The sequence below is a fragment of the Paenibacillus sp. FSL H7-0940 genome, assembly GCF_037979415.1.
In the GTDB taxonomy this organism is placed as follows: Bacteria; Bacillota; Bacilli; order Paenibacillales; family Paenibacillaceae; genus Paenibacillus; species Paenibacillus amylolyticus.
In genome coordinates this window covers 4,037,001-4,094,386 of record NZ_CP150280.1, presented here as the reverse complement: position 1 = coordinate 4,094,386, position 57,386 = coordinate 4,037,001, and the positions used below count along the sequence as shown (strand labels likewise).

60 protein-coding genes, 6 tRNA genes and 1 riboswitch (2 of these 67 cut by a window edge) are annotated in these 57,386 nt (G+C 47.2%); of the genes, 46 read left to right on the top strand and 20 right to left on the bottom strand.

The features are described from left to right. From MHB71_RS18270 to MHB71_RS18260, 3 genes are all read left to right on the top strand, one after another. A protein-coding gene (locus tag MHB71_RS18270) for a type II toxin-antitoxin system PemK/MazF family toxin (protein WP_024630714.1) crosses the window boundary here: on the top strand, positions 1–230 show its 3' portion. The gene continues 121 nt to the left of window position 1, outside the view; 230 of the gene's 351 nt are visible here — the last part of the coding sequence; its start codon lies off the left edge, out of view; its stop codon occupies positions 228–230. Positions 231–464: 234 nt separating this feature from the next. Further along, positions 465–2,660, top strand: a complete 2,196-nt coding sequence (locus MHB71_RS18265; protein WP_340027188.1) for an alpha-galactosidase — start codon at positions 465–467, stop codon at positions 2,658–2,660. A gap of 532 nt (positions 2,661–3,192) precedes the next feature. Continuing rightward, positions 3,193–5,415 (top strand): Tex family protein, encoded by a 2,223-nt coding sequence (locus MHB71_RS18260; RefSeq protein WP_076216896.1) that lies wholly within the window; start codon positions 3,193–3,195, stop codon positions 5,413–5,415. A gap of 180 nt (positions 5,416–5,595) precedes the next feature. Here MHB71_RS18260 and cmpA read toward each other — a convergent pair whose 3' ends face one another. After that, complete coding sequence (cmpA, locus tag MHB71_RS18255) at positions 5,596–5,739, bottom strand: cortex morphogenetic protein CmpA (RefSeq protein ID WP_017690033.1); 144 nt, start codon at positions 5,737–5,739, stop codon at positions 5,596–5,598. 182 nt (positions 5,740–5,921) lie between these two features. Next, on the bottom strand, positions 5,922–6,278 hold the full coding sequence (locus MHB71_RS18250) for a hypothetical protein (RefSeq protein ID WP_036669053.1): 357 nt from the start codon (positions 6,276–6,278) through the stop codon (positions 5,922–5,924). Between the two features lie 119 nt (positions 6,279–6,397). Here MHB71_RS18250 and MHB71_RS18245 point away from each other — a divergent pair, with 119 nt between their 5' ends. The 3 genes from MHB71_RS18245 (at position 6,398) to MHB71_RS18235 (ending at position 7,123) form a co-directional block, all read left to right on the top strand. Further along, on the top strand, positions 6,398–6,859 hold the full coding sequence (locus tag MHB71_RS18245) for a SprT family protein (RefSeq protein ID WP_340027187.1): 462 nt from the start codon (positions 6,398–6,400) through the stop codon (positions 6,857–6,859). 93 nt (positions 6,860–6,952) lie between these two features. Further along, positions 6,953–7,028, top strand: a tRNA-Asn gene (locus MHB71_RS18240). Positions 7,029–7,034: 6 nt separating this feature from the next. After that, positions 7,035–7,123, top strand: a tRNA-Ser gene (locus tag MHB71_RS18235). A 222-nt stretch (positions 7,124–7,345) separates the two neighbouring features. Here MHB71_RS18235 and MHB71_RS18230 read toward each other — a convergent pair. Further along, positions 7,346–8,044 carry a winged helix-turn-helix domain-containing protein gene (locus MHB71_RS18230; protein ID WP_340027186.1) on the bottom strand — a complete coding sequence of 233 codons (699 nt, stop codon included), beginning with the start codon at positions 8,042–8,044 and terminating at the stop codon, positions 7,346–7,348. A 107-nt stretch (positions 8,045–8,151) separates the two neighbouring features. Between MHB71_RS18230 and MHB71_RS18225 the strand changes: the two genes are divergently transcribed. Beyond that, a complete protein-coding gene (locus MHB71_RS18225; RefSeq protein ID WP_340027184.1) occupies positions 8,152–8,811 on the top strand; it encodes a flavin reductase family protein in 660 nt (219 codons plus the stop codon). 93 nt (positions 8,812–8,904) lie between these two features. Beyond that, a complete protein-coding gene (locus tag MHB71_RS18220; RefSeq protein ID WP_017690026.1) occupies positions 8,905–9,576 on the top strand; it encodes an MgtC/SapB family protein in 672 nt (223 codons plus the stop codon). Between the two features lie 64 nt (positions 9,577–9,640). On the opposite strand, the gene MHB71_RS18215 is transcribed toward MHB71_RS18220, so the two are convergent. Both MHB71_RS18215 and MHB71_RS18210 read right to left on the bottom strand, forming a co-directional pair. Continuing rightward, complete coding sequence (locus MHB71_RS18215) at positions 9,641–10,537, bottom strand: Cof-type HAD-IIB family hydrolase (RefSeq protein WP_340027183.1); 897 nt, start codon at positions 10,535–10,537, stop codon at positions 9,641–9,643. Between the two features lie 4 nt (positions 10,538–10,541). Beyond that, complete coding sequence (locus tag MHB71_RS18210; protein WP_340027182.1) at positions 10,542–11,318, bottom strand: DeoR/GlpR family DNA-binding transcription regulator; 777 nt, start codon at positions 11,316–11,318, stop codon at positions 10,542–10,544. 306 nt (positions 11,319–11,624) lie between these two features. Here MHB71_RS18210 and MHB71_RS18205 point away from each other — a divergent pair. From MHB71_RS18205 to MHB71_RS18190, 4 genes are all read left to right on the top strand, one after another. Then, positions 11,625–11,696 (top strand) — tRNA-Glu (locus tag MHB71_RS18205). A 106-nt stretch (positions 11,697–11,802) separates the two neighbouring features. Next, positions 11,803–11,878, top strand: a tRNA-Lys gene (locus MHB71_RS18200). A gap of 17 nt (positions 11,879–11,895) precedes the next feature. Continuing rightward, positions 11,896–11,978: transfer RNA gene (locus MHB71_RS18195), tRNA-Leu, on the top strand. A 169-nt stretch (positions 11,979–12,147) separates the two neighbouring features. Further along, positions 12,148–12,573 (top strand): helix-turn-helix transcriptional regulator, encoded by a 426-nt coding sequence (locus MHB71_RS18190; RefSeq protein ID WP_036610863.1) that lies wholly within the window; start codon positions 12,148–12,150, stop codon positions 12,571–12,573. Between the two features lie 109 nt (positions 12,574–12,682). On the opposite strand, the gene MHB71_RS18185 is transcribed toward MHB71_RS18190, so the two are convergent. Genes MHB71_RS18185 through MHB71_RS18160 form a run of 6 tightly spaced genes read right to left on the bottom strand, consistent with a single transcriptional unit; the run spans position 12,683 to position 17,466 of the window. After that, positions 12,683–13,654 (bottom strand): urease accessory protein UreD, encoded by a 972-nt coding sequence (locus MHB71_RS18185; RefSeq protein WP_340027181.1) that lies wholly within the window; start codon positions 13,652–13,654, stop codon positions 12,683–12,685. After that, complete coding sequence (gene ureG / locus MHB71_RS18180) at positions 13,560–14,279, bottom strand: urease accessory protein UreG (RefSeq protein ID WP_017690021.1); 720 nt, start codon at positions 14,277–14,279, stop codon at positions 13,560–13,562. The genes MHB71_RS18185 and ureG overlap by 95 nt, the downstream gene beginning before the upstream one ends. Positions 14,280–14,312: 33 nt before the next feature. Further along, a complete protein-coding gene (locus MHB71_RS18175; RefSeq protein ID WP_340027180.1) occupies positions 14,313–15,008 on the bottom strand; it encodes an urease accessory UreF family protein in 696 nt (231 codons plus the stop codon). 33 nt (positions 15,009–15,041) lie between these two features. Next, complete coding sequence (gene ureC / locus MHB71_RS18170; protein WP_340027179.1) at positions 15,042–16,760, bottom strand: urease subunit alpha; 1,719 nt, start codon at positions 16,758–16,760, stop codon at positions 15,042–15,044. Continuing rightward, on the bottom strand, positions 16,757–17,146 hold the full coding sequence (locus tag MHB71_RS18165) for an urease subunit beta (RefSeq protein WP_047842024.1): 390 nt from the start codon (positions 17,144–17,146) through the stop codon (positions 16,757–16,759). Before MHB71_RS18165 ends, ureC begins: the two co-directional genes overlap by 4 nt. A 17-nt stretch (positions 17,147–17,163) precedes the next feature. After that, positions 17,164–17,466, bottom strand: a complete 303-nt coding sequence (locus MHB71_RS18160) for an urease subunit gamma (RefSeq protein ID WP_076209470.1) — start codon at positions 17,464–17,466, stop codon at positions 17,164–17,166. Positions 17,467–17,727: 261 nt separating this feature from the next. Between MHB71_RS18160 and urtA the strand changes: the two genes are divergently transcribed. The 5 genes from urtA to urtE all read left to right on the top strand — a co-directional run bounded on the left by urtA (position 17,728) and on the right by urtE (position 22,625). Then, entirely contained in the window at positions 17,728–18,978 is a 1,251-nt protein-coding gene (urtA, locus tag MHB71_RS18155; RefSeq protein ID WP_340027178.1) for an urea ABC transporter substrate-binding protein, read from the top strand. A gap of 183 nt (positions 18,979–19,161) precedes the next feature. Further along, entirely contained in the window at positions 19,162–20,067 is a 906-nt protein-coding gene (gene urtB / locus MHB71_RS18150) for an urea ABC transporter permease subunit UrtB (protein ID WP_036610830.1), read from the top strand. 21 nt (positions 20,068–20,088) lie between these two features. After that, the gene (gene urtC, locus MHB71_RS18145; RefSeq protein WP_051447185.1) at positions 20,089–21,180 is read left to right on the top strand and encodes an urea ABC transporter permease subunit UrtC; all 1,092 of its coding nucleotides are present in this window, start codon (positions 20,089–20,091) and stop codon (positions 21,178–21,180) included. Beyond that, a complete protein-coding gene (gene urtD / locus MHB71_RS18140; RefSeq protein ID WP_338708038.1) occupies positions 21,143–21,952 on the top strand; it encodes an urea ABC transporter ATP-binding protein UrtD in 810 nt (269 codons plus the stop codon). The genes urtC and urtD overlap by 38 nt, the downstream gene beginning before the upstream one ends. After that, entirely contained in the window at positions 21,930–22,625 is a 696-nt protein-coding gene (urtE, locus tag MHB71_RS18135; RefSeq protein ID WP_338708039.1) for an urea ABC transporter ATP-binding subunit UrtE, read from the top strand. Before urtD ends, urtE begins: the two co-directional genes overlap by 23 nt. Positions 22,626–22,655: 30 nt before the next feature. Here the strand turns inward: urtE and MHB71_RS18130 are convergent, their stop codons facing one another. From MHB71_RS18130 to MHB71_RS18120, 3 genes are all read right to left on the bottom strand, one after another. Beyond that, complete coding sequence (locus MHB71_RS18130) at positions 22,656–23,291, bottom strand: hypothetical protein (protein WP_053061478.1); 636 nt, start codon at positions 23,289–23,291, stop codon at positions 22,656–22,658. Between the two features lie 27 nt (positions 23,292–23,318). Then, a complete protein-coding gene (locus tag MHB71_RS18125; RefSeq protein ID WP_017690011.1) occupies positions 23,319–23,522 on the bottom strand; it encodes a hypothetical protein in 204 nt (67 codons plus the stop codon). Between the two features lie 267 nt (positions 23,523–23,789). Further along, the gene (locus MHB71_RS18120; RefSeq protein ID WP_161799427.1) at positions 23,790–24,491 is read right to left on the bottom strand and encodes an urease accessory UreF family protein; all 702 of its coding nucleotides are present in this window, start codon (positions 24,489–24,491) and stop codon (positions 23,790–23,792) included. Between the two features lie 443 nt (positions 24,492–24,934). Here MHB71_RS18120 and MHB71_RS18115 point away from each other — a divergent pair. After that, positions 24,935–25,017: transfer RNA gene (locus tag MHB71_RS18115), tRNA-Leu, on the top strand. 147 nt (positions 25,018–25,164) lie between these two features. Here the strand turns inward: MHB71_RS18115 and MHB71_RS18110 are convergent. Further along, complete coding sequence (locus MHB71_RS18110) at positions 25,165–25,644, bottom strand: glutathione peroxidase (RefSeq protein WP_036610823.1); 480 nt, start codon at positions 25,642–25,644, stop codon at positions 25,165–25,167. Positions 25,645–26,015: 371 nt separating this feature from the next. Next, a riboswitch (cyclic di-AMP (ydaO/yuaA leader) is annotated at positions 26,016–26,191 on the top strand. Between the two features lie 115 nt (positions 26,192–26,306). Here MHB71_RS18110 and MHB71_RS18105 point away from each other — a divergent pair. Together MHB71_RS18105 and MHB71_RS18100 are read left to right on the top strand one after the other, a co-directional pair. Further along, a complete protein-coding gene (locus MHB71_RS18105; RefSeq protein WP_235193755.1) occupies positions 26,307–26,705 on the top strand; it encodes a hypothetical protein in 399 nt (132 codons plus the stop codon). A gap of 127 nt (positions 26,706–26,832) precedes the next feature. Then, entirely contained in the window at positions 26,833–27,516 is a 684-nt protein-coding gene (locus MHB71_RS18100; RefSeq protein WP_340027177.1) for an HAD family hydrolase, read from the top strand. Between the two features lie 105 nt (positions 27,517–27,621). On the opposite strand, the gene MHB71_RS18095 is transcribed toward MHB71_RS18100, so the two are convergent. Then, a complete protein-coding gene (locus tag MHB71_RS18095) occupies positions 27,622–28,917 on the bottom strand; it encodes an Nramp family divalent metal transporter (RefSeq protein WP_036669231.1) in 1,296 nt (431 codons plus the stop codon). Between the two features lie 400 nt (positions 28,918–29,317). Here MHB71_RS18095 and MHB71_RS18090 point away from each other — a divergent pair, with 400 nt between their 5' ends. The 16 genes from MHB71_RS18090 (at position 29,318) to MHB71_RS18015 (ending at position 43,563) form a co-directional block, all read left to right on the top strand. Continuing rightward, positions 29,318–29,737 (top strand): organic hydroperoxide resistance protein, encoded by a 420-nt coding sequence (locus tag MHB71_RS18090; RefSeq protein ID WP_036610819.1) that lies wholly within the window; start codon positions 29,318–29,320, stop codon positions 29,735–29,737. A 211-nt stretch (positions 29,738–29,948) separates the two neighbouring features. Then, a complete protein-coding gene (locus MHB71_RS18085) occupies positions 29,949–30,194 on the top strand; it encodes a zinc ribbon domain-containing protein (RefSeq protein ID WP_036610816.1) in 246 nt (81 codons plus the stop codon). A 99-nt stretch (positions 30,195–30,293) separates the two neighbouring features. After that, a complete protein-coding gene (locus MHB71_RS18080) occupies positions 30,294–30,572 on the top strand; it encodes a hypothetical protein (RefSeq protein WP_036610814.1) in 279 nt (92 codons plus the stop codon). 187 nt (positions 30,573–30,759) lie between these two features. Beyond that, positions 30,760–31,182 (top strand): thiol-disulfide oxidoreductase DCC family protein, encoded by a 423-nt coding sequence (locus tag MHB71_RS18075; RefSeq protein ID WP_339189090.1) that lies wholly within the window; start codon positions 30,760–30,762, stop codon positions 31,180–31,182. 99 nt (positions 31,183–31,281) lie between these two features. Further along, positions 31,282–32,145 carry a DUF6612 family protein gene (locus MHB71_RS18070; protein ID WP_340027176.1) on the top strand — a complete coding sequence of 288 codons (864 nt, stop codon included), beginning with the start codon at positions 31,282–31,284 and terminating at the stop codon, positions 32,143–32,145. Positions 32,146–32,356: 211 nt separating this feature from the next. After that, entirely contained in the window at positions 32,357–32,740 is a 384-nt protein-coding gene (locus MHB71_RS18065; protein WP_340027175.1) for a VOC family protein, read from the top strand. Positions 32,741–32,900: 160 nt separating this feature from the next. After that, on the top strand, positions 32,901–34,118 hold the full coding sequence (locus MHB71_RS18060; RefSeq protein WP_340027174.1) for a ParA family protein: 1,218 nt from the start codon (positions 32,901–32,903) through the stop codon (positions 34,116–34,118). Further along, entirely contained in the window at positions 34,115–35,398 is a 1,284-nt protein-coding gene (locus MHB71_RS18055) for an ATPase, T2SS/T4P/T4SS family (RefSeq protein ID WP_340030191.1), read from the top strand. The genes MHB71_RS18060 and MHB71_RS18055 overlap by 4 nt, the downstream gene beginning before the upstream one ends. Before the next feature lie 61 nt (positions 35,399–35,459). Beyond that, positions 35,460–36,203, top strand: a complete 744-nt coding sequence (locus MHB71_RS18050) for a type II secretion system F family protein (RefSeq protein ID WP_076209547.1) — start codon at positions 35,460–35,462, stop codon at positions 36,201–36,203. Positions 36,204–36,215: 12 nt separating this feature from the next. Continuing rightward, positions 36,216–37,085 (top strand): type II secretion system F family protein, encoded by an 870-nt coding sequence (locus MHB71_RS18045; protein WP_339182928.1) that lies wholly within the window; start codon positions 36,216–36,218, stop codon positions 37,083–37,085. A gap of 11 nt (positions 37,086–37,096) precedes the next feature. Next, positions 37,097–37,285, top strand: coding sequence for a Flp1 family type IVb pilin (locus MHB71_RS18040; RefSeq protein ID WP_340027173.1), 189 nt, complete (start codon positions 37,097–37,099; stop codon positions 37,283–37,285). Further along, a complete protein-coding gene (locus MHB71_RS18035; RefSeq protein ID WP_340027172.1) occupies positions 37,269–37,943 on the top strand; it encodes a TadE/TadG family type IV pilus assembly protein in 675 nt (224 codons plus the stop codon). The genes MHB71_RS18040 and MHB71_RS18035 overlap by 17 nt, the downstream gene beginning before the upstream one ends. A 91-nt stretch (positions 37,944–38,034) precedes the next feature. Then, positions 38,035–40,152, top strand: a complete 2,118-nt coding sequence (locus MHB71_RS18030; RefSeq protein WP_340027171.1) for a hypothetical protein — start codon at positions 38,035–38,037, stop codon at positions 40,150–40,152. 29 nt (positions 40,153–40,181) lie between these two features. Then, positions 40,182–41,213 (top strand): pilus assembly protein, encoded by a 1,032-nt coding sequence (locus MHB71_RS18025; protein ID WP_340027170.1) that lies wholly within the window; start codon positions 40,182–40,184, stop codon positions 41,211–41,213. 12 nt (positions 41,214–41,225) lie between these two features. Continuing rightward, on the top strand, positions 41,226–41,741 hold the full coding sequence (locus MHB71_RS18020) for an A24 family peptidase (RefSeq protein WP_340030190.1): 516 nt from the start codon (positions 41,226–41,228) through the stop codon (positions 41,739–41,741). Between the two features lie 94 nt (positions 41,742–41,835). Further along, positions 41,836–43,563 carry a DUF6382 domain-containing protein gene (locus MHB71_RS18015; protein ID WP_340027169.1) on the top strand — a complete coding sequence of 576 codons (1,728 nt, stop codon included), beginning with the start codon at positions 41,836–41,838 and terminating at the stop codon, positions 43,561–43,563. Between the two features lie 12 nt (positions 43,564–43,575). Here MHB71_RS18015 and MHB71_RS18010 read toward each other — a convergent pair whose 3' ends face one another. Beyond that, the gene (locus MHB71_RS18010) at positions 43,576–44,487 is read right to left on the bottom strand and encodes a TIGR01777 family oxidoreductase (protein WP_076251555.1); all 912 of its coding nucleotides are present in this window, start codon (positions 44,485–44,487) and stop codon (positions 43,576–43,578) included. A 159-nt stretch (positions 44,488–44,646) separates the two neighbouring features. Beyond that, positions 44,647–45,114: a DUF2621 domain-containing protein gene (locus MHB71_RS18005; RefSeq protein ID WP_036610792.1), complete on the bottom strand. Its 468-nt coding sequence runs from the start codon at positions 45,112–45,114 to the stop codon at positions 44,647–44,649. A 170-nt stretch (positions 45,115–45,284) separates the two neighbouring features. On the opposite strand from MHB71_RS18005, the gene MHB71_RS18000 reads away from it, so the two are divergent. Both MHB71_RS18000 and purU read left to right on the top strand, forming a co-directional pair. Then, positions 45,285–46,391 (top strand): deoxyribonuclease IV, encoded by a 1,107-nt coding sequence (locus MHB71_RS18000; RefSeq protein ID WP_017689987.1) that lies wholly within the window; start codon positions 45,285–45,287, stop codon positions 46,389–46,391. Between the two features lie 42 nt (positions 46,392–46,433). Further along, the gene (gene purU / locus MHB71_RS17995; RefSeq protein ID WP_017689986.1) at positions 46,434–47,327 is read left to right on the top strand and encodes a formyltetrahydrofolate deformylase; all 894 of its coding nucleotides are present in this window, start codon (positions 46,434–46,436) and stop codon (positions 47,325–47,327) included. Between the two features lie 74 nt (positions 47,328–47,401). On the opposite strand, the gene MHB71_RS17990 is transcribed toward purU, so the two are convergent. Continuing rightward, positions 47,402–47,881 (bottom strand): hypothetical protein, encoded by a 480-nt coding sequence (locus tag MHB71_RS17990; RefSeq protein ID WP_340027168.1) that lies wholly within the window; start codon positions 47,879–47,881, stop codon positions 47,402–47,404. Positions 47,882–48,315: 434 nt separating this feature from the next. Between MHB71_RS17990 and tkt the strand changes: the two genes are divergently transcribed. The 5 genes from tkt to MHB71_RS17965 all read left to right on the top strand — a co-directional run bounded on the left by tkt (position 48,316) and on the right by MHB71_RS17965 (position 53,834). Beyond that, entirely contained in the window at positions 48,316–50,358 is a 2,043-nt protein-coding gene (gene tkt, locus MHB71_RS17985) for a transketolase (RefSeq protein ID WP_036610788.1), read from the top strand. A 149-nt stretch (positions 50,359–50,507) separates the two neighbouring features. After that, positions 50,508–50,825: a pyrimidine/purine nucleoside phosphorylase gene (locus tag MHB71_RS17980; RefSeq protein WP_017689983.1), complete on the top strand. Its 318-nt coding sequence runs from the start codon at positions 50,508–50,510 to the stop codon at positions 50,823–50,825. Between the two features lie 236 nt (positions 50,826–51,061). Next, complete coding sequence (locus tag MHB71_RS17975) at positions 51,062–52,417, top strand: glucose-6-phosphate isomerase (RefSeq protein ID WP_017689982.1); 1,356 nt, start codon at positions 51,062–51,064, stop codon at positions 52,415–52,417. Positions 52,418–52,593: 176 nt separating this feature from the next. Continuing rightward, the gene (locus tag MHB71_RS17970; protein WP_036669098.1) at positions 52,594–53,226 is read left to right on the top strand and encodes a YigZ family protein; all 633 of its coding nucleotides are present in this window, start codon (positions 52,594–52,596) and stop codon (positions 53,224–53,226) included. Between the two features lie 5 nt (positions 53,227–53,231). Next, entirely contained in the window at positions 53,232–53,834 is a 603-nt protein-coding gene (locus tag MHB71_RS17965; RefSeq protein ID WP_340027167.1) for a TetR/AcrR family transcriptional regulator, read from the top strand. Between the two features lie 189 nt (positions 53,835–54,023). Here the strand turns inward: MHB71_RS17965 and MHB71_RS17960 are convergent, their stop codons facing one another. After that, positions 54,024–54,425, bottom strand: a complete 402-nt coding sequence (locus tag MHB71_RS17960) for a secondary thiamine-phosphate synthase enzyme YjbQ (RefSeq protein WP_282319030.1) — start codon at positions 54,423–54,425, stop codon at positions 54,024–54,026. Positions 54,426–54,919: 494 nt separating this feature from the next. On the opposite strand from MHB71_RS17960, the gene cysT reads away from it, so the two are divergent. The 3 genes in view from cysT to cysA are tightly spaced (at most 1 nt apart) and all read left to right on the top strand, a layout consistent with a single transcriptional unit that may run on beyond the window. Further along, complete coding sequence (gene cysT, locus MHB71_RS17955) at positions 54,920–55,735, top strand: sulfate ABC transporter permease subunit CysT (RefSeq protein WP_017689978.1); 816 nt, start codon at positions 54,920–54,922, stop codon at positions 55,733–55,735. Beyond that, positions 55,732–56,529, top strand: coding sequence for a sulfate ABC transporter permease subunit (locus tag MHB71_RS17950; protein WP_340027166.1), 798 nt, complete (start codon positions 55,732–55,734; stop codon positions 56,527–56,529). The genes cysT and MHB71_RS17950 overlap by 4 nt, the downstream gene beginning before the upstream one ends. Before the next feature lies 1 nt (position 56,530). Further along, a protein-coding gene (cysA, locus tag MHB71_RS17945; RefSeq protein ID WP_036610770.1) for a sulfate ABC transporter ATP-binding protein crosses the window boundary here: on the top strand, positions 56,531–57,386 show its 5' portion. It continues 209 nt past the right edge of the window; only the first 856 of its 1,065 coding nucleotides appear in the window; its start codon is at positions 56,531–56,533; its stop codon lies off the right edge, out of view.

The following is a 57,386-nucleotide window of genomic DNA, read 5'->3' as shown; positions in this document are numbered from 1 at the left end:
CTTGTATTGTGGCGGCTATCACCGCCCAAATCCAGAAGGCAAAGCTGCCAACGCATGTTGAAATTGATGCGGCGGCACACGGCTTTGACCGGGACTCGGTTATTTTGCTCGAACAAATACGGACGATTGATAAACAGAGGCTGACTGACAAGATTACCCATCTGGACGAGGAGACCATGAAATTGGTCAACGAAGCCTTACAGATCAGCCTTGGTTTAATCGATTTTTAAGGCAGCAACCAGCGTCTTGTACGCTGCCCTGCTGTTCGTTGGCAATGGATGTTCCTGTAAGGGAACACACTGAATTCAGACTGTAACCAAAAGAGCGTATGACATCCTTCGGGCTGTTATGCGCTCTTTTGATTAAAGCTTGATGAAAGCGTAGAACATTGGCGATCTTTTCGCTATAATGAAACCTGAGAAACCGTTTACCGAAAGACCTATATATAGAGGTGGAGGAGACATATGAGCATTTACATCAATCAGAATCAGGAGAAACTTCAGTTTCATTTACAGACCCGCGAGGCCAGTTACGTATTTCAGGTACTGCCTTCTGGATATTTGGTGCATTTGTATTATGGCAAAAAATTACGCGACACCGATCTGAGCTGGTTGCATGTACGGACAGAACGAGCATCTTTCAGTCCGAACCCGGTACCAGAGGACCGTACAATTTCATTTGATACATTGGCAGTGGAACTACCCGTGTATGGCACAAGTGATTTCCGTAATCCGGCTATCCAATTGGAACTTGAGAATGGCTCGACGGTTTCGGAGTTTACGTATACAGGTCATCGATTGATCAAAGGAAAGACAGCGCTTACCGGACTGCCAGCAACGTATGTTGAATCCGATGAAGAAGCAGAGACGCTGGTTATTGAGTTGGAAGACCGCGTTGCAGGCATCAAAATCGAGCTTTCTTATACAGCCTTTACGGCATTTAATGCAATTACACGCTCGATGCGTATCGTTAATGAGAGCGCTACCTCAGTGAATGTGGTGCGTGCGCTTAGTTCTTCTGTTGATTTCCCGCATGCGGATTATGAATTGTTGCAATTGTCAGGTGCATGGACACGGGAACGTGATATCGTTCGCAGACCGCTTGCGTCAGGCCTGCAAGGGATTGAGAGCCGTCGCGGTTCAAGCAGTCACCAGCAGAATCCATTTATTGCGCTGATGACACCAGGCACGGATGAAGACCAAGGTGAAGTTTATGGATTCAGTCTCGTCTATAGCGGTAGCTTCACTGCACAGGCCGAAGTGGATCAGTTCCACACCACCCGTGTGTCACTCGGAATTAATCCGTTCGAGTTCAGCTGGAAGCTGGAGCCGCAAGAAGCGTTCCAGACACCTGAGACGGTTATGGTGTACTCGGCTGCAGGTTTGGACGGCATGTCACAGTCCTACCACGAATTGTATCGGGAGCGTCTTGCGCGTGGTAAGTTCCGTAATGCGGAACGTCCGGTTCTGGTCAATAACTGGGAAGCAACCTACTTTGGATTCAATGCAGACAAGATTGAGCAGATCGCTCGCGCCGGACAGAAGCTGGGTATTGAGTTGTTTGTCTTGGATGATGGCTGGTTTGGACATCGGGACAGTGACAATTCCTCATTGGGCGACTGGATTGTAGATAAGAACAAATTGCCACAGGGTCTGGATGATCTGGCTAACCGTGTAACAGGTCTCGACATGCAGTTCGGTTTGTGGTTTGAACCAGAGATGATCTCACCAGACAGTGAGCTGTACCGTGCGCACCCAGACTGGTGTCTGCATGTGCCTGATCGTCGCCGGACAGAAGGACGTCAACAACTGGTACTCGACTTCTCTCGTCAGGATGTACGTGATGAGATTGTGCGCATGTTAACAGACGTACTTGGTTCTGCACCAATCACTTATGTGAAATGGGACATGAACCGCAATATGACGGAAGTGGGTTCTGCATTGCTTCCGGCAGATAGACAGCGTGAGACAGCGCATCGTTACATGCTCGGACTGTATGATGTTATGGAACGAATCACTTCGGCGTTCCCGAACATTCTGTTCGAAAGCTGTTCAGGTGGTGGTGGCCGCTTCGATCCAGGTATGCTGTATTACATGCCACAGACGTGGACAAGTGATAACACGGATGCCATATCCCGCTTGCGGATTCAATACGGTACGAGTCTTGTGTACCCGGTAAGTTCGATGGGATCGCATATCTCAGCGGTACCGAATCATCAGGTCAACCGGATAACTTCTCTTGAGATTCGGGGACATGTTGCGATGTCGGGCAACTTCGGGTACGAGCTGGACCTGACAAAATTCACGGAGGAAGAGAACGACATCGTGAAAGCCCAGGTTGAGCTGTACAAGGAGATTCGTGGAACGGTTCAATATGGAACATTCCGCCGTTTGCTCAGTCCGTTTGAAGGCAATGAGACGGCGTGGATGTTTATTGCACCGGACGGAAGCGAAGCTGTTGTATTCTACTTCCGTGTGCTCTCTGAGCCCAATGCGCCACTTCAGCGCCTGAAGCTGAAAGGATTGGACCCTAATGCGGATTACCGTCTGAAAGGCGGATCGGAGACCTTTACCGGCGATGCCCTCATGTATGGCGGTATTTCGGTAGGCAGCACATCAGGAGACTATCTGAGCGAAATGTTCCGGTTCGAGCGCGTCTAGATAAGTGAACTACATTTTATTTACACGGATACTACGATGACAGAACAACCTTCCAATCGCTGTTATCCCCGGATTTTCCCTTTTCTCAAAGGGAAAATCCGGGGATAGCGTATGCTTCCGATGTAGCTTTCTTTCAGAAAGCTTTTAGGTGAGTGTATGCTTTCGAAGTAGCTTTCTGCAGAAAGCTTGTAGCTTCGCTTTTTCAGGTTTTTTCTGTCCTCTCCGTTATTGTGTAAATGAGCAGTTTCACTTATTAAATTGCTATTTTATTTAAAGTTTTAAATAAGGAAGGACCGGGGAGCGTCGTGATGACGTTTTTCGGTCTTTTTTTGACGTAATGGGGAAGGCTGGAGGATGACATCATTCTGTCAGAACTTGTATGCTTGCGGATTGATGGAAATCTGGACGTGATTCTGTGATAATATAGGGTAGAGTGGAAGAAACAAATGGTTCAACTATACTGTAATTACAGCAGCAAAGCTGCCCTGAAATGATTGTAACGAACGATTCAGGAAGGAAAGAGGGATTTATTTTGTCTGAACAGGAAACGGTTCTGGAACCCAATGAAGAAACAATAAAGGCAGAACGCCATGAACGAATCATCAAACAGGTAGCCAAGGAACTGTCACTGTCCTTGAAGCAGGTCCGTACAACGTCGGAGCTTCTGGACGAAGGCAATACGATTCCATTTATCGCCCGCTACCGTAAAGAAATGACTGGAGAGCTGGATGAGAACCAGCTGCGATCGATTGAAGAACGCATTGTTTATCTGCGCAATCTTGAGGATCGCAAATTGGAAGTCATCCGTATTATAGAGGAACAGGGCAAACTGACCGGAGAACTGAAGCAATCCATTACGCAAGCTGTGAAGCTGCAGGAAGTGGAAGATCTGTATCGACCTTACCGTCAGAAGCGGAAAACGCGTGCCAGTGTGGCCAAGGAAAAAGGTCTTGAGCCCCTTGCTGTATGGATCTGGGGTCAACCCAAACAAGGAGATGCACTCCAGGAAGCTGCGAAATATATCAATGCTGAACTGGGTGTAGAAGATGCGGAGGCAGCGCTTCAGGGAGCCAAAGATATTCTCGCGGAGAACATCGCAGACGATGCTGCCATTCGTGCCTGGATTCGTCGGTACACCTTGGATCACGGGATGCTGACTTCGGAAGCGAAGGATGCTCAAGAGGAGTCCGTGTACGAGAATTATTATGATTACCGCGAACTAGCCAAAAAGATGCCTCCACACCGTATTCTCGCGATTAATCGCGGTGAACGTGAGAGTATTCTGAAAGTCGGCTTGGACGTACAGGCAGAACCGGCCCATCGCCATATGGAAGGACAGATCATTCGTGGTGCTTCTGCCGTGCAGGATATCCTGCGTGATGTGATTGAAGATGCATACAAGCGGCTGATTGCGCCTTCCATCGAGCGTGAAGTTCGTGGAGAACTTACGGAAAAAGGTGAAAATCAGGCCATATCGGTATTCTCGGCCAATCTGCGTAACCTGTTGCTTCAACCGCCGATTCACGGCAAACGTGTGTTGGGTGTCGATCCAGCTTATCGTACCGGTTGTAAACTGGCTGTAGTAGATGATACGGGCAAACTGCTGGAAGTGGCTGTGACCTACCCAACGCCACCACACAACAAGAAACGTGAAGCTGCGGAAGTATTCCATCGCATGATCAAGCAATATGATATCGGACTGATCGTCATTGGTAATGGTACCGGATCACGTGAGACGGAGCAGTTTGTTGCCGAGATCATTCAGGAGAACGGTGATGAAAGTCTTGTGTATCTGATTGTTAACGAAGCAGGCGCGAGTGTATATTCTGCATCCAAACTGGCCCAGGAAGAGTTCCCGGATCTGGATGTTGCGGAGCGCAGTGCAGCTTCCATTGCACGTCGTGTACAAGACCCGCTGGCGGAGTTGGTTAAGATTGATCCAAAAGCCATTGGCGTGGGTCAATATCAGCATGACGTCTCCCAGAAGATTCTCGAAGAAAGCCTGAAGGCTGTCGTGGAATCCGCAGTTAACCATGTGGGTGTGGATGTGAATACAGCATCACCTTCGTTACTGTCATATGTTGCCGGAGTTAATGCTACGATTGCCAAAAACATCGTGAAGTACCGTGAAGAAAATGGCCGGTTTACAAACCGCCGTCAGCTTCAGAAGGTGCCACGTCTGGGTGCCAAAACCTATGAACAGTGCGTAGGATTTATGCGTATTGGTGAGGGAGAGAACCCGCTGGACCGTACACCTATTCACCCTGAGTCTTACAAGGTAGTGGATCAGCTGTTCAAGGAGCTTCAGGTTGCACTGGACAAGCTGGGCAGCAAGGAACTGTCGGTATTACTGTCAGAGCAACAGCCAGAACAATTGGCTGTGAAACTGGACGTAGGTGTGCCTACATTGCGTGACATTCTGGACAGCTTGCAGCGTCCGGGGCGTGACCCGCGTGAAGAAATGCCGTTGCCAATCTTCCGTACAGATGTATTGAAAATTGAGGATCTGGTGGAAGGCATGGAGCTGCAAGGTACGGTTCGGAACGTTATTGATTTTGGTGCCTTTGTTGATATTGGGATCAAGAGTGATGGGCTTGTCCATATTTCACAGCTCAGCAACGGGTATGTTAAACATCCGATGGACGTTGTGTCTGTCGGGGATAATGTAACGGTCTGGGTTATGAGTGTGGATACCAAAAAAGGCCGTGTCGGCCTGACGATGAAGAAGCCTGCTTCTGCGCAACAGTCTTCTTAAATAGTAGGATTGGAGAACAGCCTTCCCTAACCAGGAAGGCTGTTTGTTGTCGACAGTAATAGTCCCGTTATCCGTTCTAATTCCTCTAGTAAGTACGGTGGGCAATATGTGCATTTTCTTAAAGTGCGTGTTCAAAGGGCCATCCTTCGTAATCCAATGCAGACTCTTATGAACAACCTCTTAAAGTTCGTTCTCCGCGCTGCGTGGTGTGCCATTTGCTGGTTTGTTACGATAAAAGAACCAGCATTCGTTCAGCAACTTGATCTGCCGGCTGTCCTTTTTGTGAAATGCACGCATCAGTTGATTGCAAAGCCATTGAGGCAAGGGTATCTCCTCCTCTTGCATAATTCATCTGTACGTTAGCATATGTGGCAATAGCCTGGACTGTGCGGGATAAGTGGAGGCCTCCGGCAAATCAATCTGGTTCACTCAAAAAAAAGCACAAATCCCAATTCAGGGAAATGTGCTTTTCGTTCTCATCATTATAAAATGATACCAGCGGTGAATTAGAGAGCTTCCATCTCTTCCTCATACCATTGTTCCAATTGGGCCTGAAGAGCCCGGATTTCGGTAAGCAGAGAAATCAAGGGATAATGGCTTTCACGTAATACTGCAAAAGATTCTTCAAGCGCATTGATATAATCAAGGCCACCGATGATAGTAAGATTTTCGTTTAGGAGATCGAGGCTGTCACATTCGGCGATCGCCCAAGGCAGGACAGGGACATCTGCTGCAGTGAGTTTATCAATTTCCTTGTGCAGGCGCAGGTTGAGCGCACTGAGTTGATAGGCGTAATCTGCCGGCATTTCCACGAACTGCAATTGTTGTTCCTGCTGCAGGATGACATAGCGCATTGTAGGCATAACGAGTAATAATCTCCCCTCATACATTCTACTTGACAGTGTAGCCTACGAAACGGTTAAAATTCAAGTATTATGCCGGAAAAACAAATGCTCCGAGGGGGTGCAAGGAGAGGACACCGATGGAAAATGAGGAATTGCAACAATGGATTGAACAGGTATCACTGGATCATTTCGGAGTGCCGTTCACCCATGAAGCGTTATTTAACAGTCGCCTGACCACAACGGGGGGGCGTTATATGCTGAAAAGTCACCGGATTGAGATCAATCCGCATCAACTCGAAGCCTATGGGCGAGATGAGGTTGAGAAAATCATCAAGCATGAGCTGTGTCACTATCATCTGCATATTCGTGGGCGCGGCTATCAGCATCGTGCTCCGGAATTCAAGGCTTTATTGCAGAAGGTAGGCGGTTCGCGTTACTGCCAATCACTTCCTGACGGCAAAGGCAGAAAGCCGCTGCCATATCGTTATAAGCTGGTGTGCAAGAGCTGTGGTACTGAATATTTGCGCAAGCGGAAAATAGATCCGAAGCGTTATCGTTGTGGCCGTTGCGCGGGGAAACTGGGGCTTCAGAATATCTGATGTGCGTATCGTTCAATGTATTAAAGAAAGTGATGGAAGGGATGTTGACTTGGATTATTAATCATGATAGATTAATCTTATTCAAGTTAATTTTCCCTGATAGCTCAGTTGGTAGAGCACTCGACTGTTAATCGAGTTGTCACAGGTTCGAGCCCTGTTCGGGGAGCCATTTCTTGGAGAGATACCCAAGTGGCTATAAGGGGACCCTCTGCTAAGGGGTTAGACTGCGTAAGCGGTGCGAGGGTTCGAATCCCTCTCTCTCCGTTCTGAATTAAACTTCTCTGCAAAGGGATGAGAACCCTAAAGGTTCATCGGAGCATAAGCTTCGTTAGCAATACTTCGCAGTCTCGAACGAAGTGAGAGTACTCCTCTTTCTCCGTTCTGATTGCACAAAAAATCCTCTTCACATTAGACCGGTTAACGGTCAGTGTGAAGGGGATTTTTTGCGTTTACTGATCTTTGCTTATCCCTGGTGTACGCTTCAGCCTAAAGTGAAATGCTCAACATCTCGTATAAACCTTTCTTGCCTGCTTCCGTTACTTCGACAGAGCGACTTCCTGTTTTTTGACGAATCCAGTCCAGTTCCGCTAACCGATGTCTGAGTTGTTCCCCAAGCATACCTGAGAGATGATGACGGCGTTCGCTCCAATCCAGACATTTGCGAGCGATGGCACGGCGTGATCCCGGCTTCATCTGAAGTTCAATTCCGAACGTAGTGAACCACTGTATTCCTTTCTCTGTAACTTGATAATCCTTGCTGTGTGCCTCTTCGGGGTCTGAAAGATACCCCTTTTGTACTAAGGCTTCACAGAGCGAGATTCCCAATTTCCCGGCCAGATGACCATAACAGGTCCGTGCATGACTCAGTTGTTGAAGCTGATCGGATTGTTTGAGATAGCGGATCTGTACAGGTGGAGCAATACTGGCCATGCTTTCAATCAGATTAGCAATTTCTTTGTTTGCAAGACGGTAGTATCGGTGGCGCCCTTGTTGTTCAACTTCGAGTAATCCTCCCTCTACGAGTTTAGCTAGATGGCTGCTTGCCGTCTGGGGAGTGACACTTGCCATATGAGCAAGCTCTCCTGCGGGCAACGCACGGCCATCCAGTAAGGATGATAGAAAAATAGCGCGGCTTGGATCAGCGATTAACGACGCAATAACAGTAATATTCGGATATACATTCATACTTCGATCATACCTGAACTATTACTGTATTACAATCGAGTTGTATCGTCCCATAGGGGTCAGATTGAGCTTATAAAGCATTGGAATGGGAACAGGAGAGGTCCAGGATGAAAAAGATAACGAAACAGTACTTCGCTACAGAGCAGTTGTCCGCGAGTCCAGAAGTGATTCAACATGAGACGATTAATCCCAGTATTTTATATTATGGTACGCCTGTAGTGCTGCTAAGCACATTAAATGAGGATGGATCAACCAACCTGTCACCATTATCCTCGTCTTGGGCACTGGGGGATTGTCTGGTTCTCGGTCTTGGGACACAGGGCAAAGCCTATGAAAATCTGAGTCGACACCCGGAGTGTGTAATTAATCTGCCGGATGCGAACATGTGGAAACAGGTTGAGGCATTGGGTCGTTATACGGGAGTCACACCGGTTCCTGAGGAGAAAAGGAAGATGGGCTATGAATATTGTCATGATAAATTCACTGTAGCTGGACTGACATCTGAATGCTCGGTTCAGGTGGCACCAGATAAAATAGTTGAATGTCCACTCCAGATTGAAGCGGCTGTACAACACATACGTATTCCCGAACATACACCGTTCATGGCGATTGTTGAAGTGAAAGCGTTGAAGGTGCACGCGCACACCAGACTAATATCTGGACCGAACAAAATTAATCCGGAGGAATGGCATCCGCTGATATATAATTTCAGACATTATTTCGGATTGGGCAAGAGACAAGGGGAAAATTTCCGGGCAGAGAATTGACCTGAGTGGAGGCTTTTTATTAGTCATGTAAAGATTGGGTAATAGTAAAGATAGACTCATGTAAGCATATACATAATGAAAGAGGTGATGTGCATGGAAGTGGAATATTTGATGCGTGTACTCATAGCTGGAATATGTGGTGTGCTAATCGGATATGAGCGCAAGAATCGAATGAAAGAAGCGGGAATCCGTACTCATTTTGTGGTCGCCGTTGGTGCTGCCCTGATGATGATTGTATCGAAATACGGATTCCAGGATCAGGCTGGCTGGGACAATCTGTCCCTTGACCCTTCAAGGATCGCTGCACAAGTTGTTAGTGGTGTGGGGTTCATTGGAGCGGGCATGATCTTCACACAGCGTCACACGGTCAGGGGATTGACCACAGCAGCTGGCATATGGGCTACGGCAGGTATGGGACTTGCTGTGGGTTCAGGTCTGTATTGGACGGGTGCGGGCGTGACACTGCTTATTGTCGTGGCACAGATGTTACTGCATAGACCTACACGCTGGCTGGTATCCGCTCGAACAGAGACGTTAACCATCCATCTGCAAAATGAGGGAGAGGCCCTGAAGACTGTTTTGGCACTGCTGGGACAGGAGAAGATCTCGGTCATCGGATTTAAGACTGAACAGCAAACAAGCACAGACTCCGTGGAAGAGACTGTGCTTGAGTTCACGTTGCAACTACCGGGTTCATACCGGGGCGAGCAACTGATTATTTTGTTACAGGACGTGCCTCACGTTCGATCTGCGGAGTTAAAATGAAGAGAACCTGCATGGATCAACAGGTGATCATGCAGGTTCAGTACTTAATTCAGTATGGGTCCAATTACTGACCTTCTCCGACAATCGTTTCTGGGCGGGATACCGGTTTACCCTCGAGCAGGCACTCGATGGCATGGGCAACACCGTGCTCCACATTGGTCAGCGTTATGGCTTTGGCTAATGCCTGGATTTCGGGTTCGCCATTACCCATGGCGATGCCGAGTCCAGCCATTTTTAACATGGAGACATCGTTGAAGTTATCGCCAATAGCTACTGTATCCTCCATGGATATGTTCAAGTGAGCCGCCAGTTTGGTGAGGGCATTACCTTTGGAGACGTCCGGGTGCTGCATTTCGAAGTTATGCTCAAAGGATACAACCATAGCGACATCGGATCGGGAAGCGAAGTATTCTCGTCCTGTCTTTACTTTGTCCGGATTCATGGAGAAGGCCATAATATTATAGATGTAGGCTTCTGCCGGAATTTCGAGATGGCTGTTTACGCGGTGGTAGTCTTTTTTGTCATAGTGTTTCTTGATGGACCCAATCATGCGTGCAATGTCCTCACCAGGGTTTGAACCAAGAACACGTTCCATCTCGGCGAGCAAGGTCTCATGACTGCTACGCGGGGCATAGATGCCTTGTTGCGTTGAAGCCTCATAATAGACATCATGATCTTCCAGCCACTGCATGACGGAAGCTGCTGTGTCACGCTCGAGCGGAAGATGGAATAAACGTTCACCGTCTGCATCATGAATTGTTGCTCCGTTGGAGCCGATAATCGGGGTTTTGATTCCACCTTCGCGGCTGATGGTCACAACATCGGAATAGACACGTCCTGTTGCAATGGTAACTTTCATACCGGATTGCTGGGCCTTTTGGATGGCTGCGGCATTCTCCGGGCTAATCTGGCTATCTATGTTCAACAAAGTTCCATCTAAATCTGTGGCAAATAATTTCATATATTTACAACTCCTTATCATCTGTAGGTTCAGGAATGAGAATCTCAACCTGTTGTTCGGCTAGAAAAACAAGCCATTCTTTGGTTGGCCATTGATCCGTAATCAATACATCCACCAATGACCAGTCGGCAAAACGATAACCATAACGTCTATCAAACTTGGATTGATCTGCAAGAACAACAACTTTCTTGGCAGCTTTCATCATTTGGTGTTTAATTTTCCCTTCCTCTTCGGAAGCACTGAAGCCACCCATGGTGATACCGCCAATTCCGATAAAGGCTTTATCTACATAATAGTGGGAGAGGGTCTCAATAACAGAGGTACCGTAGACATAACGTTGTTCCTTATCTACTTTGCCTCCGAGCAAACGAATCTGGACAGCAGTGTGATTGGAGAGAAGATCAGCGGAATGAATCGAATTGGTAATGACGGTACAGGATTTGCCGTTTAAGTTCTCGGCACAGGCCTGCACAGTCGTGGAAGAGTCCAAAATAATGATCTCGCCTTCCCTTACAATGGCCGCAGCGAGTTTGCCGATGGCCCTCTTTTCCTCAGATACATCGAGTAAACGGTCTTTGTAGGATCTGAATTCTTGCGGAGGAGGGGGGAGAATCGCTCCGCCACGTGTTCGGATAATGGCATCCTGTTCCTCAAGCTTAATCAGATCCCTGCGTGCAGTATCCCGTGATACATCAAACAAGGCGACAATATCATCGGCTGAGATGCGATTGTGTTTGCGTAGATGTTCAACAATGAGCTGCATTCGTTCTTCTTGAAACAAACATGTCACCTCCGAGTGTATGGATGACCGTACTTATACTGATACTTTAATTATAAGTATTTTTAATGTGATTTGCAATATTATAAGTGAACGTAAGTTTTTATAAGTGTTTTGATGGATGGTTTACATTGTTCCTGCACGGGGATGACATTGGCATGAACGGGAGGTGGCTAATAACGGGGCTCTGAAGAAGAGTATGCAATGGGCAAAAAGGCTTGAAAAATAAATTTTAAAAAAAGTATTGCAAGTTCAAATTGTCCTGTGGTATACTCATTCTTGTCGCCAAGAAAGACAACTTGTTATTAAGGCCCGTTGGTCAAGGGGTTAAGACACCTCCCTTTCACGGAGGTAACAGGGGTTCGAATCCCCTACGGGTCATATCTTCACCACCTCATGAGATCTACATTTTCGATGAGTAATCCTCAAAGTCATTGCTCTTATAGACAAGAATGAAGCATGGCACATCCGGTGAAGTTTACAGCAAGAGCCATTAGCTCAGTTGGTAGAGCACCTGACTTTTAATCAGGGTGTCGAAGGTTCGAGCCCTTCATGGCTCACCATTTTTACAATTGAATATGCGGTCGTGGTGGAATGGCAGACACGCTATCTTGAGGGGGTAGTGGGTGTATACCCGTGGAGGTTCGAGTCCTCTCGACCGCATCACAGCAACAACATAAGATAGACTTCTATGATCATTCATGGGAGTCTATCTTTGTGTTATACGATATACCTCATCCTGTTTCAGGCATATAAAGGCTGAGCATTCAGGAATAATGTGGTATAATTCAAGCAGATGAGTTGATTATTACGGTTGGAAGGCGGTTCTTGTATGCAGTCGATCTATGAGCGAATTGAACACCTGATTGCCGAACGAGGAATGACCAAGAAGGCTTTCTGCCAACAGCTGAAGATTAGCACAGGCAATCTGGGTGATTGGAAACGTGGCAAGTCTATTCCGAGTACGAATAAATTAATTGAGATTGCTTCGTTTTTTGATGTGAGCCTCGACTGGCTCATGATTGGACGTCCATCGAAGGAAGCGATGGTTCGGGAAAAACGGGAGGATTATTTTTTTGACGTTTTGCGGCAATTGAATTGCCAAGAAAGTGAATTATCGACTGTGGAACAGTCTTTTATCAGCGAATATATTGAGTTCACCCGTTACCGCAAATCCAAGGAAAGTAAGGATGCAGGCGACTATCGCTACAAACCTGAGAACAAATCAGAGAACGATTCTGAGGAAAACGAAGCGTAAGTGATATGAGCAGCATCCATAGACTGAATGTACAAAAACCTCTGGACTAATCCGAACACACTCGGAGACAGTTCAGAGGTTTTTTTGGTGTTAACTATGCTTGATGCCCTTATTTACGAAAGACAAGAGTTTCTTTGCCCAGCAGATGGGGGCGGAGTGTGTTCCAGATCTGAAGACACTGCTCCTGAAGTTCCCAGGCTGCCATGCCGAGGAGTCGAACGCCGATGCCGCCGGATGCTAGCAAACTTGCACCTGCGAGCATTCGTCCATCTGGTGGCAGCGCGGATCTGACTTGCTCCAACTCCGCAGTACCAAGACCTGGGGCAATCATCCATAACGCAGCGGTATGTGTGTAGTGAAGGAGAGACGCTGAGTGTTTGGGATCATCCGTATCGGGTTCAAGTCCGAATCGATCCCAGACAGCCAGTTGCTCACCTTGCCATATCTCCGTCAAGCTGCGGTAACGCTCGAATTGGAACGCTTCTCCCCGATGAATCCGTCCGGCAGACCAGATATCTGCATAGGCCAGGATTGCTCTTTCTTCCAGCTCAAAGGTTACAGCGAGCGCAGAAGAACTTCCCTTGAAAGGGATGACGCATTCAGGGAAGTATTCAAGTGTGGCCCCTTTTCCCAACCGAAAGTGATGATTAACGGATGAGGGAATGGTAGGTGTAGGATGAAGTCTGGTAGCAGATGTGCTGCTCAGCATGACATGGGTGCCTTCACCTAATTCCCACTCGGAATGATAATGATCCCCGTTAAGGACTCCGGGCGAGACGTCTGACGTGTACACACATAATTCGGTTCCGCCTCCGGGAGGTCGAAAGGATCGGCTAAACCGGAGTGGTGCGCTGTAATAACGATCAGTCATGACAGTCCGGTCGCCTTGAAAGGCAAAGGTGGCCCGAAGCTCGCTGCGGCGTGTGACGGGTGCACCTGCACTTTCATTCCTATTTATCTCTGTTCCCGTGGGGACAGAAGATGAATTAATGCGAGTGAGTGCCATGTTCATGGCTGTGTGAATGCAGATGTGCAGCGGAAGCATCGTCATCCATGTATTGATGTTCAAGCCAGTGGACAATCTCGGATACACCTTCACCGCTCATTAGATTAGACATGACATAAGGGCGGCCTTCGCGTACCCGTTCGGTATCATTTTTCATAACTTCCAGGCTTGCACCAACGTAAGGGGCGAGGTCGGTTTTGTTGATTAACAGCAGATCTGAACGCGTGATGCCAGGACCGCCTTTGCGAGGAAGTTTCTCCCCTTGGGCAACGTCGATAATGTAGATGAACACATCGGCCAGTTCCGGACTGAATGCAGCGGAGAGATTGTCGCCGCCGCTCTCGATGAAGATCAGTTGCAGATCCGGGAAGCGTTCAATCAACTCGTCAACCGCTTCGAAATTCATGGAGGCGTCCTCGCGAATAGCGGTGTGCGGGCATCCGCCTGTCTCTACGCCGATAATACGCTCTGGTGCCAGGGCGTTCTGACGCAGCAAAATCTCGGCATCTTCCTTGGTGTAAATGTCATTCGTGATGACAGCAAGGCTATAACGTGTACGTAGTGCCTTGGACAGCTTCTCCACAAGGGCTGTTTTACCTGAACCTACCGGTCCACCAATTCCAATTCGCATCGGACGACTCCGATCAAATGCCTTACGTTCCCACTCCGGATGATGCGTATGATTAGCTCCTCCACACATAACAATTCCTCCTTGGTTATATAAAAGTTGATGTTAAGACATAAACAGCCGCGCGGGTAAGGTCTCATGCCGCATGGCGTAGATTTCCTGGGCGATTCCGAAGCTGTGCATATCTTCCGGGTCATTGTCCCGCATGAGAGCCCATTCCGCTTCGATATCATCAAGCAGTTTCTGAATCAACATCTGCGCTTCGGTTTGTCCGATGGGCAGCAGGCGAAGTGCGCTGTTCACATAAGCGTTCACTGAGGTATACAGATGCCCGGTAACGGCTTCATCCAATTCAATCTCCAATTGATAGTTAATATAACCGTGAATGGTCGTGATGCCGCAATACGCGCCATGTTCCCGGATAGCCTCATCAATTAGGGAAAAGTCCATCCATGGATAGAGTGAACGGGCCAGCTTGAGCAGTCGTTTTCCCATCTTGTGGCCGCTTTCCCTGAGTTCCCGAGGGGAGCGCTGAGCGTGGACACGTTTGTCATACAGGGCAAGTAGAGCGGCATCTTGCTGTTTTATCGCCTGATAGACGCCTTTGATGGCAAGACCATCTAGTCGTACAAGACTGGAGTGAAGCTGGCTGCGAATAAACTGTTCAAGCTGCGCGGTATTTTGCACGGTGCCATCATGCGTGTAAGCTTCCAGACCGAAGGAGTGGGAGAAACCACCGATGGGCAGGGCCGAATCCAGTAGCTGAACATAACGGAGTAGCTTCGTGCCACTATTCATCATGAGTGCCCCCTTATTAGCTAATCCGTATTCCTATCAAAACATAAAGTACCGCTGTGCCATAGGCAACTCGTCTGCGGGTTCACAGGTGAGAAGCTCACCGTCGGCGCGTACTTCATAGGTTTCGGGATCGACTTCAATGACAGGGGTGACGTCGTTATGAATCATGTCTTTTTTGCTGACTGAGCGACAGCCTTTAACGGGTTCAACCCGCTTTTTCAGGCCCAATGACTCTTTGATCCCGGCATCTGCTGCGGCTTGGGAGACAAAGGTGATTGATCCGCTGGCAATGGCGCTACCATAAGCTCCGAACATCGGTCTGCCAAATACGGGCTGAGGTGTCGGGATGGACGCATTGGGATCACCCATCTGGGCAAATGTAATCATGCCACCCTTGATGACAATCTCGGGTTTAACACCGAAGTAGGCCGGTTTCCATATGATTAGATCTGCCAGCTTTCCAACTTCCACCGAACCGACGAGATGACCGATTCCGTGTGCGATAGCTGGATTGATGGTGTACTTGGCGACATATCGCTTGATCCGATCGTTATCGGAGGGAGAATTCGGGTTGAGCTCAAGTTTGCCGCGCTGTTTTTTCATTTTGTCGGCTGTCTGCCAGGTGCGGATAATGACTTCGCCCACTCGGCCCATGGCCTGTGAATCGGAACTGATGATGCTGAACACGCCAAGATCATGCAAAATGTCTTCGGCTGCGATTGTCTCTGGACGAATCCGTGAATCGGCAAAAGCGACATCTTCCGGGATGGAAGGGTCCAGATGGTGACACACCATCAACATATCAAGGTGCTCTTCTACGGTGTTGCGTGTGTACGGTCGTGTTGGGTTGGTTGATGAGGGGATAACGTAGGACTCCCCAGCGGCCCGGATAATATCCGGTGCGTGTCCGCCACCAGCGCCTTCCGTATGGTACGTGTGGATCGTCCGGCCGTTGATTGCAGCCAGGGTGTTTTCGAGAAATCCGGTTTCGTTCAGTGTATCGGTGTGGATAGCGACTTGAACATCATGTTCCCCGGCGGCAGTCAGGCAGGCATCGATAGCGCTCGGGGTAGTGCCCCAATCTTCATGCAGCTTCAGGCCGATTACCCCAGCTTCAATCTGTTCAATTAAAGGAGCGGTACTTGAACTGTTGCCTTTGCCAAGGTAACCGATGTTCATGGGAAAAGCCTCTGCCGATTCTAACATCCGATGGATGTGCCAGGCTCCTGGTGTGCAGGTGGTGGCTTTGGTTCCTGTTGCTGGTCCTGTTCCGCCGCCGATCATGGTCGTGACCCCGGAGGATAACGCAGTCTGAATCTGCTGTGGGCAGATGAAATGAATATGGGTATCAATACCGCCAGCGGTTACAATCATGCCTTCACCGGCGATGATTTCGGTGGAAGCACCGATGACCAGTGCGGGATGAACACCATCCATTGTATCCGGGTTGCCGGATTTGCCAATGGCGCAGATGTGACCATCTCGAATGCCGATATCCGCTTTTACAATGCCCCAATGATCGATGATGATGGCGTTGGTGATAACAGTATCGGGAGTGCCGTCACTGCGAAGTGCAGAGGTGGACTGGCCCATCCCATCGCGGATGACCTTGCCGCCCCCGAACTTGCTCTCATCACCGTAGACGGCATAATCATGTTCAATCTCTGCCCATAGTTCGGTATCCGCAAGTCTTACGGCATCACCGGTTGTGGGTCCAAACATGGACGCGTATTGTTCGCGGCTCATTCGTTTCATGAAGGTTCACCTCCATCTTGTATGGGAGGGGAGAACGTCTTCAGGAATGCCTCCAGTTTCAGTGGATCAGGAGCTTGATCCGCAGAGCCTTCGGTTAATCCGTTGAACCCGTGAATCTGGCGTTTGCCGCCAAAGGTCGTGAGTTCAACAGGTTTCTCTTCACCAGGTTCGAAGCGAACTGCGGTGCCTGCCGGAATGTGCAGACGATGTCCAAAAGCTGACGTGCGATCAAAGTCCAGTGCTGCATTAACTTCATAGAAGTGAACGTGAGAGCCGACTTGGACGGGGCGGTCGCCGCGATTAAGGACAAGGAGTCGTAGGGTTAAACGATCCGGATGACAGATGATGTCGTCATCTGGCTTCAAACGGTATTCACCAGGAATCATGGTTTCTCCTGCCTTTCTCAGCGTATAGGTTCATGTACAGTAACCAGTTTTGTACCGTCAGGAAATGTGGCTTCTACCTGTACTTCAGGAATCATATCGGGAACACCATCCATACAGTCTTCGCGTGTCAGGATGGTGCCTCCGTATCTCATTAATTCGGCAACACTCATTCCATCCCGTGCTCGTTCCATCAGTTCGGAGGTCAACAAGGCGATGGCTTCGGGAACATTCAACTTAAGTCCGCGTGCTCTTCGTTCACGGGCGAGGTTAGCGGCCACGGTAATCAGGAGTTTTTCCTTTTCCTGCTCAGTCCAGTGCAAGGCAATCCGACCTTTCGCTTATAATGTCTGATATGTTCATGGATCATATTGTATGTTAAATATACTCACACAGGGTGAATCCTTTGTCAATAAGCTTCAAGGCATATTAGCAGTATGCATGAAACGAGTAGGCATGAAATAAAATTATGTAAGCTATATTGACATGAAGAGAGTAACCCTCCATAATTTGGATCAACGAACATTTCGGACGCAAATGACCTTAATGTTCGTCAATAGACTAAAAAAAGGGAGTGTAGGCTATTGAAGAAGAGGTCGGTCAAGTTATGGAGTATTTTGCTGGGTGCGGTCATTGTGATGACAGGATGTGTGGAGGGCACTGCGCCGCCTGAAGCTTCGGGTTCAGGTGGTACAGGAGAGCCGGCTGCATCCGGTGATACGATTAAAGTTGGCATTCTTCACTCTCTCAGCGGAACGATGGCGATCAGTGAAGTATCTGTTAAAGATGCGGAGATGCTTGCCATTGAAGAGATTAACGCCGCGGGCGGAGTTTTGGGTAAACAGATCGAGCCTGTAATTGAGGATGGCGCTTCGGATTGGCCTACTTTTGCGGAGAAGGCTGGGAAGTTACTGCAACAGGATAAGGTCGCTGCTGTATTTGGCGGATGGACCTCTGCGAGCCGGAAGGCTATGCTTCCAGTGTTCGAACAGAATAAAGGTTTATTGTTTTACCCGGTGCAATATGAGGGGTTGGAATCGTCGCCAAATATTTTTTATACAGGAGCAACAACCAATCAGCAGATCGTTCCATCCGTAACCTGGTTACTGGAGAACAGGGGCAAGACATTTTATCTGCTCGGTTCAGATTATGTATTCCCAAAAACGGCCAATCAGGTCATTAAGGCACAACTCGCAGCAGAAGGCGGCCAAGTAGTGGGTGAAGAATACACACCGCTGGGCCATACCGATTACAGTACCATCATTAGCAAAATCAAAGCTGCGAAGCCGGATATTGTATACAATACGCTGAACGGAGATAGCAATGTGGCCTTCTTCAAACAATTGAAGGATGCCGGAATCTCCTCGGATCAGATGACGACCCTCTCGGTAAGTGTGGCGGAGGAAGAAATCCGTGGTATTGGCGCAGACGTATTGAAGGGGCATCTGGCTTCGTGGAATTATTATCAGACAACGGATACACCTGAGAATGCAACATTTGTTGCCAAGTATAAAGAAAAATACGGTGCTGATCGAGTGACAGCTGATCCGATTGAAGCGGGATATGTGGCGGTTTATCTCTGGAAGGCGGCGGTGGAAAAAGCAGGATCAACCGACGTGGAGAAGGTGAAGGCAGCTGCCAAGGGTCTGGAGTTTGATGCCCCGGAAGGTAAGGTAACCGTGGATGGAGAGAATCAGCATATCTACAAAACCGTACGGATCGGTGAGGTGCAGGAGGATGGGCAGTTCAAGGAATTGTGGAATTCTGGTGAGCCTGTCAAGCCGGACCCTTATCTGAAAACGTATGAATGGGGAGCAACCCTCAGCGCTAAATAACATAGAAACCTCGCAATAAAACAGGCAACTCGCTTCAAAGCAGCCGAAACATAAACGAGGGTGTGACAACACATCCTCTTACCGTATCGCGGTAAAGCGTTACTGTGATGTTAAAAAATGTTACTGCCGCTAATTGAATTCATGTGAAATATCGAGAGTCACGGTATGGAGGAGGGGATAGCGATGGATATGTTTATCCTGCAGATGTTCAATGGTCTGAGTATCAGTTCAATTCTGTTGTTGATTGCATTGGGGCTTGCAGTAACGTTTGGGCTGATGAATGTCATCAATATGGCTCACGGTGAACTGATCATGATCGGTGCATATGCAACATATGTAACACAAAATCTGTTCATGTCCTATGCTCCAGCAGCGTGGTTTGGTGCCTATTTTGTTGTGGCTCTGCCGATTGCGTTCATTGTAGCGGCTCTAATTGGCTGGTTGCTTGAAGTGGTGCTGATCCGGCATCTATATGGCAGGCCACTGGACAGTCTGCTTGCGACATGGGGTGTAGGCATGATGCTGCAACAACTGGCCCGTACAATATTCGGAGCGCCCAATGTGGGAGTATCCAGTCCGGCTTGGCTCAATGGGGGATTGGCGATCTCGGATGGTATTGTATTTCCGTATAAACGAATTTTCATTATCGCACTGGTTGCGGTTGTGCTGCTGTGTATGTATCTCTATATCTATCGAACATCTTCCGGAAGACGAATGAGGGCTGTGATGCAGAATCGGAGCATGGCGGGGTGTCTTGGGATTTCGACCCGGCGGGTGGATGGCATGACCTTTGCGATTGGTTCGGGCATTGCCGGAATTGCTGGCTGTGCATTAACGCTCATTGGTCCGATTGGTCCTTCGCTTGGTACGTATTATATTGTGGATGCGTTCATGGTCGTTGTTCTGGGTGGCGTTGGGAAATTGGTTGGAACCGTGTGTGGTGCATTGGGGATTGGTATGTTCAACACGCTGTTCGAAACCTATACCTCGGCCTCCATTGGCAAGGTGCTTGTGTTTGTATGTATCGTTGCTTTCCTGCAATGGAAACCGCGCGGATTGGTCGCGATGCGCACACGGAGTCTCGATTAACGTGAAAAAGGGGGTTAGTTCATGTCGGCATTACTCAAGACTGGCAGTCTGAAAATGAGAATCATCTGGGCGGTTGTACTGATCATGATGTGTCTTGCTCCACTAATCTCCACGGAGTTTCGTCTGAGTCTGTTAGCCAAGTTTTTGGCGCTAGCAATCCTGGCCATCGGTCTCGATCTGATCTGGGGATATGGGGGTGTGCTAAGTCTTGGGCATGGGGTGTTCTTTGGTCTGGGTGGGTACGCGATGGCGATGTATCTGAAGCTTCAGGCTAGTGGAGCAACGCTTCCTGACTTCATGGGATGGAGTGGTCTCAGTGGTCTGCCGTGGTTCTGGGAACCCTTTCGCTCTTTCCCGGTGGCGCTGTTATTGGGGATAGCCCTTCCGGCATTGCTTGCATTTGCTCTGGGGTGGTTTACGTTCCGTAACCGGATCACCGGTGTTTATTTTACCATCCTGACTCAAGCTTTGGTTCTTATTATGGTAACACTCTTTGTTGGTAAACAGGAATGGACGGGTGGGACAAATGGCATCACCGGATATAATTCGATCTTTGGTTTTACACTTCATTCCGCTGGAACGACGATTGCTCTCTACTATATAACGCTTGCTGTTCTGGTGATCGCTTATATGCTCTGTCGTCGAATGGTGAACAGTCGGTTCGGCCAAGTGCTCGAAGCTGCGCGTGATGGAGAGAATCGGGTGCGATTCCTCGGATATGATCCGGCAGGATATAAAACGCTGGCTTTTGCTTTTTCCGGTGCGCTTGCAGGTATCGCGGGCATGTTGTTTGTTCTTCAGGTGGGTATTATCTCGCCATCGATGATGGGGATTGTACCCTCCATTGAGATGGTCCTGTGGGTTGCATTGGGTGGTCGCGGTACGCTTATTGGAGCGGTTATCGGAGCGGTGGTGCTGAATGCAGCCAAAACAGGCATAAGTGAGGCTTACCCCGAGGGGTGGCTGTTCGTCATTGGTGGACTCTTTGTAACAGTAGTTTTGTTCATGCCAAACGGTATTGTAGGTGTATATCGTCATGTCGTTCGCTTGCTGAAGCGGAGAGGAGAGAGTGCGCATGTCCAAGTCACTCGGGAAAAACCTAAAGTCTACTGAGGAATCAGCGGTGTTGGTAGCCGAGGATATTACGGTAGCCTTTGGTGGGTTCGTTGCTGTCAAAGGCATGAACCTGAAGTTGCATGAACATGACCTGCATTTTCTGATCGGACCCAATGGTGCTGGAAAAACAACGATGCTGGATGTGATATGTGGCAAAACAAAACCCATGTCCGGCTCGGTGAAGATGGCGGATGGCACGGAATTAACACGACTGAAGGAGCACCAGATTGTTCGCAAAGGTGTGGGACGCAAATTCCAGGCGCCATCGATCTTTGCGGGTCTGACGGTGCAGGAGAATCTGACGCTGGCGGCGGAGACTCGCCGTTCCCCTTTGCAAGCCATCGGTATTCGTCGATATGGGAAAATGAGTGCTGCCATGGAGCATGTTACCCTCCAGATTGGTCTGCGAGACCGCGTTGATGCTCGTGCAGGAGCGTTATCGCATGGGGAGAAGCAGTGGCTGGAGATCGGCATGCTGCTTCTGCAGGAGCCACGGGTGTTGTTGCTGGACGAACCAGCCGCAGGCATGACGGATGAAGAAACACACAAGACCGGGCGACTTCTGCAAGAGATTGCGCGTGAGCGCTCGGTTGTGGTGGTGGAGCATGATATGGAGTTTGTGCGAGAGTTCGCAGCCAAGGTAACGGTGATGCATGAAGGAAAACTGCTGAAGGAAGGTACGATGGCGGAGGTACAGGCAGACCCGAAAGTGGCGGAAGTGTATCTGGGCAAAAGGAGGGATGACCATGCTGTCGCTGCAACGAATTGAATCCGGCTACGGGGAAAGCAATGTGCTTCGTGGTGTGAACCTGGATGTACAGCCTGGACAGGTGGTGTGTCTGATGGGCCGTAACGGTGTGGGGAAAACAACGTTGATGAAAACATTAATGGGGCTGCTCAAATCACGCAAGGGCAGTATTCAGTGGCAAAATCAGGAGTTATCCACCTTGGACTCAGCCAAGCGGGCAAGGGCAGGGATTGGTTATGTACCGCAGGGGCGGGAGATTTTCCCGCAGCTTACGGTGAAAGAAAACTTATTGCTCGGTCTGGAGACAAGTGCACCGGGAGTAAAAACGTTCCCGGAGGATGTACTGGCGATGTTCCCGGTGCTTGCTACGATGTATGGACGGCAGGGCGGGGATCTGAGTGGTGGACAGCAGCAGCAGTTGGCATTCGCCCGGGCATTGGCTTCGCGTCCGGGGTTGTTGCTACTGGATGAGCCGACAGAAGGCATCCAGCCTTCTATCGTGGAGGACATTCGGCAGGTTATTTTGCAGCTCAAGGCAAAGGGGGACCTCTCGGTTCTGCTGGTAGAGCAGAGTATTGATTTTGTACGAAGTGCCGCAGATTACATCTATATCATGGACAAAGGAACCATAACCCTGCATGGGACACCGCAAGAACTGGATATGTCGCAGTTTGAACATCATCTCTCCGTATAGTTGTAGTTAGTCGGCCAGTGGAGAAAGGTTTTAGGAGCGCTTGTCCAGGATATTCGAGTATTTCGGATATAACCGCCGGATGCATTCCGGACAGATGTCATGCGTGAATTCGGCGTGGGTATGCTTCTCCAGATAACTCTCAACGGAGTTCCAGTGTTCCTCTTCGTCCTTGATTTGTTTGCAGACAGCGCAAATAGGCAGCAGTCCGCGCAATGTGCGCACTTCAGACAATGCTTTCTTCAATTGGTGTTCTGTCTTTCTTTGTTCGGTAATATCCATGTGTGCAATTAAAGCGAGATCGGTATCCAGAATTGAATTTGAATAAGATAGAGGGGTGAGTTCTACACGAAACCACCTCTTTTCGTTGTATACAGTATACACGCAGATGTCATATGTATGATTTCGATTAAAGGGTATTCCGCGTTCTTTCAAATTCTGTGCGACAAGTGCCATGTTAGCGTTCTTGCCTCGTTTTGCCCAGGCTTCCGTCAGGTGCAGGTAGTGTCTATGACTACTGTGTATATCCGGGTTTGGTGAGCATTGACCAAGTCCCTGTTGCCAGGCACGGTTACAACTTTGGATAATCCAATTGTCATCAACAATGATGAGCTGGTGACGTATGGACTGGAACGACAGCCTCTCCAGATCGGATGTAACATGTCTCATGGATGAGACCCTCCTTTGGCAGAAATCTTATCTCAGTTCATCTGGAATATCCAAAATATCAGCGACCAGGTGTCTGAATCGGGTTGCTTTGCGTGTGCCGTGAATAAGATTGGATAAACGATAGGGTGGGATGCCATGCTGTTCACAAAAGGTCTTCTGGTCCACTTGAAGTTCGGTTAGCCGTCGTTTGATGGCCCATCCGAACGGAGTAACTGGTTTTTTCTTGTTCAAAAGGGTTCACCCCTGGTTAGAATGTAGTATTCAGCCGCTCTTTCTTCATGTAGAATATATAGAAATGCGAGCTGTATGTTTCATTATATACGTAAATTCGTCATCTAACAATTAAAAAAGACGGAAAAAAGTGTATTTTGTGATTATAAATGGCGTAAATACGTAAATAAAACAAATAAAATGACAAAAAACACGTCGGCAAGGAGGTTGCCGCGTGTTTTTTTAGTTTGTTTGAATGAAGGGGAGCAGGTATGAGGAGGAAGAGGATTAGGCCCTGTAGGCATGAAGTCCAGCTCCGAGCATATGGAAACTGGGGAAAAACGATTTCATGGACATCGAGGTTGGCTGTGCCAGTCCATCCGCAGCCGAGGCGCTGACGGTCTTCCATTCATTCTCCAGATCTGTGGCCAGGCGGACCATCAGATCCTTGGTTGTATCGTTGTTCAGGGGAATGACTTTGGAGGCTTCGGTTATGCAGGCATTCATGGCTGAATGCAGGTAACCAAGGACCGCCTCCTCGACCGGGATGTCGAGGTGGTGGTTAATCCAGGCGTGAACAGTGGAGAGGCAGCCAACCGAATCATATTTGGCAAAGATCTGTTCGAGCTGGCTGAATTCAATCCAGGGGTGCAGAGCGCGTGCGAGTCTGATCAATCGTTTACCCATGGCGGCAGCTTGTTCTCTGAGATCTCCAGGGGTTCGCTGAACATGGACGAGCTTGTCGATCAGAGCTATCCGCCATGTATCCTTGTGATCTGTTGCGGTATAGATGCCTTTGATGGCCATACCTTCAAGACGAACGATGCTGGGATGCAACTGACAACGCATAAATGATTCGAGATCTTCAGCATTACGAATGGTACCCTCCCTGATATGGATATCCATGCCGAAGGAATGGGTGAACCCTCCAACCTGAATAGAGGAATCAAGCAGTTTGACATAATCGAGCAGCTTATTCCCACGGTTCACAATCATTCGCCTCCTGTGTTCGTTAAATGTCACTTAAAGTGACATTTGTATTCCTTTTTGTTTGCTTTGTGTTTAAAAACCCGAATTATATGATAGTTATCATCCCATAAATGTCCGCTTTTTGTCAATAGTATCCGTGAAATTAATGGATTAAATCTGGAATTTAATATTTGTGTTATTTTATATAACTTATTGTGTTATTTATTTTGCGAAGTGCAGGGAGGACTATATATAAGGAAGGACTATATATAAATGAATCAACAAGATCGGCTCTTACCGAAAGAGAGGGGATCAAATCTAATCATATGCAGTTCATGGGTAAAGATGACGAGATTATGCGATTTTTGATGAAAATGCCTAGCTGAAAAAGAAGTATTAAAAAATACTTTACTTTTAGTTCTGAACCCGGTATAATCAATTCTGTTGCCGATTATTTACGACATGCGGTCGTGGTGGAATGGCAGACACGCTATCTTGAGGGGGTAGTGGGCGTATGCCCGTGGAGGTTCGAGTCCTCTCGACCGCATCATATGAACGATTAAAAAGAAGCTTTCCATTAATGGGAAGCTTCTTTTTTTTGTCTTTTTCGAACAGTATGACATCTGGGTTGAAAAAAGGCCATCCATTACCGGAGGAATGTTGCTCTACCTTCCGGCTACGGGTGGCCTGTGTATTATTTTTGCAGCAAATTCTTGATATCTTCTTCAATCTTGTCCGGTGTTGTTTTGGGAGCATAACGTTTAATGACCTGTCCGTTCTGATCCACGAGGAATTTGGTGAAATTCCATTTGATTGCTTTGGAGCCGAGCAGGCCAGGAGCTTCTGTGCTAAGGTGTTGGAAAAGAGGGTGAGCGCTTGAACCGTTCACATCAATTTTCTCAAACATGGGGAAGCTCACGCCATAATTCATCTGACAGAACTCGGCAATATCGTCGGAAGATCCTTTTTCCTGTGCAAACTGGTTGCTTGGGAAACCAAGCACTTCAAATGGAGCATCTTGAAACTTGTCTTGCAATTCTTGCAGACCTTTGAATTGAGGGGTAAGGCCGCATGAGCTTGCCGTATTCACAATCAGGAGCACTTTGTCACGGTAGTCGGACATTTCAACTTCTTGACCGCGAAGGGTATTCACTTTGTAATCGTAGACTGTCATCTAAATCGCCTCCATTTATTTACTCTTATATCTTCTATTATATTGGTTGCAATTAAATATTGCAAAACTAATATGGTGTTAAAAGAATCAAAACAGGCAAGTTGTGCAGAATACGTGAATGAATTGCGAAGTGATTTACGCCAGAGTGAGAATTAGATAGCCTTGAAGAGATAGATAGAGTATAACTTTGTTGTAAGCGTTATTATGGATAGGAATTGGCAAAAATCTGCCGATTTGGTGATCTGGGCGGACTTTACACCGACATGGCACGGGTGTATGATTCATAACGTAATTTCAATTTAAACTAAATTGTACTTGAAAAACGAAACAAACGATAATATCGCTCGATCTTACCTTAAGATATACGAACGATGTTTTAATCGCTGAGTTTCCATTCATTAATGAATGGGAAACGGGGGAACCAACGGAATGCGCTGTCCAGGACAGTGGGCATTCATGGGGTGAATTTTCCGGTGACAGCCGGAAATAGGGCGACTCTCGCGCCCGAATCCGTCAGCTAACCTCGTAAGCGTTAAAGGGAGAGGCAACAAGCCGTACGCTGGTTCATGGTGTTTTCGCCATGGGTTATTTAAGAAGCGTTCGGGAGGCCTTGGTCCCCCACGCTTCTTTTTTGTTGTCTTTTCACGCCAAGGGAGGAACGAATGATGGATACTGAGATGATCTTAGTGACTGCTCCAAATGAAGCAGGACGTAAATTTATCAAATTGCTGATGTACAAAAAAATGCCGTTTGCCGTTCTAACCAACAGTGCAGGGGAAGAGCGAAGACTCCGTAGAATCGGAGTAGAACATGTCATTCGCATGAATACGGCTGCAGCTCAAAAATGGTTTTTGCCGCAGGGCAGCGTAGGCAACGTGTTTATTTTCGAGAACAGCCTGAATCTGACCTGTCGTTATTTACAGATCTGCCGTTCATGGACATCGAAATCCCTGTGCGTCATTACGGAGCAGAGTCATCCTAAGGGCATCTATCGGGGCATGGGCGCAGACCGGATTGTATATTCGCTCAATGGGGAAGTTGGCTTTCTCCTCAATGGTTAATGCCATAGCTTGTGATTGCTCAGGTGTAAGGTGCCTGTTATAATTGAATGTATCGATAAACGGAAGTTTGAGGAGACTCATGCAGGATGGTGAGTCTTCTTTTTTATGCTTACAAGGAGGAATTGGCGTGCCGGATGTAGGTGGATTGAAATGGTTGTTTTTTGATGTTGGAGATACGCTGGTGGATGAATGGGAGCCGGTTGATGATATTATCGGACAGTTTGTCCGTGAAGCTTGTGCTTTGGGGTATCCGGTGACAATTGAGGCGGTACGCGAACTGTTCGCGAGTTGTTACCGAAAATATGAGCAATGGCCTATGAGAGTGGCGATTCGCACATTCGTTGAAGACGAGGGGCATCAGAAACAGATTCAGGACAAGCTGAAGTTTCAAAAAGATCTTGAACGTCCTTTTCCTTCAGCGGATTCCGTTCTTCAGCAGTTGTCACGGCATTATCGCATTGGCATTATTGCCAATCAGAGTCCTGGAACGGAAGAGAGACTGGAAAGCTATGGCTTGCGGAAGTATGTTGATGTTCTGGCATGTTCGGCTGAAGAAGGAGTGTCCAAGCCAGACCCTGAGTTATACGCTGTGGCCTTGAAGCAGGCCGGTTGTGAACCGGAGGAAGCCGTCATGATCGGCGATCGGATCGATAACGACATTATACCTGCTCGGAAGCTGGGCATGCGTACGATTCGGATTATGCAGGGTTACGGAAGATTCCAGCCAGAGCTATCGGATGACAAACGTGCGGATTGGACTGTTGATTCATTGGATCAACTCCTGCCGTTACTGATGCCAAATCAGGATTAGATTCAGATGGTTGTTTATTGGATTGCAACAATAAAGGCTGATCAACTTGGGTATAGCATACCGGAGTTGATCAGCCTTTTTAGTATTTAGCCAATTAAAATGAGATTAGAACAACCGGATCGTCTGAATGATCAGATATACATTCAGCACAACGATAATCGCGGCAATGACCCATGAGATGATTTTGAGCCACAATTTGTTGGCGAATGCACCCATGCTTTTTTTATCACTTGTGAACATCACCAGGGGAATTACAGCAAAGGGCAATTGAAGCGACAGCACGACCTGGCTCAAAATGAGCAGTTCTTCTGTGCCATGTTCTCCTGCAATGGCTGTCACAATTACCGCCGGGATGATGGCGATCAGACGTGTGACCAGTCTGCGCAGCCAAGCCGGAATTCGAATGTTCAGGAAACCTTCCATAACGATCTGTCCAGCGAGTGTACCTGTAAGGGTAGAGTTCTGACCTGATGCTAACAGCGCCACACCGAACAGAATACTTGCAACCGTAGTACCTAATAGAGGTGTCAGCAGATGATAGGCATCAGCGATCTCAGCAACCTGCGTCATACCAGCACTGTGGAATACAGCAGCAGATACAATCAGGATGGCTGCATTGATGAACAGGGCCAGTGTCAGCGCAATCGTAGAATCCATGGTCGAGTACCGAATGGCTTCTTTTTTGCCCTGTGGTGTCTGTTCGATCTGACGGGTCTGCACAATGGAAGAATGCAGGTACAGATTATGCGGCATCACGGTTGCTCCGATAATACCAATGGCAATATAGAGCATAGCCGGGTTTTGCAGAATCTCAACATTTGGTACAAAACCATGGAGAACACCGCCCATATCCGGTTTTGCCAGAAACAGATCAATCCCGAAACAGAGGGCGATGGTTGCCATCAGCACAATGACGAGAGTTTCCAAAGCGCGGAAGCCTTTGTTTTGCAGAACAAGAATCAGGAGTACATCAACTGCGGTGATGATAACGCCGTATAACATGGGGATGTTAAATAACAGCTTTAATGCGATGGCAGAACCTATGACCTCAGCCAGATCGGTAGCTGCAATGGCGAGTTCACACAGAATCCATAACATCATAACAACAGGCATGCTGAATCTTTCACGACAGGCTTGAGCCAGATCCCGTCCAGTGACGATGCCGAGCTTGCCAGCCAGCGACTGAAGGACAACGGCCATCAGGTTCGATAACAGGATAACGGATAACAAGGTATACCCGAACTGCGAGCCGCCTGCGATATCTGTTGCCCAGTTCCCCGGGTCCATGTAACCTACGGCAACAAGGTATCCTGGGCCTACAAAGGCGAGGAATTTCTTCCACCATGCAGCATTCTGCGGAACTTTCATGGAACTATGTGCTTCTCCAAGGGAAGGGGCCATGCCCGCAGTAGATAATGATTCTCTTGAAGGAGCGTTGAACGGATTTTTTTTACTCATACGATAATCACCTGACTTTGAATTATTGATTTTGAGATATTGATGCAGTACAAACCGCTCATGATATATCTAAATTTTTATGTTTATTGTTACATTGTACTCCTTCAATTATTTTTGTCTAGTGCAACTTTTATGTATCAGCACAAAATTTCGGTTGTAGCTTGAATATGCCCCTTCGTATATTACCCAACCTTAGGGAAAATACAGCCATGGCATTGAAATGCATGAAAATAATAAAGTTGTAAAAGCTGATAAAGATACAAAATTGCGTTTCAAAATGAGCCAGAAGTTTAAATTGAAAGGAAGGCAGTAAAAAACTATATGGATAAGGGAGAGATTCTTAATGGAAGCTTTATATACAGCAGTAGCGACAGTTAAAGGTGGACGTACAGGTTCGGTGACTTCTTCGGATGGCGTGCTTAAGCATGATCTGAAAATGCCAAAAGAGCTTGGGGGTTCCGGTGGTGAGGGTACTAACCCTGAGCAGCTTTTTGCCGCTGGATATGGAGCATGTTATGAAAGTGCCCTTGCCAATGTAGCACGTAAAGCAGGTGTGAAATTGGAGGATGTGGTCGTTACAAGTAACGTATCCATTGGTAAAGACCCTGCGGATGACGGTTTCCAGCTGTCTGTTCGTCTGGACGTGAGTATGCCTGGTGTGGATCACAGTCAAGCAGAGGAACTGGCCCGCAAGGCGCATGATTTCTGTCCATATTCCAAAGCAACACGTGGCAACATTGATGTTGTATTAAACGTAGTTTAAGATTTGACTCCTGGATAAGTAAAGGGAACATATAGAGCAAGTTATCCCAGATACCTGATGTTCGACTACAAAGCCCTGCTGGCAATCGGCAGGGTTTTGTGTTGATTATCATATAAGGACATGATGCAGGGGATTAGATGCCAGATCGCGTACTATTTTACATAATTGCACTCTCACTTCATGCTACACATTCCATAAAGGGGGAACGAAGATGAGTATTGAAGAGATGATCGAGCGGCGATTTGTGTGTACAAAATGCAGGGGCACGGATTGTAACATTAAGGAAGTTTCCATGTCAGGAGCAGGCCTGAGCAAGATGTTTGATATACAGCATAATCACTACTTGTTCGTGGCTTGTGCTTCCTGCGGGTATGTCGAAGTATTTGATCCGGATGTCTTGAAAGGGAAAAAACAGGGACAGGTAGGGACGATTCTGGATATTCTGTTTGGCGGGTAGACATGCGCGAGTTGACATTGATCTGAATTTTCTTTAATATAACTTAGTACTGAGTAGTGTCATTGCATGAACCAAATTTGAATTAAACAGGTGATATCCATGTCTTATAGACCGCGTATTGCAGATTTAGAATTAGCTTATGGTAACAAGGAAGACGGATTGTATGAATTCAAAATGAATTTGGTAGACGGTACAAAATGCCGTGTATTCTACACCCGTTCCCCGGAATGGAAGATGACCAATATCAGCCGTCTGCAGAAAACGCCTTGTCCAGTATGTCGCAAAGATTTCATTTGCAAATGTATGGACCAGTGGGCAAGTGACCTGCATCAACAGATGATCGATGACCAATGGATGGAAAAGGCAGTTACGGAGTAATTGTCGGACAGATACGAGCGTGGGCACAATGCCTGCGCTCTTTTTCTTTTATTTCCCATTAATGCATGTTCAAAAAGAGCGGTGTTCATTCTTTTTGAACTACCTCTAGAAATAAATTTAGAATTAGTGAACAAGATGGCCCAGATTGGGTAAGTTACTCTAACCGCAACAATAGGAGGCAGCCAATATGACAGCAAATCAAACAGATGTGCATCAGGGACATCCGATCGTACTGGTGGATGGTGTCTGTCACTTCTGCCAGGGCTTAACCAAATGGATTATCAAGCGTGACCCGGAAGGAAAATATCATTTTGCATCGCTTCAATCGGATGTAGCCAAGGAATTGCTGAAGAAAGGCAATTTGTCGACAGATAGTATGGACACCTTTGTGCTGATTGAAAATGGAAAATACTATACACGTTCAACCGCCGCACTGCGATTGGCTAAGGGTCTAAAGTTTCCTTATCCGTTGTTATATGTGTTCATCATCATACCGAAATTTATTCGTAATGCAGTCTATAACTGGGTTGCTCGCAACCGTTATCGCTGGTTTGGCAAGGATGAAGCGTGTATGTTGCCTACACCGGAGATCAAAGATCGATTTCTGTGAAAAAGTCTCGTGCGACACATTGTATCCAAATTTGATGATTAATAGCGGAAATAATTGGGTAATGACTACAGATCATATCTATTTTGGGAGGAAAACAACTTGAAGAAGTGGACTACATTAATTATCGGGACATTATTAGCAGTAAGCTTGGCAGCATGCGGAAACGACACAGACAACACGGCAACGCCGCCAGCGACCAACAATGAAACATCTAACGAGGGTAATACACCTGCGGAGCAGGAAACAAAGATCCCTACCCTGGATGAGTTGATTACCAAAACGAATGCAGCAACCAAAGAAATGAAAAGCTTCACAACTGAAGCAAACATTGATCAGAATCTGAAACTGGATGCTGGTGAACAGTCACAGGATCAACAGGTTAAAACATCGCTCAAAATGGATATCATCAAAGATCCAATGATGATCTACCAAGAGATGAAAATGGAAATGTCTGGGCAGGAAGCGCAGAATGTAAAACAATACATCACTTCAGATACGATCTATTCACAAGTGGGAGAACAATGGGTTAAAATTCCTGAAGCTCAAACCAAAGAATTGGTGGAGCAGATGAAAGCAAGCATGAATCCAGAAGGTGAATTGGATCAGTTCAAAAAGATTGAGGAAGACACCGAAGTTACAGAAGATGGCGACAATTATGTCATTAACGCTAATGTATCCGGTGATAACGTAAAGGAACTGGCCAAAGCCGTGATGGAGCAAAACGGATCGAATGCCCAGACCCAAGCGATGCTTGAACAAATGAATATTACAAGCATGAAGATGAAATATATGATTAACAAGGAAACCTATCTGCCTGCAGGTACGGATGTAAACATGGTCATGGAGATGGAACAGAATGGACAGAAAATGACAATGGACATGAAGATGAACAGTACATTTTCTAACCACGATCAAGTGGAAGAGATCAAGATTCCACAAGAAGCATTGGATAGCGCAAAATAATTTGGTTATGCCAAATGTGCTGAAGATGATTTAATGCGGTAAGCGAGCATCCTTGTATGCCCGTTTGCAGGGCACCTCTGAACTAGATCTGTGTGAGCCGAGAGGTTTACCGGATTAGAATCAGGGGTGTTTTTCTGTTTAGCGGAGATTATGGTCAGGGTTCAAGGTGTTATAGTATAGTCATATTGAAGTAGAGAGGGGGATATAAAAGATGATTGAATATGCACACATCCACCATGTTAGTCTGGCTGTACGTGATCTGGAAATCGCGAAGAAGTTCTACTCGGGGTTACTAGGCATGCAGGAGATTGAACGTCCAGCCTTCCGCTCCACGGGTACATGGTACGCTATCGGTAGCCAGCAGCTTCATCTGTTACAGCACCCGGAGGGTCAGACGTTACGCGAAGCTGGTATTGATACTACAGACGGTCACTTTGCGATCTGGGTCACCAGTTATTCAGAGACTATAGCCTGGCTGGAGCAGCAGGGAATTGAGTATGAAGCGAGACCTGACAGTGTAGCTGGATTCGCGCAGATTTTTGTACTTGATCCGGACCGTAACATTATTGAGTTCGATTCACCGTACAACTCTTAAGGAAAAAGGGTTAGAATAAATCCCTTGCTCCCCCAGAAATTGTATGCTATATTATCCATACATTCATAGCACGTGACGGAAGCACCGTCCATATACTGCATATTCATGCGGTTATTGGACGGTGCTTTTTTGTGCTTTTTGACAGGGAGGGAAGGAAAAATTGATTGTACTGAAGGTTGCTCTGGTTTCAAAGGATAGAGATTACATTAGCGCTTGGCTTGATTATGTACAGGGAAATTCATCTGGTCTTCATGTGCGTTTCACGGCATTCTCCCAAGAGGATTCGTTCAGGGATCACATGAAAGAGCAAGAAGGTCGAGAATTACCGGATCTGGTTATTGCGGAACCGGAGTTTCTGAATAACTGGCTGAATAACGGGGGAGAAGTATCAGGTGTACCTTGGCTAATGCTTAGTGAAGGGATGGAAGAGGTGGATGAGGCCAAGCGGCTGATGAAATATCAACCCTTGCCTGCTTTGCTGGATGCTGTGATGCATGCTTGCCGGCAGCCACGCCGTAAGAAGGTTCACCATCCAGGGCAAGAGACTCTCTCCATCGGTGTAGTATCCGCTTCTGGTGGAAGTGGCAAAACGGCAGTGGCCTTGCATATGGCGAAGCAATTGGGACTTGCAGGATATGCTGTTCTTTATCTTAATCTGGAGACGCTGGACAGCACGCTCCCGTTTCTGGAAAAGGGACTAACTAGAAGTGGGCAGCGCCACCCGGATGCGGAGACGGGATTGTCCCGCTTGTTATACGATCTGAAGGTGGGCAGGAAGGAATCCGGTAAGCAGTTACAGGTACAATCGAAGGGCGTAGATGGATATGTGGTCCGGCATGAAGCGTTGAAATCCGATGTGTTCTGGCCATTATCAAATCGGAAAGAACTGTTGCAAATGACTCGTGAGGATACGTCGAATCTGCTTCGTTATTTAACGGATTGTGGACAGTATGACGTGTTGATTCTGGATGGGGATTCCGGTTGGGATGGGCGCAGTGAAGGGGTGCTGGATGCAGCAGATGCATTTGTCTGGTTGGTTGAGGATGATATATCTGCCATGCATCGATGGGGACAATGGTTACAGCATGCTGAGCGTACGAAGCCAGATCTATACGAAAGTATGTTGGATCGTTCACGCTTTGTGGTTAACAAATATCGGGACAATGTCGTCAATGTACTCCCAGGCCCTGATCTGCATCTGGATGCAGTGTTGCCCTATATCCCTTCATGGAAGCAACTCAGTCAGGAGGAAGTCATGCTTAGTTCTCCGATCTTCCAACGTGAAGTGAAGAGATTATGTGCCATGCTGGTACAAGATGGCGAAGAAGAGTTGAAGCAGACGGGACGAATTCAGAAGCAGGATCGGTGGGCACTATGACGGATTCATCCAATCGAATACTGGATCGTGAAGAACAGTTTCAGATGATGCGCAGGGAAGTCAGGGCTGGCCTCGATTTAACCTCTTCCGCAGGAGATGATGAACTGTGGCAGGGGATAGAACGCAAAGTTCTCACCGACCCGAAGCTGGATGATCTGACCTCAGGAGAGCGTCATACGCTGGTACAGCGATTATTTGACTCCTTTCGTGGATTGGATATTTTGCAGCCACTTGTGGATCATCCCGATATTACGGAGATTATGATCAATAGTCACAAGGAGATTTTTGTGGAGCAGGAAGGTGAAGTCAGCCAGATCACCCTTGAATTTGAGTCCAGGGAACGGCTCGAGGATATCATCCAGATGATTGTGTCCGGGGTAAACCGGATTGTGAATGAGTCTTCTCCAATCGTAGATGCCCGTTTAAAGGATGGTTCCCGGGTCAATATCGTGTTGCCGCCTATTGCTTTGAAAGGCCCCACGATGACGATTCGTAAATTTCCCAGTGAACCGATGAAGATGTCCGATCTGATTGAAAAGGGAGCCCTGCATGAAGAAGCGGCAGAATTATTGCAGCAGTTGGTACGGAGCAAATACAACATCTTCATTGGAGGTGGGACCGGATCGGGAAAAACCACCTTTCTGAACGCATTATCACAGTTCATCCCTGCCGATGAGCGGATTATTACCATTGAGGATTCGGCTGAGTTACAGATTGTTACGGTACCCAATCTGGTATCACTGGAAACGCGGAATGCAAACACCGAAGGCAAGGGACAGATATCTATTCGGGATCTGATCAAATCATCCTTACGGATGCGTCCGAACCGGATTGTGATTGGGGAAGTCAGGGGCGCAGAAGCGCTGGATATGTTACAGGCCATGAACACAGGACATGATGGAAGCTTATCAACTGGGCACGCCAATACTATCTCCGACATGATCAGCAGACTCGAAACGATGGTGCTTAGCGGTGCGGATCTTCCTATTGCGGTTGTAAGGCAGCAGATTAGTTCAGCAATCGATATTTTTGTACATCTGTCCCGGCTACGAGACCGCTCACGGCGGGTGACAGAGATTAGTGAAGTGATTGGCATGCAGGACGGTGAGGTTATGCTGAATCCACTGTTTCGTTTCCAGGAACAAGAAGAGCGTGAAAGCAAAATTATTGGCGGGTTAGTACAGGTTGGAAGGTTGAATCAGGTGGATAAAATTCAGATGGCTGGGCTCGGGGAATGGCTGGATGAATACATAGAACAATATAGTGTTGATATAGATTAATCAGATAACAACGTGAATTAAAGCCATTGGAAGGTGATTACTGTTGGGTGAAGCCAGACAGATGTTGACGGATTACACCGTATATACGCTTTCCCGGAGACAACGAATGGTCTGTATGCTGATTAGTGGTCTGCTGTTTTTTGGCATCGGGATTCTGTTCTACCATCACTGGTTGGCTGGAGCGATCCTGGCTGCGGGTTGCATATGGGTACCAAAACATTGGACTAAAGTGCTGTTGGAACGAAAAAGAATGACACTCAGTTTACATTTTAAGCAAGCTTTATATGCATTATCTTCGGCACTTGCCGCAGGAAAATCGGTGGAAAATGGATTCAAGGAATCCGTGGAGGATTTGCGGATGTTGAACCCGGAAGCGGATACCGATCTGATTCGTGAGTTCACGATATTGCGGACACGGATGGAGTATGGACAACCAATCGAAGAGGCACTACAGGATTTTTCGGATCGGGCGCAGATTGAAGATATTACGAACTTTGCAGATGTGTTCATTACGTGCAAACGAACTGGCGGGGATCTGGTTGAGGTTGTGCGTCGTACCTCTGCGGTGATTGGTGAGAAGCTGGACATTCAGCAGGATATTATGGTCGCGGTATCGCAGAAAAAGTTCGAATCAAAGGTGATGTTTGCCGCTCCATTTATTTTTCTGATATTCCTCAATCTGACCGCCAAGGACTTTATGGAGCCGTTATATAGCGGGATGGGGTACCTCATCTCTAGTGGAGCATTGGTAGTACTCGCCTGCTGTTATCTGTGGATTAATCGCATTATGGATATCAAAGTATAAGGAGTTGAAACGATGCTGCTTCCCGTTATAGTCGCAGGGATGCTCGGAGCGGGATGGCTGGTGCTGGATCGAACCCGGGGGCAGACCTACCGGCATCTGCGCAAGCTGGATATGGAAGGATTACGACTGAAAAAATTGCATGGCCCCTTCCTGTTTATATTGGACAAGTTCGAGATTGGACGCAGATTGCCAGTGCTCATGTTTCGAATGCAACATGCCATTCAGAAAATGTACGGCATACAGCACAGCGGAGAGAAAACGATGCTGTATTGCGCTGAAATGTTGACTTATACATGGCTCATGCTGCTGGTGGGCTGCCTGTTATCACTCATTGGAGATATGGGCATCGGAGGTATGGTGGGTGGGCTCGCGCTCGGTGCAGCGTTGCCTTTTGCGCTCTACAAAGACCTCAATACAAAGGTGCAGCGAAGAGACCAGGATATTCTTATGGAACTGCCTGAGCTGCTGAACCGAATTGTACTGCTGGTTGGCGCAGGGGAAACCGTGCAACGTGCTATCGTTCACTGTGTGACAAGCCAGGGGGAACGGAATCATCCGTTGTACAACGAACTCAGAAAGACGGTGGGGGATTGGAATAATGGTTACTCTTTTCAACAATCATTTGAACAGTTCAGTCGCCGCTGCGGTGTACAGGAAGTGACGATTTTTACGACAACAGTGCTGCTGAATTTCCGACGTGGGGGAGGTGACTTTGTATTGGCGCTGCGGGATCTGTCACATGTGTTGTGGGAGAAACGCAAGGCTGTCAGTCGGGCGAAGGGAGAACAGGCTTCTTCCAAACTGGTGTTTCCGATGGTACTGATCTTTTTTACGATTGTGGTCATGATCGGGGCACCTGCTTTTATGATGATGAATATGTAGGAGGAATTGGGATGATGGAAGTGTTAAAAAACAAGGTAAACGTATTTTGGAAAGAAGAGGAAGGACTCGGCACGTTAGAGCTGATTCTGATTATCGGGGTTATTATCATTATTGCTTTGATTTTTAAAAACCAAATTAAGACGTTGGTAGAGAGACTGTTAACTAATGTGAGTAATAAAAGTAATGAATTTTTCGAATAACAAGTTCAAAAAGGAAGAAGGGAGCTTCACCGTTGAAGCTTCCCTGATCTTCCCTGTTGTGCTGTTTATTCTTGTGTTATTGCTTTTTTTCACCATGTACATGTATCAAAAGACATTCTTGAATCAACATGCTTATGCAGCTTCGGAACGTGCAGCCTATAGCTGGGACAACAGCCACAAACAGGCGATGACAGGTGAATTTGTCGCTGGAGAACATGACAATCTGTACTGGAGACTGACGGATGATCGTATGCTTGGAGCGCTGTTTGGCTGGGCGGGAGCGGATAATCAGGTTAGCGTTTCTATACCTGCTGGTGAAGGCGGCAATCTCTCGGAACAGAAATTAGCACAAGCGGTGCAACATATGCCTTCAGCTATGAAAGGAACGATTGGGTATCAGAATTCTCTGATTCAGCGGAAAGTAACAACCAAGCTGGAACAAGTAATTTCTTTGCCTCTTCCTTCTTTTTTGTTCGATTCAGGTAACCGTGTCCTCACTCAAGGATCGTCCGCAGTTGTTGAACCAGTTGAATTCATTCGAACGGTAGATTTAATCCGGTATTACGCAGCCAAGTTTAAAGGAAAAGGCGGTGCGGCGACCAGTACAGCGGCAGAAGCCGGACAGGTTGTGCAGCATTTTGGCAAAAGCAAAAAGTGAGAAAAGGAGGAGGGCGGAGCTGTTTAGAAAAAAAGACGGTGAATTGGGAGCCGTAACCCTTTTTTTAATATTAATATTGGCCGGAGTTTATATGTTTGTCGCAATATTTATTGATTACGCTCGTATAGCGGCATTCAAGGTGCAGACCGAACGAATGACTCATGCTGCGATGAGATCCGTCATGTCAGCCTATGACACATCACTCCGGGAGTATGGTTTATTCGGGTATGGGGACAGCAGTGGGGATGCAATTATGGCTAAAGTGTTGAATGATAGCGTGAAGCCTTCAGCTGTAAAAGATGGATTTCCCATTCTGGATATCCAGTGGGATACAACTTCGCTGAGCATGGAGCGTGAACTGGGCAGATACGATATATTTAATCGCCAGATTCAGGAGGATATGAAGTATCGGGCTCCTGTTGATTTTACCCTTGAAGTGATCAATCGGTTCAAACCGATATCAGACGAGATGAAGGAAGCTGCACACACGGTAGACTTGCTGAAAAAATTACAGAAGTTATATGACAAACGTGAAGAATTACTGGATGAAGCCATTGCTAATCAGACGGAATCCGCGGAGAAACTGAAGAATCTTCCGAAGTTGATCATGGACCCGCCTTCACCGGCCATCTATGAAGAGATGCTGGAAGATACACCAGAGACAGCTGCCGAGGCAGCTGCACGTTATGCAGATTATCTGAACAAGAAACAGGCGGATGAGGGACTGCCGTTCAGAGAGCAACAATACATATTGGAACTGGCTCGTTATCGGACTGGTGTTGGTAATGTGGTGACAGGCATCAGCATGATCATACAGCCCGCGTTACTGGCCCATCAAACGAAGCTGGAGGAAGCGCAGTCCAAAATCGAAGAAGCACGCAAGATTAATGAGGAAATGAAACGTGTGATCGCGGAGGGGGAGAACCGTTCGCAGAATGCGAGCTATGACAACGTCGGCAACTCGAATTTGCCTGGGACGAGTCCTGCATCTACTGGATCAGGCACTGAAGCTAAAAGTACACGTTCTCTTGCTTCGGAGCTTGTGAGGGCAGATAGCCTATTTGATCAATTGAAGGCGCGGGTTGTTTCCCAGAATTCAGACTTCTCTAACGTCAGAAGAGACAACATGGAATTGAATACACAGCTTCGCAGTGTCACGGCCATGAGTGGTGTTCCGATTAAACCGGCGGTCAGACAGGCAAGTCAGGTTACGGAACGATATATGGACACCTATGTACGTAGCGGTCCTGCCAATCTCATCCTCCAAAGTAAACAGCAGCTGGAGAGTGGTCGTGGGTCGGATGCCCAGCGCAAAGCAAATGACAAAGAATCCAAAGGGAAATTGAAGGAAGTCAAACGAATCTTGTCGCAGATTAAGAATGGAAGTTCGGGTTCCATGGACGCTTTCAAACAGTTGGAGGAATATTACAACGCTAATATTTCTTTTAATGAGGCTAGTCGTGAGGAAGCCCAAAAGACAGAGATTGCGGGTGACCCCTACGACTCTGGTGGCGATGCCATGAAGGGAATGGATAGTTTGTTTGGCGGGATGTCCGATCTGCTGGACAGTCTTGGCGACGAATTATTTCAGAATGAATATGCTTTAGCCTATTTCAATTCCATGGATTTTGGTCAGTTATTTACCTGGACTGAAGGTGATGGAGATGCTGGTGATGTTTTCAAACTGGAGAATCAGGAACTGGAGTATATCGTCTACGGGTTTCATAATCCTTCGGGTAATATCGCTGCGGCATATGCGGAGATATTTGGGATGCGGCTGGCTATTCGGACGGCAGAAGGGTTAATTGAGCACAGCAAGCTTGGGAACCCACTTCTGGTATTATCGGCGGCAATCTTATACGGGATTACAAACGCCATCGCGGATATGATGAAACTAGCAAAAGAGGGCAGTGTGGAATTGTCCAAGTATATCAAAGTCAAACTGACGTACAGGGACCATCTCCGATTGTTCCTATTGATGCATAGTAACAATGAACGCAAAATGTCCAGAATGCTGGCGCTAATTCGATTGAATACTGGTGTGAATCCAGATGAGAAACAGACGTATGCTTCGGGTAACATGCGTAGTAGCATCAAACTGTGGTTTTTACCAGGGGTGGTTAGAAGCATAGGTGCAGTTATGGGTAGTGAGGATCAGGTTGAAGATGGGCGATTTTTCATTGAGCGGAAGGCGGATTATTCCTATTGAATAATTAGGATCGTTTCGGTGGAGGGATTATGGATAAGCAGCAACATTATGAAAAAGAAAGCGCACAAAAGCAGATTCGTTTAACACGAATAATCAGATTGCAGCGTTTGAAGTCTCTCAAAAAGCAGATATGTTCTCCAAAAAAGGAACAGGGTAGCATGGTTCTGGAAGCTTCACTGGTGTTACCTGTCTTTCTATTCTTTATCATGTTTCTCATCTTCATAGTGCAAATGACTCTAATCTCCACAGCGTTACAGAGCACGGCGGGTGAAGCGGTGAAGCAATTGTCAACGAAAATATATCCCGTATCCCTTGCATTCACACCTTCTGATTCTGCCGGCGGAGAAGGTTCAGGAGAGGGCTGGAAGATACCAGAGTTATCACTGACGGAATGGGCAGAAGGTTATGCTTCTTCTCTACCCGAGCCTTTAAGTGATTGGGTACGTTCAGCGGCCGCCAGTGGTGAACAGCCACTACAGGAGATCAAAACATCCGTCTTGGAAACCGTACTTGATCCCACGGTAAAACCGCTGCTTCAACCTTTTATCGAGCCAACGCTGCTTAATATGGAACGTGTTCATGTGAATGGTATTTCGATACCAGATCTCAAAAACAAAACAAATCCATATTTCCGACTTGAACTGAGTTATGAATTGCCTATAAAAGTCCCCTTTCTCAGTAAACCACTTCGGATTCAGGCTGCTGCGGCAGAACGGGTATGGATTGGAGATACCGGAGAAGGATCAGATGGCAGCGCAGGAGACGGGGATACTGCGGGTTCAGCAACGGTACTGTCGAAGCCTGACCCGGCATACATAGGCAACAATGCAATGATCAAGGTGAAGGTAGAACCAGGAGCGACAGCCAACTTAACGATATTTTACAAGTCAGGTGAAAGTTCTGCGAAGCACATCGGCTGGGCCACCGCAGATGAGAATGGAATTATTGAATGGAACTGGTTTGTTGGTACTCGGACAACAGAAGGAACATGGAGTTTTGTTGTCGAGACAGGGGACGGTGCCAAGACGGAGACTACGTTTAAGGTAGCCACCAGAAAATAAGGAAGGGGGATGATGGAGGTGGAGTGGTTTTACATTGCCTGTGGCATATACGTCATTGCAGCTTTTATTACAGATATTCGTTCAATGAAAATTCCAAATCGATTGACTTTACCCGTGACTGTTGCAGGCGTATTGGCCCACATCATATGGGGAGGTTGGGATGGTTTCTTGTTCTCAGCCGCTGGATTTGCAGCAGGTTTTGGCATTTTGTTTCTGATGTATGCGATTGGAGCCCTAGGGGCAGGAGATGTGAAATTGTTTGGTGGGATTGGCGCATGGACGGGACTTGCTTTTGGCATTCATGTCATTATTTACTCCGTTTTGTACGCGGGCGCAATTGGTCTAATGATACTTCTATTTCGTAAAGATTCAGCGAAGAGAATTCGAGGCATGGCAGGTAGTCTTGCAGGTTTTTTTATGCTAGGTTCGCTCAAGCTGGTAAACAAAGAGAAGACATTGAAGTTTCCGTTTATGCTGGCCGTATTACCCGGGTTTATCACGGTCCTTGTCTCAGGACTTTTCCCTTAAGTGAAGGAGTAGAGAAATTTGAGAATAACAATGGAAAGAGAGGATTGGCATGTATGGACTAACGAGAGATTTTATTCGTAATGGTGGGGCTTTCATGGTTTTGGAGAAAGCAGACGGGTTACGAATGGAGGAATTGAGCCGTGTACAGATGGGGATGTTGTCCTCCAATCAGATTCCGCGACTTCTTCCTGTTCATATTCGGGAAGTCGATCGAAATGTAACTTTGCAGTACGACATATCAGGGTACAAGATGTTATCTCAGATGTTAAAGTCAAGCAAAATTAAATTGCGTGTTCTGTATGGTTTGTTGTTCCAACTAGCCGATGCCTTCACGGAATGCCGACAGTATATGTTGGAGCCTCGTAAATTATTGATCCAGGAAGAGTCTTTGTTCATTAACGGTTCATTCGAACAGGGTGAGCTTGGGATAGTATATGTTCCAATCATGGATACAGTTGAAGTTGATCCAACGCCTCAGCAATTCCGTGAGCTGGTGATCAGGCTGATGGCACATGTACAGGAACTGCAGGGAGAAGGCATTCAGCGTGTTCTGCAGTTATGTGACAACGAACGCTGGGATATCAGACAGTTGCGCGAGCTTCTGCTGGAGTTATACGCTGACGAGCAAGAGAATGGAGGAGGCGCAGCATTTCTCTCGTCCAGAACTTTGGACACACCCAATGATTCAAGAGGTGATCTACATTCGTCGATTTCTGAGCGAGATAGCAGGCTAGCCACTGGTACTTCTCGGCCATATCAACTTGGTGCTCCCGTTCAAAATGCTCCTGTGGGGCCGCAACTAAATTTCCGTCAGCCGCAGAAAACAAGTGAATTCGAGGTTGAAGACATTCCGGTGAGATCTCGAACCTTTCCAGGCAGGCGCTCACCTGAGCAAGTTCCATTAGAGAGTTCAAACGGTATGGATAAGAAAGGAAGTAACTCGTATGATTCGCTAGAGCGTGTTGATATGGAAGTGGAGGAAAAGCCCGGATCTTCCAAAGTAACTTATATCATATTGGGCTGTATGGTTGCCATGGCATTGGTATGGAGATTTATTTACATGGAGCAACCGGGACAGACGCAGATGATCCTGTGCATGGTACTCAGCCTTGGCTTGTTTGGTGTAGCAGGATGGACGTGGAAGCGTAAGGGAAGCCCTCAGAATAACGCAGAGAATAAGCGGTCTTTTTCATTCAATTTAGGTAAGAACAAAGGTAAGCAAATGGAAGATGAAGAGGAACAATTTCAGGAAAGTTGGCGCTGGAATAAAGCTGATAGGAAAGAGGAACGCATAAACCAAACGGTTGCATCCGCCTCAGAAGGTGGTAGCGAGCATTCCCGTTTTCAAAATTTGCATATGGCATCTGAACACTCCGAACCACCGTTCGTTCAGCGCCATGTGGAAACGGTAGCTTCAACTTCAGAGCTAATTCGACAGGATGCAGTTGCAGAGGCAACCGTGAATTTGCAGAATCTGAGTGGAAGTAATGTTACAGGGGCAGGCCCGGTGATGGCGTCTTATTATCTTGAACGAAGATCGGGAAGCAGTGACCAACATGAACGGATGGATGTGCAAGGAGCATCTTTTGTCATCGGAAGATCAGCAGACATGGTTCAGTGGGTGGACACAGCGACCGGGGTGTCCCGTGCTCATGTGGAGTTGAGCCGGAACAAATCGGGCTATGTGATTAAGGATCTGGGTTCCGTCAATGGAACCATTCTTCAGGGCAATATTCTTGCTCCGTATAAGGAGTATCCATTGGCGGATGGAGACACATTTACACTTACAGAATCTGTTTACACTTATCGGTCGGTTGGATAAGGCATAGTTCAATCAGTCAGATAAGCCGCGGTGTTTCAGATCTTCCAGTGCCTGGGTTAAGGTTGGGAAGGTGAACTGGAATCCGTGGTCGAGAGCTTTTTGCGGAATGACTCTCTGCCCCTGAAGCACGACAACGGATAGTTCTCCGACCAAAGTTTTAATCAGGAAGCTGGGTACGGGGAACCAGTGAGGGCGATGATACACTTTACCGACCGTACGACCGAATTCATCATTGGTAACAGGGTTCGGTGAGGAAGCATTGACCGGACCTGACACTTGTTTATTTTGAATGCTAAAATCAATGAGTCTTACGATATCCATAATGTGAATCCAGCTAGTCCATTGCTTGCCACTGCCGATCTTGCCACCAACACCTAGCATATAAGGAAGTTTCATCAATGGAAAAGCACCTCTTTTATGTCCAAGCACCAGACTCACCCGGATTTTAACGAGTCTTACATCTTTGATAGCATCTGCAGCAACTTCCCATTGTTCCGAGACCCGGGAGGGGAAATTCATTGATTTTTGCGGACTGCTCTCGTCAAAGGTTTCGTTAGGAGAGGTTCCATAGATGGCCATGGCAGAAGCCTGAACGACCACTTCCGGCTTTTGTTCAAGGGATTCTACCAATCGGGCTACCCGCGCTACGGTCGTGACTCTGGATTCAACAATTTCCAGCTTCGCCTTGGTTGTCCAACGTTGATTCAGCGTTTCTCCGGCAAGGTTAACGAGAGCGTCCATACCTTCCAGCAAGTGAGGTTGTTCTTCGACTTGTTCCCACGATATATATGTAAGATTTTTACTTGGATTATGCAAGTCAGGCAGTTTTCGTGTAATAACTTTCACATGGTGCCCGGCTTGCAACCAGTAATCTACAAGTGCTCCTCCTACAAATCCGGTACCTCCACAAATGGCAATTTTCATATCAAACATCCTCTCTGTATTTTCACTGCGCTGATACATACCGTTGGATCGACAAACAGCCCCGTACGGTAAGCAATGCCTGTTGGGAACAACTTACCTGACGGAGCATATCTGTATCTAATTAACCAAATCTATATGCCACTTAACTCATCTTTTATTTTATTTAATCAAATGTTGATAAGGGGAATAATCGATTTTGTTTTTCTCCAAAAATTTTACCAAAAACTTATTATCCCGCTTCGGTGTGGCAATAATGTATCCTTTGATGCAATGATCTCTCGATACTTCCGTGGCATTGTCTTCGACTGCAATCTTACCGATCTCTGCAGCAATGGAATGTTTGGCGATGTCACGAAATGGCCCGGGCACAGGCTCCACTAGTTGATCCAAAAAAGCTTTGGCTTCATCTGTCCATAAGTGACGGCTGGCTTCAACCCAATAATTCTGCCAATCCAGTTTGGACTTTCCGTCTGCTTTGGGTAGCACTTTCAAAAACTTGCGCATCATGAAAAATCCACCGATACACATGCTGCCTAGCAATAAAAAAGTCCAGAATGCGATCGTATTCATAAACCAATTGCTGGGGGAATAGCTGTTCAGTATTATCGCGTAGGAGTCGAAAATCATTGCGGAGTCACCTCGGTTCATTGATTTTCACGGAAAGACGGATTCCGCCTACCCATGTTCCACATATTAGCTGTAAAAAATAGCCTCTATCCCGAATTATAGCGCATTTCTAGATTTATTTCGATAATCGCGTTAGAATAAGGGATAATTCAGAATAAGGGGGATCAATAATGCTGAAAATCGGCTCCCACGTGTCCTTTTCGGACAAGGGATTATTGAGTGCAACGAAGGAAGCGTCCTCGTACGGTTCCAGTTCGTTTATGATATATACGGGTGCACCACAGAATACACGTCGCAAGCCAATTGAGTCCATGTATATTGAAGAAGGCAAGGTTGCCATGCAAGAGGGTGGAATGGAAGATATCGTTGTCCATGCACCGTACATTGTTAATCTTGGCTCATACAAAGATAATACGTTTAGACTGGCTGTAGATTTCCTTCAGGAAGAGATTCGTCGGACACATGCTATTGGTGTGAAGAACATCGTATTACATCCCGGCGCATTTACAGACAAAGATGCCCACTATGGGATCGGACGGATCGCAGAAGGATTGAATGAAGTGCTGGAGGGTGTGAAAGACACGGATGTGAACATCGCTCTGGAGACCATGGCTGGCAAAGGTACGGAGATGGGTCGCAGTTTCGAAGAGATCGCTCAGATTATCGAGAAAGTAACATATAACGAGCGCCTGACTGTGTGTATGGATACATGTCACATTCATGATGCCGGATATGATATCGTTAATGATTTTGACGGTGTACTGGAACAATTCGATCGTACGGTAGGACTTGACCGCATTGCCGTAATGCATATTAATGATAGTAAGAATGCTGTGGGTGCGCATAAGGACCGTCATACACCAATTGGCTCTGGCTGGATCGGGTTTGAAGCGATTAACCGCATCGTCAACCATGAGAAGCTTCAAGGACGTCCATTTATTCTAGAGACACCTTGGATTGGTAAAGAGGCCAAGACACAGCGTCCAATGTATGAGGTGGAGATTGCCCTGCTTCGTGGGGATGTTGCCGGTCGATTCGGCCAGGATTTCCTGACAGAAGTAGAACAGTTGCAACACTTTTTCAAAGGTAAAGAGATTGAGTCTCGTTCGTATATTCTGGATGTGTGGACGTTGCTCAAAAATGATGCCAAAGCCAAAAAGGCAGATCCGCGCGAACCACTGGAACGCCTCTATGACATGGTGACTGAAGCTGCACTATTCCCGCATTTGAATGAAGAACAACTGAATCATCGCTTGATTGCATGGCTTGCGGGTTAATCCCGCAGGTCATGGTTTAATTGAAGGAGGAAGAATAACCCGATGGAGATCCACGCTAAACAAGTACGCCCTGATTCTAAAAACCGCGCCGATCGTGCGCGCATGCTTATTTCCTGTCCGGATGGTCCAGGAATTGTAGCTGCCGTATCTCATTTCCTGCACCAGCATGGTGCAAACATTGTTCAGTCGGACCAGTACACAATGGACCCTGCTGGCGGCATGTTCTTTATGCGAATTGAGTTTGATCTTCCGCAATTGTTGGTCAATTTGCCGAAACTGGAAGCTGATTTTGCAGAAGTAGCAAGCCGTTTCCAGATGGAATGGACGTTATCTGCGGTCAGCCGCAAGAAGAAACTGGCTATCTTTGTGTCCAAAGAAGATCACTGTCTGGTTGAATTGTTGTGGCAATGGCAGGCAGGCGACCTGGATGCAGATATTGCGCTTGTGGTCAGCAACCATCTGGACATGAAGGATTATGTAGAATCATTTGGCATTCCATATCATCATATCCCAGTTACAGCAGATACGAAGAAAGAAGCGGAACAGCGCCAACTGGACGTCATCGGCAACGATGTGGATGTGATCATTTTGGCTCGTTACATGCAGATTATCTCTCCGATGTTCATTGAGCACTACCGCAATCGAATCATTAATATTCACCATTCGTTCCTGCCAGCCTTCGTGGGTGGTAAACCGTATGCGCAGGCGTACAATCGCGGTGTCAAAATTATCGGTGCGACAGCCCACTACGTTACGGAAGAACTGGATGGCGGACCAATTATCGAACAGGACGTGCAGCGTGTAAGCCACGGGGACGATGTAACCGAGCTGAAGCGTATTGGACGTACCATTGAGCGTGTTGTGCTCGCACGTGCCGTGAAATGGCATGTCGAAGACCGTGTTCTTGTTCACGAAAATAAAACCGTTGTATTTTAAGTTCATGCTTTAATACTGTGCAAGGTTGATTCGGAACCACGTAATAGACTAATAATAAAGCGACCCCAATTCGTTTACGAAACGGGAGTCGCTTTTTTTGTTGTGTTGATATACTTTCCGCACAAGCCAAGCACAATACCAAACAGCAGATGTCCTGCAATCCAATAGAGGATGGCGGACACATCGTACAGGTCTGGCACACGTGATGACATTTGAGAGAGTGGGATATAGAGCAGGGACGAGACTGCACCAAGTAAAATTCCTTTGATCATAGGGCGGCCTGAATGCCTTACCCACCACAGATAGAAGATACCGATGACAACGGACACGATGAGATGCAAAGCAAATTCAATGAATTCGGGTAAGGTTGGCGGAAGACCAGGTACAAAATCAATATTCAGCAGCAGGGTATATACTTGTTCACCTGTGTTGGCCTGAATCACTTTAAGGAAAAATCCCAGGATAACTCCCGAGAGAACCCCCGTTAAAATACCGGATATCCAGGGTAATGAGTGTTTTACCGATGTTGATGGGTGAGCCGCAGGATCTGGCATGATCGCAACCTCCTATGATTGACGTATGTACATCTGAAAAGTAAACCACAGCCCAACTTTCGAATCCATATTAAGGAACATTATATGTGAATTGAGGATGAATATCTAAAAAATGCATGGTTTTCAGGTTAAAGGTTATACTTCATGCGATGGATTTGCGAGGCTCCTTAAGTCTACTTTTGGAATTTAGTACCTTGTACAGTACGATTTTTGCTTGATAGGCCAAGGAATATTCATCACAAACCACCGATTTTTCACGAACTTCTAAAAGAAGGTTATGGAAAAGCTTCACGCCAAGTGATACAATACAAAAGTGAATAAGTCAAAATGAAACACTCAAGCGGATTCACTTATTGTGAAATTCGGTTTGCTTGTATGATGAGAGGGATTCGCTTGCGCACCCGACTTATCTAAAGACATGAGGAGGACAAACCATGACTGACAAGAACGAAGCGATTCAAAAGGACGAGAACACTACAATCGACAACCTGTCGATTACTACCGTACGTACTTTGGCGATTGATGCAATTGAGAAGGCAAATTCCGGACATCCGGGTATGCCGATGGGCTCCGCTCCAATGGGGTACCAACTTTTTGCAAAAACGATGACTCATAACCCGGACCACCCAACTTGGGTTAACCGGGACCGTTTTGTCCTGTCTGCAGGACATGGCTCCATGTTGCTGTACAGCTTGCTGCACCTGAGCGGATATGATCTTCCAATGGAAGAACTGAAACAGTTCCGTCAATGGGGAAGCAAAACTCCGGGTCACCCGGAATTCGGACATACTGCAGGTGTTGATGCAACTACAGGCCCACTGGGTCAAGGTATTGCAATGGCTGTAGGTATGGCGATGGCTGAAGCTCAACTGGGCGCAACATACAATAAAGACAAATTCAACGTAGTTGACCACTACACTTACGCAATCTGTGGTGATGGCGACTTGATGGAAGGCGTATCTCATGAATCAGCTTCCCTGGCTGGACGTTTGCACCTGGGCAAACTGATCATGTTGTTCGACTCCAATGACATCACGTTGGATGGTAAATTGGATCTGTCTTCTTCCGAAAGCATCGCGAAGCGTTTTGAAGCTTATGGCTGGCAAGTGCTGCGCGTTGAAGATGGTAACGATCTGCCTGCAATCGAAAAAGCAATTCAGGAAGGTCAAGCAGATACACTGCGTCCTACACTGATCGAAGTTAAAACGGTTATCGGTTATGGTAGCCCGAACAAACAAGGTAAAGGCGGTCACGGCGGTACTCACGGATCTCCACTGGGTGCAGACGAAGCCAAATTGACTAAAGAGTATTATAAATGGGTTTACGAAGAAAACTTCCACGTACCAGCTGAAGTTCGCGATCACTTTGCACAAGTGAAAGATCGTGGTATCTCTGCTAACAAAGCTTGGGATGAGAAATTTGCCGAGTACAAAAAAGCCTTCCCTGAGCTGGCAGCTCAATTCGAAACAGCGATTAACGGCGACCTTCCAGAAGGTTGGGACCGTGATCTTCCTAAATATGCAGCAACAGACAAAGCTCTTTCCACTCGTGTAGCATCCGGTAACGCTCTGAACGGTCTGGCGCACAACGTGCCACAACTGACAGGTGGATCTGCTGACTTGGAAAGCTCCACAATGACTCACTTGAACAACCTGGAGAACTTCACACCTGAAGATTACTCCGGCCGTAACATCTACTTCGGTATCCGTGAATTCGGTATGGCTGGAGCAATGAACGGTATGGCACTGCACAGCGGTGTGAAAGTATTCGGAGGTACGTTCTTCGTATTTACCGATTACCTGCGTCCGGCTGTTCGTCTGGCTGCCCTGATGGGATTGCCTGTAACGTATGTTCTGACTCACGACAGTATCGCTGTTGGTGAAGACGGTCCTACGCACGAACCGATCGAGCAATTGGCATCCCTGCGTATCATTCCTAACCTGACGGTTATTCGTCCGGCTGATGGTAATGAAACTTCGGCTGCTTGGGCTTACGCGCTTGAGAACAAGAGCAACCCGGTTGCACTCGTACTCACTCGTCAAAACCTGCCGATCCTGGAAGGTACGGTTGAAGGTTCACGTGAGAACGTGAAACGTGGTGCTTATGTTGTCTCTGATGCAAAAGATGGCAAAGCGGTAGCACAAATTATCGCTACAGGTTCTGAAGTGCAATTGGCTGTTAAAGCTCAAGCGGCGCTTGCAGAACAAGGCATCCAAGTTCGCGTAATCAGCATGCCAAGCTGGGATCTGTTCGAGAAACAAGACAAAGCTTACAAAGAGTCCGTTCTTCTTCCGGATGTTAAAGCTCGTCTTGCGATTGAAATGGCTTATCCAATGGGCTGGGAGAAATATGTTGGAGATCAAGGTGACATTCTCGGAATCAGCACATTTGGTGCATCCGCGCCTGGCGACCGTGTTATCCAAGAGTATGGCTTTACAGTGGATAACGTGGTTAGCCGCGTAAAAGCATTGCTGTAATAGCTTCATAAGCGCTGCTATGATTGGGAGGGCGTCATGCTGTCCTGATCCATGGCAGTAAGTTATTTCCGCAGAGATGGGGGGTATCTCGTTATCGCCCTGATCTGTTTTGCCTATTGTTTTCATTAACTTCAGGGGAGCGGGTACGCATGTCACAATTCGATCAAGTCAGTGTAGTGAAAGAGGCCAACATTTATTATGATGGTCAGGTAACCAGCAGAACGGTTATTTTGGGGGATGGCAGCAAAGTGACTCTGGGCATCATGCTTCCAGGCAGTTATGAGTTCGGTACGGATTCCCGTGAAATTATGGAGATTCTGTCCGGAGATCTGAAAGTATTGCTTCCCGGAGAAGAAGAGTGGCAAGAGATTCAAGGTCAAGCTACGTTCCACGTGCCTGCCGAATCCAAATTTAAACTGGAGATACGCAGCGTTACTGACTACGTCTGCTCGTACCCGGCGGAATAACATAAGAAGGGTAAGCAGAACCGCAACCCGCGGATTCGGTTTACCCTTTTTGCTTCTTGAATTCTAACGACAAAGTTCGAGCTGCAAGCTTGTCAGCCCCGTGGATTTGAAGTATCCTTAAGGCAAGTTGTTTAGAATGGAATACGGACATAATATAAGAGGTTGTTCAAAAAGTCCGCTTTTGATTACAAAGTTTGAACACGCACTATAATCGAAATCAGGAGGTTTTTGAGATCATGGCAAAAAAAGTGACATTTGACTATAGCACGGCATTGCAATTTGTAAATCAGCACGAAGTGGATTATTTCGCAGAACCGATTCGTCTGGCTCACGAGCAGCTTCACAACGGAACAGGAACAGGCTCCGATTACCTGGGCTGGATTGACCTGCCAACGGCTTATGACAAAGAAGAGTTCGCCCGCATTCAAAAAGCGGCTGCCAAAATCCAAAGCGACTCCGAAGTACTGATCGTTATCGGTATCGGTGGATCATACCTGGGTGCACGTGCAGCGATCGAAATGCTGACTCACTCTTTCTATAACAATCTGCCAAAAGACAAACGCAAAACGCCTGAAATCTATTTTGCAGGAAACAATATCAGTTCCACATATGTAACTCATTTGCTGGATCTGGTTGAAGGCAAAGATTTCTCCGTTAACGTTATCTCCAAATCAGGTACAACAACAGAGCCGGCAATTGCTTTCCGTATCTTCCGTGCAGCACTGGAAGAGAAATATGGTAAAGAAGAAGCACGCAAACGCATCTATGCTACAACAGACAAAGCGCGCGGTGCATTGAAAGAACTGGCAAATGCAGAAGGATACGAATCTTTCATTATCCCGGATGATGTAGGTGGACGTTACTCCGTTCTGACAGCTGTAGGTTTGCTGCCTATCGCAGCAGCGGGTATCAGCATCGAAGAAATGATGCAAGGTGCGGCTGACGCATCCAAAGAATACAGCAACCCGAATGTAGCTGAGAATGAAGCATATCAATATGCTGCAGTTCGTAACGCATTGTATCGCAAAGGCAAAGGCACTGAGATCCTTGTAAACTATGAGCCATCCCTGCACTTCGTATCCGAGTGGTGGAAACAACTGTTTGGAGAGAGTGAAGGTAAAGACTACAAAGGGATCTATCCTGCATCCGTTGATTTCTCTACAGACTTGCACTCCATGGGTCAATTCATCCAGGAAGGTAGCCGGAATATCTTCGAAACTGTTATCCAGGTTACTGAAGTTGCTGAGCATATCTCAATCAAATCCGATCCGGACGATCTGGATGGTTTGAACTTCCTTGAAGGAAAAACTATGGACTTTGTTAACAAAAAAGCGTTCCAAGGAACACTGCTTGCACATACGGATGGTCAAGTACCAAACCTGATTGTGAACATTCCAGATATGACTCCATATTCTTTCGGATATCTGGTATACTTCTTTGAAAAAGCATGCGGTATCAGTGGCTACCTGCTGGGCGTCAATCCATTTGACCAACCAGGAGTGGAAGCTTACAAGAAAAATATGTTCGCATTGCTGGGCAAACCAGGCTTTGAAGAAGAGAAAGCAGCGCTCGAAGCGAGACTTTCCGAATAATTCATCGGTCTGCTCATATAGTTGAATAAGGTAATGTAAATCTAACCGGGAATCACTGTTCGTGTAAGAGGCAGGGTTCCCGGATTTAGATAACCAGGGCAGTTCGTCCGCGTTCGCGCGGTGAACTGCTTTCTTGTAAAATGGACTCAGGAAAAGATCAGAAAGTTGGATTTAGGATGATTGAACGTTATCGCACGGTTCGAGGACCGGGCAATCTGGAAATTGTAATCAAGAAGTCGCGATTTATCGGTCATATTATGCCGGTCACGACAGAAGAAGAGGCTGTTGCCTTCATTGATGAGATCAAGAAAAAACATTGGAATGCAACTCATAACTGCTCTGCATACATGATTGGGGAGCGGGACGAGATCCAGAAGCAATCCGATGACGGTGAACCCAGCGGAACAGCAGGGAAACCCATTCTTGAAGTGATCAAAAATCAGAAATTAAAAAATGTGGCAATTGTGGTTACGCGATACTTCGGGGGAATTATGCTTGGAGCTGGCGGGTTAATTCGTGCTTATACGGATGGAGCTGTAGCAGCCATTGAAGCCGGAGAAGCCATTACCAACGTGCTGCATCGTGAAGTGTTTGTTGAACTGGATTATACGTGGCTGGGTAAAGTGGAAAATGAGTTAAGAAGCCGGGAAGTCCGTACAGGTGAAACTGGATTCACCGATAAGGTTACGTTGACTTGTCTTCCGCCGGATAGTGAAACCGAGGCTTTTATAGCCTGGATCACGGATTTGACGCAAGGGCAATCCCGGATCACGGAGGGACAGCGGCTTTATTTTATTGAAGGGGAATAAAATATATGGCTAGAAGAGCAGTCGAACAGGAGTTGTCGAGGGAGCGGATACTGGAGGCGGCGAGGCACCTTTTTATTACCAAAGGATACCGCGCCATTTCGATGCGAAGCATCGGCCAGCATCTGGGCTATAGTCATGGGTCGCTGTATTATCACTTTAAGGAAAAGGCAGAGCTGTTCTATGCCATCGTGGTTGAAGATTTTAATCATCTGGGGCATTTGCTGCTGCAAGCCATGGTCAGGCCAGTTCGTGATGATGTGAGCAAGGTAGAGCACATTATGATGGAGTTTATTCGCTTTGGTCTGGAGAATCCATACCAATACGAAATTATGTTTATGATCAGGGACGAAGAACTGTTGTCTTATTGTCGTACCGAACAGGGACGTTGCTTCGAATTGTTTGCATCGATTATAAGGCAGTATATGAATGAAGCGAACTGTACGGAAGAGGATATTCAAAGGGTACCGCGTACGCTATTTTTGGCTATGCACGGATTCATTTCTTATTACATTCAGGACCGTTTAACGTTTGTGGAGATTGAATCGTCTGCGCTGTCTCATGTCAAAGTGCTGTGCCGCAATCTGGGTCGGCAGCCTGGCGACCAATAATGGCGCTGTTGTTGCACCCCTACACTTCAGGGCGGTGATTTGTCATAACTTTAATTCTTTATAACGTTGTCTCGCGAAAGTTAGTATGCGCAGCAGACCAAGTCAGGCGGCTCCGACCCGGAATGAGGGTGGACCGCCTGTTTGTGTTTGCAAAAATGAACGAGTAGGTGGCAGGCCTATTGGACCCAACTAACCTTCCATGATTTTGAGAAAGTACTCCCGCTCACGTGGTCCATCGAATTCGCAAAAGTAAATGCCTTGCCAGCGGCCAAGCAGCAGTCTGCCTTCGTGAATAATCACCGTCTGTGATGGCCCTGTTGTGATCGATTTGAGGTGAGAGGCTGTATTACCTTCGGCATGTCGATACTCGGGATGCTCCCAGGGATACACTTCGTCCAGGCGCAACAATACATCGTGTTTCACATCCGGGTCTGCATTTTCGTTGATGGCTATACCCGCCGTCGTATGTGGACAGTAGATGAGCACCGTCCCGTTCTGCACCCCGCTACTCTGGACAACCTGCTTTACGTCCCGTGTAATATCCTTCATTTCATCTCGTGTGGAAGTGGATATATCCTTCGTATATAACATGTTAGATCACTCCTTATCATCTCTGTTCTTACCCTCGATTGTACCTTAACCACTACATACCAAACAAACCACATATGAAGACGGATATGTGAATCGCACAATAACGGAGAGGTCAGAAATAACCTGAAGAAGCGGAAGCTAAAAGCTTTCTGTAGGAAAGCTGCTTCGGAAGCATAAGCTTCGCTTTTATCACCGGATTTCCCCTTAAAAAAGGGGATCAAAGGAATCTGGGGATAACAGTGATCGGAAGGTTGTTCTGGCCGCGCAGTGTACAGTGCGATTTTTATTAATCGTTCTCATATGAGGCCCAATTATATTCAATAAAAGCATTGACGATTAGCACTGCAAACTGGTAAAGTATCAGAAAAGCAAAACCAAGTAGACTAATGGGAATAATATTAAAGTAATATCATCCAACTTAGGAAAAATGTCGTATTGAAGCCAGGAAGACTGCCGACCGGAGTTAAAGCCGGAGGCTGGGAGGGAACGCAGTAATGAATACCGTTCTTCGTCATAAGGGATGGACTTGGGGATTCCGCAGTACCGTATTGTTATATTTTATCGTACTTATTGTACTTCCAATCATCGGTGTGTACGTCAATTCCTTCTCTGAAGGATGGAGCAACTTTGTTCAGAGCATTATGGACCCCATCGCGTGGAAAGCCGTCCTGTTGACCATTCGGCTGGCCGTTATTGCCACGCTGATTAATGTGGTTTTGGGCACGATGATCGCCTGGGTGTTGACAAGGTATCGTTTTGTGGGCCGATCGTTTCTTAACAGTCTGGTTGATCTTCCGTTTGCACTGCCAACAGCGGTGGGCGGCTTGATGATTATGCTGCTTTTGGGTCCGGTCAGTGCCATCGGGAAACTGGCAGAATCCATGGGATTTGAGATTGTATTTCACCAGCCCGCCATTGTTATCGCGATGACCTTTGTCACGTTTCCGTTTGTTATCCGTGCAGTGCAGCCTTTGCTGGAAGAAATCGATCCTTCGGAGGAAGAGGCCTCGTACACGATGGGGGCATCCAAGGCTCGCACGTTTATGCAGGTTATTCTGCCTTCTATGGCACCTGGCATGATCAGTGGGGGGATGCTGGCTTTCTCGAGAGGACTGGCTGAATTTGGGGCTGTTGTGCTGGTGGCTGGTAACATTCCGGGAAGAACACTGACTGCTTCCGTATTTATCTACGGGGAGATTGAAAGTGATAATCCAACGGGGGCTGCTGCTGTATCCGTGTTGCTCCTGACGCTCTCCTTCCTGATCCTCTGGCTGATCAATCTGGTGCAGATGCGGGGGAGAAGACGATGAGACGACTGTTAATCGGACTGACGTTTGCGGTATTTATTGTACTGCTGATCATCCCACTTGGACGCATTTTTATTGGCGCATTTGAAGACGGGGCAGGTGGATTCCTGAAAGGGTTAATGCGCCCTGAGGCGTTACATGCCTTGATGATGACCGGACTGGTGGTTCTGGTGGTCACCCTGTTAAATGCATTGTTTGGCATCATGATGGCTCTGTATCTGGTTCGTGCCGGATGGCTGAGTGAACGGATAAAAGGGCTGCTAAACAGCATTGTAGACCTGCCTTATGCCGTATCTCCTGTCATTGGCGGTTTGATGATTGTGTTGATGTTGGGACCTAACAGCATTATGGGTGCTTTTTTTGAAGGGATTGGATTCAATGTGGTCTATGCCTTCCCGGGTATGGTGATCGCAACGTTATTTGTTACCTTTCCACTGATGGTCAGAGAGGTTATGCCTGTCCTGCAGGAACTCGGTTCCCAGCAAGAGGAGGCCGCATCTACACTTGGCGCTTACGGCTGGAGAACGTTCTGGAGTGTGACATGGCCTTCGATCCGCTGGGCGGTAGTGTATGGTCTAGTCTTGACGGTTGCGCGCTCGCTTGGGGAATTCGGTGCAGTGCTGGTGGTATCCGGTAATATTATGAACAAAACGCAGACCGCAACAACCCTGGTGTACCAGGATGTTGAGAATTTTAATGTGGCTGCCGCAAATGGTGTGGCATTGGTGCTGGTCACCTTCTCCGTCGGGCTGCTGCTTATGATGGAATGGGCCAAGAAGCGAAAGGAAGTGCATTGATATGCATGTAGAAGTCCGTGATCTGAACAAACATTTCGGTGATTTTCATGCGGTAAAAGATGTCTCATTCGATATTGCCAAAGGCCATCTGATCGGTCTGCTTGGACCCAGCGGAGGCGGGAAAACGTCCATTCTACGGATGCTTGCGGGTCTGGAGAATCCGGGTTCTGGAGAGATTCGCTTTCATGGAAAAGTGGTGAACCATCTGCCTCCACAGGAGCGGGGCATCGGATTTGTATTCCAGAACTATGCCTTGTTCAAACATATGACGGTATTTGAGAATATCGCCTTTGGACTCAAGGTTAAGAAGACACCAAAAGCCCAGATTCGTGATCGGGTTATGGAACTTGTTGAACTGACCGGGTTAAAAGGTTTCGAACAGCGCTATCCACATCAGTTGTCTGGTGGGCAGCGTCAGCGTGTTGCTTTTGCCAGAGCACTCGCCCCGGAGCCCCAGCTATTATTGCTGGACGAACCGTTCGCGGCCATTGATGCTAAGATCCGTCAGGAACTGCGTTCATGGTTGCGTGAGTTGATTGAACGGGTAGGGATTACTTCGATATTTGTAACGCATGACCAGGATGAAGCGATTGAAGTGGCGGACGAAATCATGATTATCAGCCAAGGTCGTCTCGAACAGAAGGGTACACCTTGGGATATCTACAAAAACCCGCAGACACCTTTTGTCGCTACATTTATCGGGGAGTCTACGGTTGTGGAGGATGCCTCCCAGTTGAAAGGATTCGAACATGCCGTCGAGGGGGAACATACCAAAGCGCTGATTCGACCGGAGTATATTGAAATCGGCTTGAAAAACGAATTTACCATGTTGTCTGCAACGGAAAAAGGTACAGTCA

Bases quoted from the DNA above. Each gene is read 5' to 3' on its own strand.
- MHB71_RS18265 (WP_340027188.1), top strand. From the start codon at position 465: ATGAGCATTTACATCAATCAGAATCAGGAGAAACTTCAGTTTCATTTA.
- MHB71_RS18250 (WP_036669053.1), bottom strand. From the start codon at position 6,278: ATGCCTACAATGCGCTATGTCATCCTGCAGCAGGAACAACAATTGCAG.
- MHB71_RS18245 (WP_340027187.1), top strand. From the start codon at position 6,398: ATGGAAAATGAGGAATTGCAACAATGGATTGAACAGGTATCACTGGAT.
- MHB71_RS18230 (WP_340027186.1), bottom strand. From the start codon at position 8,044: ATGAATGTATATCCGAATATTACTGTTATTGCGTCGTTAATCGCTGAT.
- MHB71_RS18225 (WP_340027184.1), top strand. From the start codon at position 8,152: ATGAAAAAGATAACGAAACAGTACTTCGCTACAGAGCAGTTGTCCGCG.
- MHB71_RS18220 (WP_017690026.1), top strand. From the start codon at position 8,905: ATGGAAGTGGAATATTTGATGCGTGTACTCATAGCTGGAATATGTGGT.
- MHB71_RS18215 (WP_340027183.1), bottom strand. From the start codon at position 10,537: ATGAAATTATTTGCCACAGATTTAGATGGAACTTTGTTGAACATAGAT.
- MHB71_RS18190 (WP_036610863.1), top strand. From the start codon at position 12,148: ATGCAGTCGATCTATGAGCGAATTGAACACCTGATTGCCGAACGAGGA.
- ureG (WP_017690021.1), bottom strand. From the start codon at position 14,279: ATGTGTGGAGGAGCTAATCATACGCATCATCCGGAGTGGGAACGTAAG.
- MHB71_RS18175 (WP_340027180.1), bottom strand. From the start codon at position 15,008: ATGATGAATAGTGGCACGAAGCTACTCCGTTATGTTCAGCTACTGGAT.
- ureC (WP_340027179.1), bottom strand. From the start codon at position 16,760: ATGAAACGAATGAGCCGCGAACAATACGCGTCCATGTTTGGACCCACA.
- MHB71_RS18165 (WP_047842024.1), bottom strand. From the start codon at position 17,146: ATGATTCCTGGTGAATACCGTTTGAAGCCAGATGACGACATCATCTGT.
- urtB (WP_036610830.1), top strand. From the start codon at position 19,162: ATGGATATGTTTATCCTGCAGATGTTCAATGGTCTGAGTATCAGTTCA.
- urtC (WP_051447185.1), top strand. From the start codon at position 20,089: ATGTCGGCATTACTCAAGACTGGCAGTCTGAAAATGAGAATCATCTGG.
- urtD (WP_338708038.1), top strand. From the start codon at position 21,143: ATGTCCAAGTCACTCGGGAAAAACCTAAAGTCTACTGAGGAATCAGCG.
- urtE (WP_338708039.1), top strand. From the start codon at position 21,930: ATGCTGTCGCTGCAACGAATTGAATCCGGCTACGGGGAAAGCAATGTG.
- MHB71_RS18130 (WP_053061478.1), bottom strand. From the start codon at position 23,291: ATGAGACATGTTACATCCGATCTGGAGAGGCTGTCGTTCCAGTCCATA.
- MHB71_RS18110 (WP_036610823.1), bottom strand. From the start codon at position 25,644: ATGACAGTCTACGATTACAAAGTGAATACCCTTCGCGGTCAAGAAGTT.
- MHB71_RS18105 (WP_235193755.1), top strand. From the start codon at position 26,307: ATGATGGATACTGAGATGATCTTAGTGACTGCTCCAAATGAAGCAGGA.
- MHB71_RS18095 (WP_036669231.1), bottom strand. From the start codon at position 28,917: ATGGCCCCTTCCCTTGGAGAAGCACATAGTTCCATGAAAGTTCCGCAG.
- MHB71_RS18090 (WP_036610819.1), top strand. From the start codon at position 29,318: ATGGAAGCTTTATATACAGCAGTAGCGACAGTTAAAGGTGGACGTACA.
- MHB71_RS18085 (WP_036610816.1), top strand. From the start codon at position 29,949: ATGAGTATTGAAGAGATGATCGAGCGGCGATTTGTGTGTACAAAATGC.
- MHB71_RS18080 (WP_036610814.1), top strand. From the start codon at position 30,294: ATGTCTTATAGACCGCGTATTGCAGATTTAGAATTAGCTTATGGTAAC.
- MHB71_RS18075 (WP_339189090.1), top strand. From the start codon at position 30,760: ATGACAGCAAATCAAACAGATGTGCATCAGGGACATCCGATCGTACTG.
- MHB71_RS18065 (WP_340027175.1), top strand. From the start codon at position 32,357: ATGATTGAATATGCACACATCCACCATGTTAGTCTGGCTGTACGTGAT.
- MHB71_RS18055 (WP_340030191.1), top strand. From the start codon at position 34,115: ATGACGGATTCATCCAATCGAATACTGGATCGTGAAGAACAGTTTCAG.
- MHB71_RS18050 (WP_076209547.1), top strand. From the start codon at position 35,460: ATGTTGACGGATTACACCGTATATACGCTTTCCCGGAGACAACGAATG.
- MHB71_RS18045 (WP_339182928.1), top strand. From the start codon at position 36,216: ATGCTGCTTCCCGTTATAGTCGCAGGGATGCTCGGAGCGGGATGGCTG.
- MHB71_RS18040 (WP_340027173.1), top strand. From the start codon at position 37,097: ATGATGGAAGTGTTAAAAAACAAGGTAAACGTATTTTGGAAAGAAGAG.
- MHB71_RS18035 (WP_340027172.1), top strand. From the start codon at position 37,269: ATGAATTTTTCGAATAACAAGTTCAAAAAGGAAGAAGGGAGCTTCACC.
- MHB71_RS18030 (WP_340027171.1), top strand. From the start codon at position 38,035: ATGTTTGTCGCAATATTTATTGATTACGCTCGTATAGCGGCATTCAAG.
- MHB71_RS18025 (WP_340027170.1), top strand. From the start codon at position 40,182: ATGGATAAGCAGCAACATTATGAAAAAGAAAGCGCACAAAAGCAGATT.
- MHB71_RS18020 (WP_340030190.1), top strand. From the start codon at position 41,226: ATGGAGGTGGAGTGGTTTTACATTGCCTGTGGCATATACGTCATTGCA.
- MHB71_RS18015 (WP_340027169.1), top strand. From the start codon at position 41,836: ATGGTTTTGGAGAAAGCAGACGGGTTACGAATGGAGGAATTGAGCCGT.
- MHB71_RS18010 (WP_076251555.1), bottom strand. From the start codon at position 44,487: ATGAAAATTGCCATTTGTGGAGGTACCGGATTTGTAGGAGGAGCACTT.
- MHB71_RS18005 (WP_036610792.1), bottom strand. From the start codon at position 45,114: ATGATTTTCGACTCCTACGCGATAATACTGAACAGCTATTCCCCCAGC.
- MHB71_RS18000 (WP_017689987.1), top strand. From the start codon at position 45,285: ATGCTGAAAATCGGCTCCCACGTGTCCTTTTCGGACAAGGGATTATTG.
- purU (WP_017689986.1), top strand. From the start codon at position 46,434: ATGGAGATCCACGCTAAACAAGTACGCCCTGATTCTAAAAACCGCGCC.
- MHB71_RS17990 (WP_340027168.1), bottom strand. From the start codon at position 47,881: ATGCCAGATCCTGCGGCTCACCCATCAACATCGGTAAAACACTCATTA.
- tkt (WP_036610788.1), top strand. From the start codon at position 48,316: ATGACTGACAAGAACGAAGCGATTCAAAAGGACGAGAACACTACAATC.
- MHB71_RS17980 (WP_017689983.1), top strand. From the start codon at position 50,508: ATGTCACAATTCGATCAAGTCAGTGTAGTGAAAGAGGCCAACATTTAT.
- MHB71_RS17975 (WP_017689982.1), top strand. From the start codon at position 51,062: ATGGCAAAAAAAGTGACATTTGACTATAGCACGGCATTGCAATTTGTA.
- MHB71_RS17970 (WP_036669098.1), top strand. From the start codon at position 52,594: ATGATTGAACGTTATCGCACGGTTCGAGGACCGGGCAATCTGGAAATT.
- MHB71_RS17965 (WP_340027167.1), top strand. From the start codon at position 53,232: ATGGCTAGAAGAGCAGTCGAACAGGAGTTGTCGAGGGAGCGGATACTG.
- MHB71_RS17960 (WP_282319030.1), bottom strand. From the start codon at position 54,425: ATGTTATATACGAAGGATATATCCACTTCCACACGAGATGAAATGAAG.
- cysT (WP_017689978.1), top strand. From the start codon at position 54,920: ATGAATACCGTTCTTCGTCATAAGGGATGGACTTGGGGATTCCGCAGT.
- MHB71_RS17950 (WP_340027166.1), top strand. From the start codon at position 55,732: ATGAGACGACTGTTAATCGGACTGACGTTTGCGGTATTTATTGTACTG.